Below are 56910 nucleotides of genomic sequence, written 5' to 3' on the forward strand. Positions count from 1 at the left end.
TACTTGCCTGCCACCACACCGTTGACCAGTGTTTTCCAGTCGGTGGGGACATATTCGACCTCGACCCCCAGATCGGCGGCCAGCTCGTTCATGATGTCGATGTCGTACCCTTTGTAGCTGTTGGTTGCAGGGTCGCGGAGCGACATGGGATTCCAATCGCCCGTGGTGCCCACCTTGAGCACGCCGGAATCCAGCACCTCGTTCAGTGCAGATTGCGCCTGCGCAGCGCCTGACAAGACAAGTCCAAGCGCAGCGGCTGCCGCAGCTTTCCAAAAAGTGTTCATCGGTTTCTCCCGTTGGTGGCGTTTCGACCTTGTGGCCGTATTCTTCATTGATTTAAGCCCAAAGGGAAAGATAACCTCAAGAAAATATTATACTGGGACTAAAACAGGGGCAGTTCATCTTATGCCAGACGCCGCAATCGAACTTGTGGGCGTGAACAAGTGGTTCGACACGTTTCACGTTCTCAAGGACATCAATCTGACGGTCAACAGCGGCGAAAAGGTGGTGATTTGCGGGCCTTCCGGGTCAGGAAAATCCACCGTTGTGCGATGTATCAACCAGTTGGAAAAACATCAGAAAGGCACCATCCGCGTAGATGGGATCGAGTTGACGGATGACGAGAAATCCGTGGCCAGAATCCGGTCCGAGGTTGGAATGGTGTTCCAGCAGTTCAACCTGTTCCCGCATCTGACCGTATTGGAAAACCTGACTTTGGGCCCGATCAAGGCGCGCGGTCTCGGCCGCAAAGAGGCAGAGGAAAAAGCGCGCCACTATCTGGACCGGGTGCACATTCCAGATCAGGCCGACAAAAAGCCCATTCATTTGTCGGGTGGTCAGCAGCAACGCGTCGCCATCGCCCGGTCGCTGTGCATGGAGCCACGTGTGCTGCTGTTTGACGAGCCGACTTCGGCACTGGACCCCGAGATGATCTCGGAAGTGTTGGACGTGATGGTCGAGTTGGCCAATGAGGGGATGACCATGGTGGTTGTCACGCATGAGATGGGGTTTGCCCGAAAGGTGGCCGACAAGATGATCTTCATGGATGCCGGTGAAATCGTCGAAGAAGGCAAGCCCGAACATTTCTTCACCAATCCTCAGTCCGATCGGTGTCGCAAATTCCTGTCCCAGATCCTGCAACACTGAGAGGGGCCGATGAAAAAACTTCTTCTCATTTTGCCTCTGCTTCTTCTGGCAGGCTGTTCGTCGTCGCAGACCTGGGGCTGGTACGTTATCGATCCGACGACGGCCTCGGGTTGGACCAATGTGAAATTCCTGATCTCGGGGATGGGCGCGACGATCCAGATTTCCCTGATCGCCGCCGTTCTGTCGATCGTCATCGGATTGCTGGTCGCCCTGCCGGGATTGTCCGAAAAACGTGGTTGGCGGGTTGTGAACCGGGTTTACGTGGAGTTCATCCGCGCCATTCCCCTGTTGCCGATGCTGTTCTGGGTGTTTTACGGCTTGCCCATCATGTTTCAGTCGATGGGTCTGAACATCCCCATCGATCCCTTCTGGGGGGCGATCATAACGTTGGCGATTTCAGACAGCGCCTTTACGGCCGAGATCTATCGCGCAGGCATTCAATCCATTGCGCGTGGACAGCGCGAGGCAGCGCAGACCATCGGGCTGAACTATGTGCAGACCATGCGCTATGTGATCCTGCCGCAGGCGATCCGGCGCATTCTGCCGCCTTTGGCAAACCAGTTCATCTACATCGTCAAGATGAGCGCCTTTGCCAGCGTCATCGGGATGCAGGAACTGACCCGCCGGGCGAATGAACTGGTGGTGACGGAATACCGCCCGCTGGAAATCTACACCCTGCTGATTTTCGAATACCTGATCCTGGTTTTGATCATCTCAGCCGGGGTGCGCTGGCTGGAGCGTCGCATGGGCGCGGACGAGCGCGGATAAGGAGTGAAGAAATGAACTGGAAAGATTTCATGGCTGAGACCGAGGCCAATATCGGAACCTTCTCGAAAGAAGTGCCGGAAACCGTGCGCGGCTTTGGCATCATGGGCAAGGCGGCCAAGACTGACGGGGCGCTGAGCGAGAAAACCAAGGAGTTCATGGCGCTCGGCATTGCGATCGCGACCCGCTGCGACAGCTGCATCGGATTCCACGTGCGTTCGCTGGTTCGGCTGGGCGCAACCCGCGCTCAGATGTGCGAGGCATTGGCCATGGCCACCTATATGGGCGGCGGGCCGTCCTATGCCTACAGCGCCAAGGCGCTCAGGGCTTTTGACGAGTTTTCGGAGTAAGAAACATGCGTCCTGATCTGGCCGGAGCAGAGGGGTTTATTCGCAACAGCTGGTACGTCGCCGGACGGTCCGAGGATTTTGGCCGCAGCCTGAGTGCCGTGCGAATGTTGGGCGATGATATCGTAATCTATCGTGACACAGCGGGCAAAGCAATCGCGTTGGAGGACGCTTGCCCGCATAGAAAGCTGCCGCTGTCTCGGGGCACCATCGAAGGGGATCATGTGGTTTGCGGCTATCACGGTCTGACATTCGGCTGCGGCGGTGAATGTGTCAGCGCCCCGACACAGCTGGACAATCCTCCGCGCCGCGCCGCCGTGCATGCATACCCGGCCGAAGACCGCTGGGGGTTTCTTTGGTTGTGGATGGGGGACCCGGACAAAGCCAGCACAGACGATATCATCGACATCCCCAATTTCGACAACCCGTCCTGGGGCAAGACCCGGACCGGGGCGATGGAGATGGCGTGCCATTACCTTTACATTATCGACAACCTGCTGGATCCAAGCCATGTGGCCTGGGTGCATCTGACCTCGTTTGCCGGGGCGGGAACCGACAACCGCCCGCTGGATCTTGAAGAAACCGAAAGCGGCGTCATTGTTTCGCGCTGGATCGCGGATGAACCCGCGCCGCCCTACTATGCGCCGATACTGCCGTTTGGGCCAAGCTGCGACCGCAAGCAGCATTACGAATGCCGTCTGCCGTCCACTGCGATCAACATGTCCATTTACACTCCGGCCGGAGAAGGAGGGGCGGATCGGCCGATTTCGCCCAATGCCTTTGTCAATATTTCGTACAACTTCATCACACCGGTCGATGCGGAAACATCGCGGTATTTCTGGTTCCAGCACCGCAACATGCACGCGGATGACACGGCCATGTCGCAGCGCATGTTCGAAGGCGCGGTCATGGCCTTCAACGAGGACAAAGAGGTTCTGGAACACGTTCAAACCGGCATGGCGCGGCGCAAGACCGGCTATATCAACCTCGGGCTGGACGCAGGCGCGATGCGGTTCCGCGCACGGGTTGCAAAGCTGATCGCGCAGCAGGCCGGCTGATCATCAGGCCGACAAGCGCCCGTTCGCGCCCTGGCCCACGTGTCGGGCCGGGGCGTCGAACACCGCTTTGATGCAGGGATACCGGTCGAGAATTTCAGCCCCACCGGGCAACAGATCGGCCCGGAGAACACCGGCATCCCAGATCGAAACACCATCCACGCGGATCGTCGGGTCCAGCACGTTCAGTGAAATCTCACCCGGCGCATAATGCCCGCATGTGTGAAAGTGCAGCAGGCGTGGATTGCCAAAGGCGGACCCGCTCCAACGTTCAAAATTGCTTCGCGCCGGGGTCGTGTAGGCGCAGCCCGGGTGGATGCCTGCGTGCCAGGAGTGCATGGTCAGGGGGTCAAGGCCGAACATCCTGCCGACTTTTTCGTAATGCATCTGCGCGCAATGCACATCCATGGGATGGCCCTCAAAGCCGGTCAGGCGGTTGTTTTCGAACCGTATGGTCAGCGGTTCGCGCAGATCACAGCCGTATGGTTCGTAGAATTTCGAACCGGTGCCGACCAGAAACCCGTCCTGAACCAGCGCTCCGGAAAACCCTTGCGCGGGAACCGGGGCAAAAACCGACATCGGAAAACGCGCCACGCTGACATCCGCGGCACCTGCTGGGGGGAAGGCGGCGCCGGGGCCCGCGAAGTCGGTGCCCAGTGGGCAGGTTACGTGGATGTGCCCGGCATTGGCCAGCAGCCGGTTAACCGCGTTTTTCAATTCAACGAACCCGGTGTAGTTGGCGCGCCCGAAACCCGAGGCCAGCATTCCGGCGTCCAGCGCATATGACATGATGGGCCGAACGTCCCTCATTCCTGCGTCGAAACGAATCTGATCGCCGGAGCGGGACAGAAACAAGGTGCGATCCGCCGCTTCCATCGCCGTTTTCAGATCCGCTGGCAGCGATGAACCCATGGGATCGAATGCGAGGGTTCGAACTGCGGTCTTGATCCGGTTCTGTCGCGCGCAGTCCAAGATAGCCTCGGTGATCTCGGCATCGTAATACCCGTTGGCCGCATCTTCGCAGACCACAAGCAACTGGTCGCCCGCCGTCAGGCCGCCGCATCTGAACAACAGGTTTTCGGCACCTGCCATAAGATCTGGACTGTGCATTCGCGTTGATCCTCAACAAATTCCCCGCGCTGGTATTTTACATCTTTCACGTTTCCGTGATCCAGAAAAAATTTCACCTTAAGAAAAAAATTAACTGACATGCCTGTGGGCTTTGTACATAAGCTGAGCCCGAACAAGACAGGAGACACAGCAATGAGCGCTTGGATCGAGATGATCTCGGACGACAAGGCCAAGGGCCGCCTGAAAGAGCTGCTGGACAAGGCCCGCACCCCTCATGGCACCGTGGATACGGTCATGCGTGTGCATTCATTGCGGCCCGAAACGATGAACGGGCATGTGACGCTGTACCGTTCGGTCCTGCATTCCGATGACAACCAGTTGCCATTCTGGTTCCTCGAAGTTGTCGCCAGCTATACTTCGATCCTGAACGATTGCACCTATTCACTGACCCATCACTTCATGAACGTGCGCAACCTGCTTAAGGATCAGCCGCGCAGTGACCGGATTTTCGTCGCGCTCAAGGCGCATCGGCCCGAGGATGAATTCGAGGGCAAGGAACTGGCGCTGCTGCGCTATGCCGCCAAGCTGACGACGGATGTTGGCAAAATGGTCAAGTCCGACTTCGAAGCGCTCAAGATTGCTGGCTGTGAGGATGGCGAGATCCTGGAGGTCAATCAGGTCTGCGCCTATTTCAATTATTCAAATCGGTTGCTGAACGGGTTGGGTGCAACGACCGAGAATGATGTGATCGGCTATTACAAGGGTGACGACTGACGGGTTGCGCCGGGTCTGGACCCCGTGCCGAGGAACATCGTTTCGGGCGGGTCAGCCTGTTGTTGCGGGCTGTGACGGTTTCACGCCCCACGTGTTTTCCTCGGCTGTTTTGCGGATGATCGCGCCGATCTTCAACAGGTTTTCGCTGAGCGGGTTGGTCTTTCGCCAGATCAGACCAATCGTCCGTGTCGGCGGCGTGTCCTGAAACCGGGCAATGGACACATCCGCGGATCGGGTTTCCAGCCCGACCGCCATTTCCGGTATCAGGGTCACACCGATGCCGGCGCCGACCATCTGAACCAGTGTGGAAAGCGAACTGCCCTCCATGATGTGCTGCGGTTCGATGTTGCGGATCGAACAGAAGGACAGGGCCTGATCCCTGAAGCAATGCCCCTCTTCCAGCAACAGCAGGCGCATGGTTCTCAGCTGCGAGGAACTTGGCATCGGCAGGTTGGCATCCTGCGCCGGGCGAACCAGCAGAAAATCTTCGTTGAACAGCGAGAACTCTCGGAGGTTGGGTTCCGAGACGGGCAGGGCAACGACACCGAAATCCAGTTTCGAATCCAGTATTTCACCGATCAACGTCTTGGTTATCGTTTCCTTGGGTTCGATGGTCAGTTGTGGGAAACGCTGCGACAGAGCTTTGATGATCGAGGGCAGCAGATAGGGTGCGACCGTGGGAATGACCCCGATTCTGATGCGGCCGGACAAGGGGCCCGAGGGAGATTGCACCAATTTCCCCAAATCCTCGACCCGGGTCAGGATTTCGCGGCCATGTTTCAGCACGTCTTCGCCAAGTGCAGTCAGGCGGGTTTGCCGGGCCGCGCGTTCGACCAGCGGCCCACCCATAATTGCCTCCAGCTCTTTGATTTGTATGGAAAGCGCAGGCTGCGATATCGCACTGGCCGCGGCGGCCTTGCCAAAGTGGCCGTGCGTGGCGAGCGCCTCGAAATAGCGCAGGTGTTTGAGGGTGAGTGCTTTCATATGAAAAATTAATCACAACGATAGTAATTACAAATTTCCAATTATCGAAGCCGTGGGGTACGAGTCAAGATATCTGAACCCCTAGGTAAATACTCAGGAGATTTACAATGGACGGTACCCCCCACAATCACCAATCCGGCGGCTGCCCTGTCATGCATGGCGGCAATACTGGGACGGGCAATTCCGTCACCAAGTGGTGGCCGGATGCGCTGAACCTGGACATTCTGAGCCAGCACGACACGCGCACCAACCCGATGGATGCGGATTACAATCACCGAGAAGCGGTCAAGGGCCTGGACTTCAAGGCGGTTCGTGCCGATGTCGAGGCGTTGCTGACCGACAGCCAGGACTGGTGGCCGGCTGACTGGGGTCACTATGGCGGGCTAATGATCCGTCTGGCGTGGCACTCGGCGGGGTCTTACCGTCTGGGGGATGGTCGAGGTGGCGCCGGTTCGGGCAACATCCGGTTCGCGCCGCTGAATTCATGGCCGGACAATGCAAGCCTGGACAAAGCCCGCCGTCTGCTGTGGCCGGTGAAAAAGAAATACGGCAACGCGCTGTCCTGGGCCGATCTGATCGTTCTGTCGGGCACGGTGGCGTATGAATCCATGGGATTGAAGACCTTTGGTTTCGGCTTTGGTCGCGAAGACATCTGGGGCCCCGAGAAAGATGTTTACTGGGGTTCTGAAAACCAGTGGCTGGCCCCGTCCGAGAACCGCTATGGCGATCTGGAAACCCCCGGCACGCTGGAAAACCCTCTGGGTGCGGTGCATATGGGACTGATCTATGTGAACCCCGAAGGCGTGAACGGCAATTCGGATCCGGCCAAAACCGCGATGCATATCCGTGAAACCTTTGCGCGTATGGCGATGAATGACGAAGAGACCGCGGCATTGACCTGCGGGGGCCATACCGTCGGCAAAGCCCATGGTGCGATGCCCGGTGACAATATCGGCGCCGAGCCCGAAGCCTGCCCGGTGTCCAGCCAGGGTCTGGGTTGGGAAAACCCTGATCAGAACGGCAAAGCGGCCAACGCCTTTACCTCGGGGATCGAAGGGGCGTGGACGAAAGAGCCGTTGAAATTTGACATGGGCTATTTCGACTATCTGTTCGGCTACGAGTGGGAACTGGGCAAATCACCCGCAGGTGCCCATCAGTGGCAGCCCGTCGACATGCCCGAAGACGAAAAGCCGGTCGACCCGACCGACCCCACTGTTCGCCGCATGCCGATGATGACCGATGCGGATATGGCGATGAAGGTCGACCCGACCTACAACGCGATCTGTCAGAAATTCATGGCGGATCCGGACTATTTTGCCGATACATTTGCACGTGCCTGGTTCAAGTTGACTCACCGCGACATGGGTCCGCGCGTCAACTATTATGGCCCGGACGTGCCGTCGGAAGACCTGATCTGGCAGGATCCGATCCCGGCCGGTTCGACAGATTACGACACAAATGCCGTAAAGGCCAAGATCGCAGACAGCGGCCTGACCATCGCCGAGATGATCACCACTGCCTGGGACAGTGCCCGAACCTTCCGCGGTTCGGACAAGCGTGGCGGCGCAAATGGGGCGCGCATCCGACTGGCGCCGCAAAAGGACTGGGCAGGCAACGAACCCGAACGTCTGGCGAAAGTGCTGGGTGTGCTGGAGCCGATCGCGGCGGAAACCGGTGCCTCGATTGCCGACGTGATCGTTCTGGCGGGCAATGTCGGGCTGGAGCAGGCGATCAAGGCCGCAGGCTTTGACGTGGCGGTTCCGTTCTCGGCCGGTCGCGGCGACGCGTCGATCGAGCAGACCGACGTGGACAGCTTCTCGGTACTTGAGCCGCTGGCGGACGGGTTCCGCAACTGGCAGCTGAAGGAATACGCGGTCTCGCCAGAGGCGATGATGCTGGATCGCGCGCAACTGCTGGGTCTGACCGCGGCCGAGATGACCGTTCTGGTCGGTGGTCTGCGTGTGTTGGGTGCCAACCATGGCGGATCGCCACATGGCGTCTTCACCGACCGGGTGGGCCAGCTGACAACCGACTTTTTCGTCAACCTGACGGATATGTCGCTGAGCTGGCATCCGGTTGACGGAGGCACCTATGAACTGCGCGACCGCGCCTCGGGTGAGGTCAAGTTCACCGCAACCAGCGCTGATCTGGTCTTCGGATCGAACTCGATCCTGCGCAGCTATGCTGAGGTCTACGCTCAGGACGACAATGCCGAGAAGTTCGTGCGCGACTTTGTGGCGGCATGGACCAAGATCATGAACAACGACCGGTTCGATCTGGTTGCCTGAATCATGTAATAAATCAGGCGGGGACACCCTCGCCTGATTTTCTTTTCAGGGGGCTGCATCCGCTGATCCCCGCTTTGCCGAGACTCGCTCACACAGTCATGAAGAGATCTTTGTATCGGTCACGCAGAATGTTCTTTTGAACCTTGCCCATCGTGTTGCGGGGCAGTTCATCCAGAACGATAAGCTTGCGCGGATGCTTGAACCGGGCCAGACCTTCGCGGACCGCGCCCGTTATCGCTTCCGGATCAGGGGTCTGGCCGGGCTCTGCCACAATGACACCAACAACCGTTTCACCGAAATCGGGATGAGGCACGCCGAACACAGCGCTTTCCAGAACACCGGGTTGATCATCGAGAACCATCTCGATTTCTTTTGGGTAGATGTTGTAGCCGCCCGAAATGATCAGATCCTTGTTGCGACCGACGATATGGACGTACCCATCCTCGTCGATGCGGCCCAGATCACCGGTGATAAAAAAGCCGTTGTCGCGCAGTTCGGCAGCGGTTTTTTCAGGCATCTGCCAATACCCTTTGAAGACGTTGGGCCCGCGCACTTCAATTATGCCGATCTCGCCCGCAGGCAGGGTATTGCCGTCTGAATCACAGATCTTCAGTTCGACCCCGGGCAGTGGGTGCCCGACCGTTCCGGCGCGCCGCTCGCCGTCATATGGGTTTGACGTGTTCATGTTGGTTTCAGTCATGCCATAGCGTTCAAGGATGCGATGACCCGTTCGTTCTTCGAACTGCACATGGTTTTCCGCCCGCAGCGGTGCCGATCCGGAAACGAACAGGCGTATATGGGTGGCCAGTTCCCTGGTAAAACGCGGGTCGTCCAACAGGCGCGTATAGAAGGTTGGGACGCCCATCATCGACGTGGCACAGGGCAATTTGTCGATGATCTGGTCCAGATCGAATTTGGGCAGCCAGATCATGCATCCACCTGCGGACAGCATGATATTGGTCGCGACGAACAGCCCGTGCGTGTGAAAGATCGGCAGGGCATGCAGCAGCACATCCTGCGAGGTGAAGCGCCATTCCTTGACCAGTGTCCGTGCGTTCGACAGCAGATTGTTCTGGGTCAGCATGGCGCCCTTGGACCGGCCTGTGGTTCCCGACGTGTAAAGGAACGCTGCCAGATCCTCGCCATCGCGGGCGACGGTTTCGAAACGTGTCGGCATGGTCGCGGCCAAATCTGTCAGAGACCCGGTGCCATCCGCGTTCAGCGTCTCTACCCGGGCGCCCAGCTGCGCGCCGACAGGGGTGAGTTTTCCTTCTCTTTCGGTGTCGCAGATAATCAGCGAGGCCCCGCTGTTTTCGATGAAATAGGTCAATTCATCGACCGTGTAGGCGGTATTCAGCGGCAGGAACACCAGACCGGCCTGGGCGCAGGCAGCATAAAGCGCCAGCGCCTCGGGGGGTTTTTCAACCTGCGCCGCAACGCGGTCACCGGGGTTCAGGCCCAGATGCGTCGCCACATGCGCAATCTGCGCCGCTTTGCCCAGGAAATCCTGGTGAGAGATCGTTGTCCCGTCCAGCAGCTGCAAAAAAGGTGTGCCTTTGCCGGCGTGGATGCCGAACAGGCCGTCATACAGAGGGTTAGCCATCAGGTTTACCTTTCTTGAGATATGAAAAGAGAGGTGGATGCAGCGAGGAAATTGATCTCGAATGAGGCGATCATCTCATGGGTCGTGGCGAATTGGTCGTGGTGCTGGGCAACACGGGTCATTTCATACAGGTAGTTCACCAAAGTGCCAACGGATCGGGCCGGGATTGCGTTGCCCTGAACCGAATGAACAAAAGCACTGTTACCCAAAAGAAACTGTGCAATTGGATCCAGAGGCGTGTGCCTCATTCCCCTGACACTGCGCAGTTGCAACCGCCGACACCCTGCTGTGCAACGTGCTTCCAGAGTATCGGCGGGTGTCGACTGATTTCCCTATGAGAAGCGTTCCGGCAGCAATGCATCCGGCAGATTCTGATAGCAGACAGGACGCAAGAAACGCCGGATCGACAATGTGCCCACGGATGTGGCACCGAAATTGGTCGAAGCCGGGTAGGGGCCGCCATGGACCATGCTGTCACATACCTCGACCCCCGTGGGGAAGCCATTGGCCAACACGCGCCCGGCTTTGCGTTCAAGGATCGGCAGCAGGGACTGCGCCATGCCCATGTCGGCCTCGTCCATATGCAGGGTGCAGGTCAGCTGCCCGTGCAATCCGCGCGCGACGTCGTGCATTTCGTCGGGTGTCTCGGCAGTCACGATGATGCCCAGCGGGCCGAACACCTCTTCCGCGAGGGATGTGTTGGCCAGCCAGGTTGCGGCGCTTGTTCGGTAAAGGAAAGGGCGCGCATTGCGCTGATCGCATGTCGAAGCCAGAATCTCGTGAACGCCAGCGGTTTCAGCAACACGGGCCTGACCGTTGCGATAGGCTTTGGCGATGCCGTCGGTCAGCATGGTCTGCGTCGGAACTTCGGTCAATGCGGCCTGTGCGATCTCGGCGAAACGGTCCGTTGCTTCACCTGCCGGCATCACAACGACGCCCGGGTTGGTGCAGAACTGACCAGCGCCCATCGTCAGCGAGCCGGCCCAGCCTTTGGCGATGTCTTCACCCCGGTTTGCCAGTGCCGCGTCCAGAATGAACATGGGGTTTACCGATCCAAGCTCGCCAAAAAACGGAATCGGTTCGGGGCGCGCGGCGCACAGGTCGAACAGGGCGCGACCGCCCGCAAGCGATCCGGTGAACCCGACCGCCTTGATCAGAGGGTGCTGCACCAAGGCTGAACCCACAGCCGGTCCGCCGTCCTGGATCAGGCTGAAAACGCCGGGATGAATGTTGCAACGGCGGTTGGCCGCAAGGATGGCTTCGGCGACGATCTCGCCGGTGCCCGGATGGGCGCCGTGGCCTTTGACGACAACCGGGCAGCCGGCAGCCAGTGCGGCGGCGGTGTCCCCCCCGGCGGTGGAAAATGCCAGCGGGAAATTTGATGCGCCGAACACCGCGACCGGGCCGATCGGGCGCTGGATCATTTTCAGATCGGGCCGGGGCAGGGGGGAACGGTCCGGCAGCGCGCCGTCGTGGCGCCGGTCCAGATAATCGCCGCTGAGGATATGCGTTGCGAACAGCCTCAGCTGCCCCGACGTGCGGCCCCGCTCACCTTGCAGCCGAGCCTCGGGCAGGCCGGTTTCCTGAGTGCCAATCTCGGTGATTGCATCGGCGCGCGCTTCGATCTCGTCGGCAATGGCGTTCAGAAAGGCGGCGCGTTCTTCCCGAGTGGAATAGCCATAACTCCAAAACGCCTCTTCCGCGGCCTGCGCCGCGGCGTCGACGTCTGAAATGCGACCTTTCGAAAAGTCATGCGATGGCCCATGTGCGGGTTGTGATGCAAAGAAATCGTCACCGGCAAGCCAGTTGCCGGCGATCAGATGCTTGCCATGCGGGGTAAAGGTCATTTGGGCCTCGTGTTTCGGGATGTCCAGATTAATGGATAATGTATCCAAAATGACAGGACATGCAAGACCGCCCTAGGGTTCGTCTGTCCCGCGCTTCGAGGCGATCATTTCCAGAAGCTGTTCCTTGGTCCGGCGAATATGCTGGGCCAAGACCTCGCAGGCTTGGTCCACATTGCCTTCCCGGGCCAGCCGCAACAGATCACGATGTTCCTTTTTTGCGGGTTCGCGCTGTTTCATCACGCTCAGGTGCATCCTGACATAGCGATCCGATTGCAGGTTGACGCGGTCCAGCAATTCGTTGGTCAGCTTCCGTCGTGACGCCGCATAAAGCGCCGAGTGATACTGATAGTTCAATATCCCCCACTTGCCGACGTCATTTTCATCATACGACGCTTCCATCTGATTGAGGATTTCGTCGCAACGCGCAAATTCCCCTGGGCCCATATTCGGGATGGCCCGGCGGAACAGATCGACTTCGATCAGGATGCGAAGATCGAAAATTTCACCGATTTCGTCGAGGGAATGCTTGGTCACCGAGCCGCCGCGATTGTTGGCCCATTGCACCAGACCTTCGGCATTCAGGCGTTTCAAAGCCTCGCGGATCGGCATGCGAGAGACATCATATTCCTCGGCCAGGGCTTCCTGCCGGATCGTCTCACCTTCGGCGAGTTCGCCGCTGAGGATACGTTCACGCAGATCATTTGCGATGACGTCCGGTAGGCTTTGTTTCGTGATCGCGCGTTTTCCTGCCATTTCCAATATCCCGCCACGGTTTTTTGGATACAATTACCCGCAATCACCGACTTTTCCAAGTCGAACTTGGATTTCGACCCATGTTCGACCCCTGCCCGAGATCAAAAAAAAGGCCTGAATCTGATGATGAAACCGTAAAGAGGCCGCGTATCTTCAGACTTTTCCGTTTTGAAAAACGTGCCTGCTGACATCAAACACCCCAGGTGTCAGACAGACGATAGCCACCGGGCCATGGATCGTCAGGATCCAACATGTGCTGATGAATTCCGGTGATCCAACCGCGACCGCTGATTTCAGGAACGATCGCCGCGCGGCTACCGACCTGCGCTGTGTCAATGATCCGCCCGGTAAAGCGCGATCCGATGATCGAGACAGCCTCGAAGGTCTGGCCGGGTTTCATCACCCCCTTGGCCGCCATCAGCGCCATGCGCGCGGATACAGCGGTGCCCGTCGGCGAACGGTCGACCTTGCCCGGCTGGATCGCCACGGCGGACTTGCCGCTCAGACCGGTTTCCGTTTCATACAACGGGCCGCAAAAGGCGCAGAACGATATATGATCCCAGTCCGGGTTCTCGGGATGCGAGAATCCAAGCTGCTCATTGGCGGCGTTTGTGATCTTTACCCCCAGCCGGGCTATGTCGCGGGCCTCGTGGTCGACGATCGCGAACCCAAGCGCCTGCGCATCGACGACCACGAAACTGTCGCCGCCATAAGCGGTGTCTACCGTGATCGTGCCCAGTCCGGATACCTCGAGCGGGACGGACAGCTTGTCGGCGAAGCTGGGCAGGTTCTGGACAAAGATGCGTTGTGCCTTGCCATCGCGGCATTCCGCACGCACCCGGACCAGCCCGCCCGGTGCCTCGAGCACCATATGGGTTTCCGGCTCGTGCATTGGAATGATCCCGCCATCCAGCAACACGGTTGAGACACAGATCGAGTTGGACCCCGACATGGGCGGCGTGTCTTCGGGTTCCATGATGATCCAGGCGGCGTCCGCCTCGGGGTGTTTTGGCGGAACCAGAAGGTTGACATGGCGGAACACACCGCCGCGTGGTTCGTTCAGAACAAAGTTGCGCAGGGTCTGGTCCCGCGCAATGAAGCTTCGCTGTTCCCAGAGAGTGTCGCCCGGCGGTGGGGCGACACCCCCCACGATGACATCCCCAACCTCACCTTCGGCATGGGCCGAGATCACATGTACGGTTTTGCTGCTGCGCATGTTTACCTCAGCTATATTGCGCGACGGGGGCACCCAGCGCGTCGAAGATCGGAGTCACGCCCAGACCGGGACGATCTGCTGTGGTCATCCGGCCATTAATACGCTTTGGCGCACCTTCGGCGATGTCCACGGTACCATAGGAATTGAAATCGGTGGCCGAGAAGGTGAACTCGGACGGTGTCGACCGCGCCAGATGAGCGATGGCGGCGGTGGTGATATCGCCCCCCCAGGTGTCTTCGATGGTCATCGGGATACCATGTGCGACGCACAGATCGCGCATCAGCCTTGCTTTGCTCAAACCTCCTACCTTGGAGATTTTCAGGTTGATCACGTCCATGGCGTCGTCGGCAATGCCGCGGACCAATGTGTTGGGCGTGTCGATGACCTCATCCATCACGAAGGGCAGCGCGGTGCGCCGGCGGATCGACACGCATTCCTCATAGGTCAAACAGGGTTGTTCCACATAGACATCCATGCCCGCGATGGCGCCTACGACACGCGCGGCCTCGTGCCGGGTCCAGCCAGTGTTGGCATCCGCCACCAGCAGGTCGGTCTTTTTTAGAACCGCGCGGGTGGCGTGAATGCGGTCGATGTCGTCATTGGCGTCGCCGCCCACTTTCAGTTGAAACTTCGTATAGCCTTCGGCCGCATAACCTTCGATCTTTTGCGCCATGATATCCGGTGCTTCCTGGCTGATCGCGCGATACAGCACCACGTCCTGTTGCGCGGCACCGCCCAACAGGGTGTAGAGGGGTTGCCCGGTCGCCTTGCCCAGCAGATCCCAGCAGGCGATATCAACGGGCGCCTTGGCATAGGGGTGGCCACGCAGGGCGGCATCCATGGTGCGATTGATCTGGCCGATATTCAGCGGATCCTGCCCGATCAGATGTGGCGACAATTCCGCCAGCCCGGCCCTGACGCCCAGGGCAAAGGACGGAAGATAAGCCGATCCCAACGGGCAGCATTCGGCATACCCCTTGAGACCTTCATCCGTGATGATCTCGAGAACGGTGCTGTCGAAGACTTCGACATAGTTGCCATTGGACCAGCTATAGCGACCTTCCTTCAGCGGCAGATCCACCTGATATACGTTCAGTGCAGTGATTTTCATGAGGTGTTCTCCTGATCAGAAGCGTGTGGATGCGAAAGGCTTCATGTCGAGCGCGGGCTTGGTGTCCGTGACCAGATCCGCGACCAGTTCCGCCGTGCCTGCGGATTGCGTCAAACCCAGATGGCCATGTCCGAAGGCGTAAAACACCTGTGGCGCACGCGCCGAGCGGTCGATCAGCGGCAAACTGTCGGGCAGCGACGGCCGGAAGCCCATCCATTGCGTGCCGCCTTCCAAGTTCAGGCCAGGCATGAAGTGCCCGGCCTTTGCCAGAAGCGCGTCGGCGCGTTTGTAATTGGGCGGCAGCTCCAGCCCGCCCAACTCGACCGCGCCACCGATGCGCACACCGCCGTTGATCCGCGTCACCACAAATCCGTGGCCACCGAATGTCAGATGGGTGCGCAGGTCAAAGGCCCCTTGGGGCAGGGTTGTGTTGTACCCGCGCTCGGTTTCCAGAGGGATGCGATCGCCCAGGGTTTTCGCCAGGTGATGAGACCACGCCCCGGCGGCCACGATCACCTGTCTTGCATCAATTTCACCGATCGAAGTCGTCAGGCGAACGCCCGCATCCATGGGTGTGAGCGCGTTGATTGTCGCGATTTCAACCTGACCGCCACGGGCGGTGAACCGGGTGGCCAAATGTCTTGTCCAGCTGGCCGGATCGACCGTGTTCATCCAGGTGGGCGTAAAACCCGCATGGGTAAATCGTCGGTCAAGCCCGGGCTGGATTTCCGCAATCGCGTCGGGGCTGTCCAGCAGGTCAAAGGGGATGCCGTGATCCTTGCGCCTGTCCCATGTGGGCAGACTGGCGCGGAATTCGCCTTCACCCTCGAACACCTGCAACTGGCCGTCGCGTTGCATCAGCGCTTCGCCGTCGACATCCGCGATCTGGCGTTCCAGCGCCGCGCGGCTGTGATCCATCAAAGCAGCCTGTGCAGACAAGGCCGCAGCATAGCGATCCTGCCAACTGGCCCGCCAGAACCGCAGCATCCACGGCGCGATGTTCAAAGCGTAAGAAGGAGGAATTGAAAGTGGACCCAGCGGGTCAAACAGCCATTTCGGAGCCTTGCGCATTATCCCGGGGGTGGCCAATGGCACGATGTCGGTAAAGGCAAAGGCTCCGGCGTTGCCCTTCGAGGCACCGGCTCCTACGCCTTCGCGATCCAGCACCAGCACGCGCCGGCCGCGTTTTTGCAATTCAAGTGCGGTGCTGATGCCGATGATACCGGCACCGATCACAACGATATCCGTCGGGTTGTCTTGCAGCATGGCCAGATTTTCTCAAACTGTGGCTCGGTTCCGGGGGCCGGATTGCGCCAGTCCCCGATAATTTTGTCAAAGAAGGATCCCACCGCGGAACGGATCGTTTTGCGCGAAAATCAATCTGCCTTCGGCCATGATATGCGCCTGCCCGGTCAGGGTTGGAATGACGCCGCCATTGGGACCGGGCTGAAAGCTCAGCCGGTAAGAGCTGCCGATCACGCTTTCCTGCACGATCTCTTGCCCCGGAACCAGAACTCCATCCGCGGCCAGACAGGCCAGACGCGCAGAACTGCCGGTCCCGCACGGGGATCGGTCATATTGATCGTCCGGGCACAGGACGAAATTTCTGCTGTGAATGCCTTTGCCCAGGGATTTGTCCTGCAAGATCACGTGGTCCACCGGTTCCCCGTTTTCGCCACGTACATTCTGGTCGATGCAGGCTTTGCGAATTGCAATGGTCAGATCGGTGAGGGCACGGATGTTGCCGGGCGTCACGTCCATCGGGCTGGGATCGACAATGAAGAACCAGTTGCCACCATAGGCCAGATCGCCGGTCACTTTTCCATGGCCTTCGACGTCTACCGACACCGAAGCCCTGACCCGGCGGCTTTCGATATTGGTGACGCGCACCGTATTGGCGTCCAACAGGTCAACCGAGATGACGCCGGCGGGCGTTTCGACCCTGTGCGTCCCCGGACCGATCCGGCCCAGATGGGCCAGAGTGACCCCAAGGCCGATGGTGCCATGACCGCACATGCCCAGAACGGCATCGGCATCGAAATAGATCACGCCGGTTTCGCAGCCAGACGTTTCCGGGGCCACCAGAAGCGCCCCGACCATGCCGGGTTGACCGCGTGGTTCCAGAAGGACCGATTTGTAGAAATCCTTGTGCTCGGTGGCCAGGCGTTGCGCGCGCTCGGCCAGCGGGCCCGACCCCAGATCGGGGCCGCCGTTCAGGATGACCCGCGTGGGCATGCCTCCGGTATGGCTGTCGATCACATGCATTCAGCGATGACCCCGCCCTGGCTGGACCAGTCGGCAAACCAGGTGCGGAACAGTTTGTATTGCTGTTCGCAATAGTTGCGCTGGGCATCCGTCAACTCGTCGGTTTCGTTGAAGTGCAAGCGGTATTCCTCTTCACCGTTCAGGACCAGCAGATGCTTGTAGTACAGCACCAAATCGGTGCCTTCGTCAAAGCTGGCCAGCACGCCAAAAGCTTCTTCAAGCTCGCGCGCGCGCAGGCGCGCTTCGGCATGGCCCGCCGCCGCTTTCTGGCACAGGGCGGCCAACAGCAGTGCCTCTTTGGGCAGGGCGGTACCGATACCGGTAATCGAACCCGTGGCGCCGCAGTTGACGAAGCCATGATAAACCTCGGTGTCCACGCCCACCATCAGCGTGACCTGATCATCCTTCGAGGTGATGTGTTCCGCGGCGTAGCGCAGGTCGCCTTTGCCTCCGAATTCCTTGAACCCGACAAGGTTCGGATGATCTGCACGCAATTCCAGGAACAAATCAGCACGGGTGGCGAAGCCGTAGACGGGGCTGTTGTATATGATGGCCGGGATATCCGGCGCGGCTGACAGGATTGCCTTGAAGTGGTTGCGCTGTGCCGGGATGGACGATCCGCGCGACAGCACACGTGGGATGACCATAAGCCCTGCCGCGCCGACCTTTTGCGCATGTGCAGCCAGCGCCACGGCAGATTTCGAGTTTATCGCACCGGTGCCGACGACGACAGGAAGGCCGGCGTCGATCAGGCGTTCGACACCTTGCATGCGTTCGGCATCCGACAGCAACGGCCAGTCGCCCATCGAGCCGCAATACACCACGGCCGACATGCCGGCCTCGATCATTTCCTTGCCCTTTTTCACCAGGGCATCGAAATCCGGGGTCCGGTCGGCTTTGCACGGGGTCATCAGGGCTGGCATGGTGCCGGTGAAGATATTCTTGGACATGAAGGTGATCTTCCTCGTTGTTTCAGGGGGCCAGTGCACTCAGCGCACGTTGGCAAGGAATTTACGGGTATGCTCTGATTGCGCATCACCGAATATCTGCCCGGGCGGACCGATCTCTTCCATCACGCCTTGATGGAAGAAAGCAACCCGGTCCGACACATCGCGTGCGAAACCCATCTCGTGCGTGACACAGATCATGGTCATCCCTTCTTCGGCCAAAAGGCGCATCGTGTCGAGAACCTCGCCCACCAGTTCGGGATCCAACGCTGACGTCGCCTCATCAAAAAGCATGTATTCCGGCTCCATCGCCAGCGCGCGGGCGATGGCCAGACGCTGTTGCTGGCCACCCGAAAGAGCAGATGGGTAGACGCCCAGCTTTTCGCCTAGGCCAACATGGGTCAGTTGGCGGGCGGCGATATCGCGGGCTTCTGATTTTGACAGTCCCTTGACGATCTTGGGGGCCAGCGCGACGTTTTCCAATGCGGTCAGGTGGGGAAAGCTGTTCCATTGCTGAAACACCATTCCCAGCTTTGTGCGCAGCTTGTTGATGTCGGTGCCTTTGGCATGAACATCTGTGCCATCGACCCTGACCGAGCCTTGCTGGATCGGTTCCAGCCCGTTGATGCAATACAGCAGGGTCGATTTGCCGGAGCCCGATGCGCCGATCACCGACAGGACCTCTCCTTTCGGCACGTCCAGATCGATGCCCTTCAGCACATGCAGCGCGCCGAAATACTTGTGCAGGTCGCGAATTTCGATCATTGGGCCCACCTTTTTTCAAGAGACGCGGAATAGCGCGAAATCGGATAGCTGAGCGCGAAATAGAACGCGCCCGCGATTGTCAGGATCAGGAAAGGTTCCTGCGTCCGGGTGATCAGGATCTGACTGGCCTTGAGCAGTTCGACATAGCCCAGCACCGAAACCAACGCGCTGTCCTTCATCACTCCCAGTGCGACACCGACCCAGGCCGGGAAGACCGCGCGCCCGCCAATCGGGAAGACGACATAGCGCAGATCCTGCCAATAGGTCATGCCCAGACTGCGCGCGGCACGGCGCATCGGCGCACCGACGGCCTCGATCCCGCCGCGTGCGACATTCGCAACCAATGCAGCCGTGTAGATCGACAGGATCACCACGCCCGAGGCGAACGGGTCCAGATTGAGCCCGACAATGGGCGCAAAGTTGTAGAACAGCACCAGTTGGATGATCAGCGGGACGGAACGGAAAACATCCAGAAACGGGGCCACTGTCAGTGCTGCGGCCAGCTTGCCTTCGTACAGGATCCACCCGCATACCACGCCAAGAAGCGTTCCGATGGATATCGACAGAACCGAAATCCAGAGTGTCCGCAGGGCCGCTTCGCCCAGAAACCACAGATCATTGATGGTGAAGCCGCTGAAAAAGCTGACAGTGGGTTCCATCCGAGCGTCCTTCAGTAGCGAAAGAGCCGGGTCGCCAGCAGGCGTGAGGCTCCGAGAATGATTTTGACGATCACGTAGTAGATGATCGCGGTGACGGCGAAATATTCAAAGATGCGGAAGGTGCGCGAGGCAAAGAACTGCGTCTCGCCTGACAGCTCGCGGAAACCGACCAGCATGCCCAGCGAGGACATGAGCACGGCCCAGACCATCTGATTGGTGATCGGGTGGTAGACGATGCGAAACACCTGCGGGATCACCACGCGTGTGTAAGCCTGCCACGCGGTCATGCCCAGAGAACGAGAGGCCCGCAACTGCGTCTCGGGGACGGCCTGGAAACCTCCGCGAAAGTTTTCGGCCAGATAGCCGGCGCAATTGAAGGTCAAACCCGCCAGCACGATGAAGTAAGGCGACAGGTGCAGGCCGAATGCGCCAAGCCCGAAGCCGAAAAAGAACAGCTGAAACAGGGCGGGCGTGTTTCGGGCCAGTTCAACCCAGGCCGAGGCGAACCAGTACAGAGGCCCTTTCAGGTGCAGCCGCGTCAGCGCAAGACACAGGCCGAAGAGGATGCCCAGGATCATCGCCAGCACCGCGACTTGCAAGGTCAGCAGCGATGCCTCAAGCAAGTCCGGCAGGCTTTTCATGACCGGCCGCCAGTGGAAGTTGTAATCGAACACGGGTTTTTTCCGAATTGACCGGCTCTTTCGCCCGGCCGAAACCAGACGAAAGAGCACTGGGGGGTGAAATCAGTACATCACGCCGGGGATGCGCAGCTCGGGTGCTTCGCCTCCGACATATTTGCCCCACAGGTCCTGATACCGGCCCGAACGCACCTGATGCGTGACAAACAGGTTCAGGAAGTTCAGCCAGGTGACGTCCTGTCGTTTGCCCACGACCGAGGTGTAGTCGGTGGTCCAGGGCATACGGGGGCCGGCCAGCACGGTTTCATACTGCTGGGTGATCGGCAGAACGGCGGTGTTGGTGGTGATGCCGATATCGGCCTTGCCCTGCGCGACCGCCAGAAACACCTCGTTTTCCGACTGATAGCCCTGATAATTGCCTTCCTCACCCCATTCGGCGGCAATCTTCAGCCATTCCTGTTCCGGCACGGTGCCAATCGCGGCGGCGACGCGTTTGCCGCGGATGTCTTCGAAGGTTTCGATCCCGCTGTCCGCGTTCACGACGCCCTGCGCATAGTAGATTGCATAGGGAATGCTGAAGCCCACGGTCCGCGCCCGTTCAAGGCTGTCCGAGGTTGCGCCGAACACGACGTCGGCGCGCCCGGTAACGATGACCGGCAGGCGTTCTGCCCAGGTCAAAGGCAGGATTTCCGCCTCAACTTCAAGCGCCGCGGCCAGATCATTGCAGTAATCCACGTCAAAACCCGCCGGTTCGTTGTTGGCGTCGCGATACCCGATCGGCGGAAAGTCTAGAACAACGCCGCAGCGAAGAGTGCCGCGATCAACGACATCGTCGAGCGTGTCCGCCATCGCAGGACCTGTTGTGAAAGTGGTGAAGGCCGCCAAAGCGACGAGTTTCTTGAGCATGTGATCCTCCCTGAATCAAAGATGTGATCACGAATAAAGGATATTGGATCCAACATCCATAAAAAATTTACCACCAGCAGCGATACGGGCCCGTACCCGGCTACGGGATGGATCAATTGTTCAAGAAATGCCCTTGGCTGATTGATCGTCTTGGGGGTGGGAGCAAGCCGATCATCCAACCGTTCAAAACACTGTGGAGATGCTTTTGGCGCAACATCCCAATGAAGGACCGGCCATTCTGATCCGGTCCGCGCGGCGCAGCTTGCACCGGGCCGGGATGGACGAAGACAACCCCAACACGTTCTGGAACCCTCCGCCTGAGGACTGGGTGCTCAAAGGTCACGGAACCGACCTGCACAACCCGGACAGGTGCCAGAATTCGCTGTCAGACAACGCGCAGGGTGTTTTTCCCTTTCCCGATGCTGCCAATGGCGTTCAGTCTGTTCTGATGACGCCGGTTTCCACCCACGTGTCAAATCGCGACAGAACAGCTTCGCAGAAAGCCGCGTCGTTGATGTGAACATCCAGCTCGGTCATCGGCACCCGGCCGGGCATGACCTTGCGCGCCTCGTCCACCATTTCGGCCAGAGCCTCTGGATCATGCGCCTCTTCGCCTTCCCTGTCCCAGGCCTCGACGCCCTGAACGGGCAAAAAGAAATGCACCGGCCCGGTTGCGGCTTCCAGCCGGTTGGCGAGTTCCCGAATCCAGGCGCGCCGTTCGGCGCCGTTGAAGACCGAGCTTTTGATCAGGCGATTGTGTTCGTGGAACGGGCGATCGGCATATTGTTCGGGGATGTCCTGCCAGCCCGCAAAATCCAATAGATCCAGCGCACCGGGTGCCACCATCTGGGGCGTTCCAACGCGCCCGGCATTGGTGACCCGGTCATCGCCGCTGGACACGACAGAGCCCGCCATCAGGTTGCCGAATTCCTGCATGCAGAAGTCCATCACGCAGGCAAACGCGCCTTCGCCCGCCAGTTTTTCATAGGCCATGCCGCCCATGCCGGTAGAGTGGAAAACGGCCACTTCAAAGCCGCGGTCTTCCAGTGCCGGTTTCAGAATTTTCATGTAGCGCAGGCAGGACGAACCAAGGCTGGTCATCCCGATCAGAGGTTTGCTGCGATCAGGGGCGGTCGCCGCCCTGGCTGCGCCCACGACGGCCCCGGCAGCTTGGCTGAGCGACGATTTGCAGATCGAATTCATGCCATACAGGCCGCCGGCCCACAAGATCATCTGAACATCCGGCGCCAACCGGTGCGGAGGGATCAGAGGCGAGAAGCTGACCGTTGACACGATATATTTGGGAACGCCCATCGGCAAAGCCTGTGCACAATCCAGCGCAAGGTCTGTGCCCATGGTCCCGCCCGTGGCCAGCATCCCGTCAAATCGACCTTCTGAACAGGCTTGTGCAACAACTTTTGCGGCCCCTGTGGACATCACGCGAAAGGCTTTGTTCTCGTCTCCTTGCGCGATGACCTGTTCTATTGTCATGCCACCGGCAGCGGCAACGTCGTGTTTCGAGATATCCGTCGGTTCGGACGGATCACCCAGAACCGATACATCCATGGTCAGCACGTCAGCGCCCTGTGCTCTGACCGCCTTTTCGATAAACCGCATTTCGGGCTCTTTGGTATCGTACGTACCAATCAGCAGGATTGTCTTTTCGGCCATTGGTGCCTCCTGTCTAAGTGTGCTGTTGAAGGTATTGGGACATCAACGCCCGCGCGGTTTCAATGAACCGCTCATTGCGTATGCCCGATCCATCTTCGTTCAGGCGGGATGCAACCCATCCCACATAGGTTACCGCGCGCAGTGCCATGAACAGGTCGAGTTGGCGGGTACAGATCGGTCGTTCAGATCGATACCCCGCCAGCAAAGCACCGCGCAGCCGGTTGAAATCAGGTTCGTGCAGGTTCTTGAGAAGCGTCGTTGCGATATCAAACAGGCGAAAACCGAACCCGGCATCGTCGAAATCAATCAGCCACAGTACGTCACCGTCAACCATGACGTTTTCGCGGACAAGATCGGCGTGGATCAGCCCGTAATCCAACTGATTTTCCACGCGCCGAAGGTCACGATCTGCGATATCCCGGAACACCAGGAACAGGGCCCGGTCCGTTTTTCCAAGCGTTGGGTTTTCCCAGAAACGACCCCAGACAGGGGCGTCTCCAAGCAGCCCGCTGCGATCCCATGACCAACGCACGAAGTCCTGAGGAGGTGTCCATTGGTCGCTGATGTGGTGCAGCCGTGCCATTTCCCGGCCGATTGAGCAAAAGACGCCTGTCCGGTCCTGATGCGTCAAAGCCTTTCCTGTCGCACCCAGAGGGCGGCCCGGCAGCCAGTCGAGCATGTCGACCTGAATGCCGTCCACCAGATGCAGATAGCGCCCATCTGCGGCCGGAACGGGCGTTGGAACCCGGACCCCGTTTTTGCCCAGAACGGCCATCCACTGTAGCTCTGACCGGAGTTCGGTATCCGTTCGCAAGCCCTTGCGATGCAGTCTCAGGGCATAGGCGGTCTGGCCTGCCTGAACGCGATAGACGCGGTTTTCCCGAGCCGCCACAAGAGACGCCCGGCCATCAGCCAGACCCCAAAGGGTCAGCGCCTGTTCCACGATCTGCTTCATGCGACCAGTGGCGTTTCCGCCAACACGTCGTCCAGCGTGTCGAAAAGAAGATCCGCGTTTTCGACAGAGAATGGCATGGGCGGGCGAATTTTCAGAGTATTCTTGTGACGCCCAAGCTTGGAGTGAATGATCCCGCGCTGGCGCATGGCGTTGATGATACGGTCAGTGAATTCTCCGGCGGGTTCCTTGCTGTCGCGATCAAGGACCATTTCAGCCCCGAATATCAGCCCCGAGCCGCGTATGTCTCCGATGACGTCATACTTTTCTTTCAAAAGGTTCAGCCGTTTTCGCGCATGGTGGCCAACGGATCTGGCGTGTGCGACCAGGCTCTGGTCTTCGATCTCTTCCAAAACCGCCATCGCGGCAGCACAGGAAACAGGGTTTCCGCCAAACGTGTTGAAGTACCGATATCCCTTGCGGAATGCCGAAATGATCTCGGAACCTGTGACCACGCCGCCCACCGGATGGCCGTTGGCCATGGGTTTGCCCAAGGTCATGACATCCGGCACAACGCCCAACTTCTGATGCGCCCACATGTGGGTGCCGGTTCGGCCAAAGCCTGATTGCACCTCGTCGCAGATCAACAGGCCCCCGGCCTGGCGGACGACCTTGGCCGTGGGAGCCAGCCAACTGTCCGGGTTCTCGGGAAACCCCTCGTTCAGAAAGTAAGGGCAGAGGATCAATGCGGCAAAACCGGTGCCGGCCTTTTCGTGTTCCGCAATCTGTTCCGCCACGGCATCGGCGAATTTTGACCCATCCGGGTCGGGATTGCGATAGCTGTCGGGCGCGCTGACAAAGCGGAAATACCGGCTCAGACCGAAGCCGACCGTCGGGATGTTCGATTTGCTCAACTGGCTGACCAGCGCGGTATTGCCGTGATAGGTGGCGTCGGTGGCAATGATCCCTCGTTTTCCGGTCATCGCCTCGGCCATTCGCAGAGCAATGTCATTTGCCTCGGAACCGGTACAGGTGAGGATGGCCGTATCCAGGGATTCGTCCATCGTTCCGGTCAGTTTTTCCACATAGTCCAGAATCCCGTCATGCAGATACCGGGTGTGCGTGTTGAGCGTGCGCGCCTGACGACAGATCGCCTCGACCACGCGCGGGTTGCAATGCCCCACATGAGGCACGTTGTTGTAGCAATCCAGATACTTGCGCCCGTCCGCATCCCACAGCCAGACGCCTTCACCTTTCACGAAATGAACGGGTTCGTCATAGAAGGTCGATACATTGGGCCCCAGCAACCGGGCCCTGCGTTCAATGAGTTCCGCGGATTTTGCTGGAAGGGTCATGCGGGCGGCCTTTTTTCAGAGTTTTATCCAGGCGGTTTTCAGATCGAAGTATTTCTCGATCGCGTGCAGCGATTTGTCGTGCCCGTTGCCGGATTGGCGAACGCCGCCCAGCGGAACGGTCAGGTCGGCACCGCCATACGTATTGACATGAACAACGCCGGCGCAAATGCCGGCCACCATGCGATGCGCGCGGCTGAGGTTCGAGGTCCAGACACCACCGGCCAGCCCAAATACGGTGGCATTGGCAAGGCGCAGCGCTTCGTCTTCGTCGGCAAAGGGCGTGACGGCCAGAACAGGGCCAAAGACCTCATTCTGGAACAGGGTGTCGGTCTCTTTCACGTTGGCCATCACGGTCGGCGCCATGTAATAGCCTCCGGTCTCGGTCAGGATGCGGTTTCCGCCGGTCCGGCGCTCGGCGCCTTCGGCCTCGGCCTTGGTGACGAAATCCAGATTGGCCTGAAGCTCTGGCAGGCTGTGGACCGCACCGATCTGGTTGTTGAGATCCAGCGGGTCGCCGACGCGAAAGCCTTCGGCGTGGCGGCTGATCTCGGCGACGAAGTCCTCGTAGATCTCTTGCTGGACCAACAGGCGCGATCCGGCGACGCAGACCTGACCAGAGTTGCGGAAGATGCCCGCCGCGGAAACCTTGGCCGCTTCGGCCAGATCAGGGGCGTCGGCAAAAACGATGTTCGGGGATTTGCCGCCCAGTTCAAGATAGCAGCGTTTCAGGTTCGACCGCGCCGAATACTCCAGCAGCCGCCGCCCGGTCGTGCCCGACCCGGTAAACACCATGATGTCGACATCCATCGACAGGGCCAGCGCCTCACCCACGACCGAGCCACGCCCGGTCACGACGTTGAACACCCCATCGGGCACTCCGGCTTCTGCGGCAAGTTCGGCAATCTTGAGCAGGCTGAGTGAGGCGCTTTCGGCAGGTTTCAGCACGACGGAATTGCCTGCGGCCAGTGCCGGTGCAATTTTCCAGCTGCCGATCATCAGTGGAAAGTTCCAGGGCACGATGGCCCCGACAACCCCGACCGGAGCGTGATGCACAAGACCCAGAACGTCACCGCTTGTCGGGGCGATCTGCCCGTAGATCTTGTCGATCGCCTCGGCATAATACCGGAAAGTGGCCGCCGCCGAGAGCGCCTCGGCCTTGTAGGCCATGGTGATCTCGGTTCCGTTGTCGCGTACGCCCAGCACGGCCAGTTCAAGCGCGCGGGCTTCGATCAGGTCGGCCAGCTTCAGCAGCACTTTCTTGCGGCCGGCAGGGGCCATGCGCGACCATCGCCCGTCCTCGAAAGCATCGCGCGCCGCGCGCACGGCCATGTCGACATCGGCCGGTGTGCCTTCGGCGATCAGCGCCAGAGGTTGGCCGTTGATCGGAGACAGAACCTGATGCCGGGCCCCGGTTTCACCATCCTGACTGCGGCCGTTTATGAAATGCCCGCGCGGAGCAATGTCCTGCGCACGCAGCGCATCAATCGAGGATTGGTCCATGGGGTTATCCTTGCTGAGTTGAGTCTTCGTCGAGAACCGGCTGCGGTCTGATACGTTCCTTGTGTTCCTTGATCAGCGAGCGAACGTGCAGCAGAAGGATCCCGAGGATCATGATGAAAAGAATTGCGGCAATCGGTCGGTCGATGAAATCAAGTGGTGACTTCACCCGCGCCATGGCGCTGCGCAGTTTGACTTCCATGATCCCGCCCAGAACCATGCCCAGAATGATCGGAACAATGGGCAGGTTCAGGCGCTTCAGGATCAGCCCGAACACGCCGAACCCGGCGGCAATGGCGCAGTCCGTGACTGAGTTGCGCAGGCTGAATACCCCGACAAAGGACAGCGTCAGGATCATGATCCCCAGAAAGCGCGTCGGGATCTGAATGATCTTCAGCAGCAGGTTGGTCGAGAACAAAAGAAAGACCAGAACGATCACGTTGAGCAGGATCAGCGACATGTACAGCGCCATGACAAAATCCATCTGGTCGGCGAATAGCTGCGGTCCGGGGATCACGTTGTGAACGTAGAAGACGGACAGCATCATCGCGGTCAGCGCCTCGCCCGGAATACCCAGCGCCAGCAGTGGAATCATCGCAGCCCCGGGGACGGCATTGTTGGCCGCCTCGGACGCCACCAGACCTTCGGGTGATCCATCGCCGAATTTGTCCGGGTCCTCAGAGGTTTTCTGTGCGTATGTGTATGACAGGAACTGTGATGTGAATTCGCCTGTGCCCGGTATCATGCCCATGAGCACACCCAGCGATGACGAAACCGTCGCGATGCGTTTCAGGCCCAGCAGCTCTTTGAGGCCCGCGAAGATGCTGCCGCGCACATGGGCTTCGCCCGGCGCGTGTTCTTTGTCGACCAGCAACAGCAGCGCCTGACTGATGGCGAACAGCCCAAGAACCACCACGATCAGATCGATACCTGACGAAAGCCAGGTTTGGTCAAAGGTGAAACGTTTGGTGTATTTGACGGGTTCCAGACCGACGGTGCTGAGGAAGATGCCGAAGAACGCCAGCATCGCGGCCGAGAAGGTTTGCCCGCGATGAGCCAGGATCACCAGAAGGATGCCCATGAGTGCGGCCAGAAAAATCTCGCGGCTGCCGAAATGCGGGGCAACCCAGGCCAATACGGGTGACAGGATGATCAGACAGAGGATCGAGAAGATGCCGCCGAAAAACGACGCCGAATAGGCCAGCGACAGGGCCCGGTGGCCCTCGCCGCGCTTGGTCATGGGATAGCCGTCATAGGTGGTCAGTGCATTGACGGCGGTACCGGGCGTGTTGATCAGGATGGCGGGGATTGCGCCGCCATACATGGACGACCCGTAGATGCCCAACAGAAGGGTCAGGCCGACGATGGGCTCGAACGCGAAGGTGGCGGGCAGCAGGATGGCAATTGCGACAGCAGCGCCGACGCCGGGCAACGCGCCGATGATGACCCCGCCCACCGATCCGATGATCAGCGCCACGACGACCTGCCACTGCGCCAGAATTGCAAAGCCGGAAATCAGATTGTCCATCTTGGCCTCACAGGTAGGTCAGCGCAAAGGCGCGCAGCCCGTCGGGCAGGTATTCGTATATCCGACCGGCAGGAATGTTCACCTGAAGCAACGCGCGGAAAACGACTGCCACGACCGCGCCGAAGGCAAGTGCAACGCAAAAAGCGCCGGGCAATCGAAACCCCAATCGTATCGTCAGCAGGGCTGCAAAAAGCATGGTCGATGGCAGGTATCCAAGCCACGGAACCGCCACGACATAGATCAGGAAGTAGGCAACGTATTCGAGGGACATCAACCAGAACGTCACCTCTCGCAACCGTCCGGGAATGCGTGGGGACAGGAAGGAGCCCAGCAAGTGGAGGCCGCTGAACAAAACCATGCCCCAGATCGCGATCTTGGGCCACAGGGCGGGTTGCGCAAACCACTTGGTTCGTTTGACGGCCTGAGTCTCAGCGCCGATCTGGCTGAGAAGGAACAGGGAGAAGCCGAAGAAAAGCAAGGCAAAGACAATATCGCCAGGACGTCGATACCGTCGGAACATGTCTTGCAGCGTCTTTGCTATCATCTTGGCCTCCTGTTTGAATCAAACAGACCCGGCGATGTTCGATCTGGCCGGGCCTGTTTCGGATTATTCGCCCAGAATCTCTTCGATCTTGGCGAAAGAGGCTTTGTCCTGCTCGATCTGAGCATTCGAAGCGTCCGGGTCCTGCCAGTAGATCAGGGCGCCCGTTTCCTCAGCCAGCTTCTTGGCCTTGTCCGAGGACAACGCTTTCTGCGCGGCAGCCGAGATCTTTTCACGCGCGTCGGCAGGCGTGTCCTTGTGTACGAACAGCCCGTTCCAAAGGGCCAATGGCAGATCCGGATTGAGTTCCACGATCGTCGGCGTATCCGGAACCAGTGAAATCCGCTCGCCGCCGATGCTGGCAAGGACGTTCACCTGATCAAGGCAGGGAAGGATCAGCTGTAGCGTCGTATTGATGACATCCACGTCGCCCGAGGCCAGCGTGTTGCAATCCAGGGCGTCGAAAGCCGCTTCGCTGGCAAAGTCGAACCCGCTGCTGACCGCAGCTGCAAATGTGACCTGCGTGGGGGGCAGAACCGATCCGAAATGGCCAAGCGCCACGTCATTTTCCTTGCCGTAGTCGGCCAGCTCTTCCCAATTTGAAAACGGCGCGTCTTTGCTGGCCGCGATGACGAAGGGATAGGTCAGGAAGATGCCGATTGGATCAAAAGGATTCGGGTTGAGTTCGGGAATTCCGATTTCGGGACCGATGACAGGTACGCCGATGACGAATGAGCCGATGGTGTACCCATCCGCCGGAGCGGTTGCCACCTCGACCGCGCCGGGGAATGGGCCGCCTCCGCCGCCGGGTTTGTTCACGACAGCGGCAGGCACACCGTACATGGCCTGGAATTCGTCGGCGATCATCCGGGTAAGGACATCTTCCAGATCACCCGGAGGCCAGGGGACGACAAAACTTACCGGCTTTTCAGGGTATTCAGCCAGTGCGGCAGTGGCCGAAGCCGCAAAAGCGGCGGCTGTTAGAAATTTCTTCATTGACACCTCCCGTTAGTGGTTCATTATTTGAACCGCGTTAACAATAATAATGTTGCTTTGTTAAGTTAGTTCTGTCAAGTATTACCTGAGCAAGAGGACCACACGCACATGGGTACAGCCCTTAACGCCCTAAAAATGCTGGACTACTTTTCCAATGCCCGCCCGGAGATCGGGCTGAGTCACCTTGCGCGGTTGTCCGGGCTGAACAAAGCAACGGCATTGCGGCACCTGCGCGCGCTTGAGGAGTTCGGGTTGATCGAGCAGAATCCGATGACGAAATCCTATGCGATCGGGCCGGCGGCTTTGCGATTGGCCGCGCTGCGAGAGATCGCCAGGCCCGGCATCGAGGGCGCGCGCCAAAAGATGCAGGCCGCCATGCAGGTGGTCGGTGAATCCCTGCATCTGTCTTTGCTGGAGAAAACGGGGTTGCAGACGGCGCTTGTGGTGGAAACAACGCAGCACAGTGTCCGTGTCAGTCTGGATCCCAGCGAGATGCTTCCTCTCAATGCGACGGCATCAGGTCTTTGCATGCTCAGTTTCGGGCCGGCTCACCTTTTGGAGCAGCTGGATCAGCACATGCAGGAACGGTTTACGCAAGCCACGCTTACTGATCCGAAGCTTATCAATGAACGGGTCGCAAAGATCAGAGTTTCAGGCTGGGCCGACAGCCGTGGCAGTTACGAAGAAGGTGTTTTTGGATATGCCGCGCCGATCTTCGGCATTGATCAGGTCGCGTTGGGAACCATCGCGATAGCTGTCCCGGAAGCCCGGGCAACCAGCGACCGCCTTCTGGCAATACTGTCCACGTTGCATTCACTTTCGGCTGATCTGACTGCTGGTTTTGGCGGCCAGTTGCCCGACTCCTTTCCAACCGGATTCCACCCGTGACCCGGGGCGGATTCAACACTCGGAGACCCGCGACATGAAAGACTCCAACTTTCTGAAGGAAAACAACGCCCGGTATTTCTGGCACCCGATGGCGCACCCCGCCGACAGCCGGAAGAACCCGCCGACCATTCTCAGCGGTGGTGAAGGGGTCAACATCACTGATGTCGATGGTCACACGGCGCTGGACGCCGTAGGGGGGCTGTGGAACGTCAATCTGGGCTATTCCTGTGAGCCGGTGAAACAGGCCATAGCGGATCAGCTGAACGCGCTGCCCTATTACTCGACCTTTCGCGGCACCAGCAACGACAAGGCGATCGAGCTGTCCTATGAGCTGGCCCAGTTCTTCGAGGCCGACGGGCTGACCCGTTCATTCTTTACGTCGGGCGGGTCGGATTCGGTCGAAATTGCGCTGAAGCTTGCGCGTCAATATCACAAGGTCCGGGGTGAAGCAGGGCGCACCAAGTTCATCAGCCTGAAACAGGGTTATCACGGCACCCATTTCGCCGCCGCTTCCGTCAACGGCAACCAGAAATTCCGCGCGGTATATGAGCCGATGATGCCCGGCTGTTTTCACGTGCCGGCGCCGTGGACCTATCGCAACCCGTTTGACGAAACCGACCCCGAGCGTCTGGCGCAGCTTTGCGTCAAGGCGCTTGAGGCCGAGATCGCTTTTCAGGGTGCAAACACTGTTGCCGCCTTCATCATGGAGCCGGTGCTGGGCGCGGGCGGTGTGATCCCGCCTCACAAGAGCTTCATGCCCATGGTGCGCGAGGTCTGTTCGAAACACGGCATCCTGCTGATCTCGGACGAGATCATCACCGCCTTTGGTCGTACCGGCAGCGAGAGCGGTGCGCGGCACTGGGGTGTTCAGCCCGACATCATGACGACGGCCAAGGCGATCACCAACGGGTTTTTCCCTTTTGGCGCGGCCATGATTTCCGGTGCGGTCGCAGAGGTGTTTGAAAGTGACACCACGGGCCTGGCGTCCGTGGATCAGGGGTACACCTATTCTGGCCATCCGGTCGGGGCGGCCGCGGCCTTGGCCGCCCTGTCCGAGATCAACCGGCTGAGGATCTGGGAAAATGCTGCTGCGCGCGGGGACGAGTTGTTTGCCGGCTTGCAAAAGCTGGCCGACAAGCATGACGCGATCGGGGACGTGCGGGGCGGCGAGGGGCTGATGTGTGCATTGGAACTGGTTTCGGACCGGGCGACCAAGGCGCCTGTCGCAAAACACCTGCCGCTTCAGGTTCAGAAAGCCGCATATGAAGATGGCGTGATGGTGCGTGTGTCTGGCAACAACATCATTCTGTCGCCGCCGCTGATCGTCACTTCGGAAGATGTGGCCAAAATTCTGTCGGCGCTGGATACCGGTCTTGCCACTTTGTAGGCGGTCAGTAGGCGGTCAACCGACCCCGTCGGAACCTGGCGGGGTCAGACTTTGATGGCTTGCAGCTCCTCGAGCAGATCCAGCAGCTGATCCAGCTTCTCCTTGCCCATCTGCGCTTCGATATTGCTGGAGATCGCAAGTGAAGTGGCCAGGTTTTCCCTGAGGATGGCGCTTCCTGCTTCGGTGATCTTGACCATGGTGCGGCGTTTGTCGTTGCTGTCCTGACGGCGGGTGATCTGGCCGTCGGCCTCCATCGTGCGCAAAATGCGGGTCACGCTGGGCAGCAGCAGGCACGCCTCGTGCGCGATGGTGCTTTGCTCCACTTCGCCCAACTCGTCCAGAACGCGCAGGATGCGCCATTTCTGCTCGGTCAGTTGGATGCCTTGCAGCATATCCCGGATCGGAGCCATGACGGTTTCGCGGGCACGCAGCAACGCGATCGGAAGGGACCGGGCGGTGCTTTTGGAATGGCTTTGAGTGTTCATGCGGCCTTCTAGAACGCTGTTCCGTGAATTGCAAAGATTAACAAAGCAATCTCTTGACAGGGGGTGCATTAAAAACTAAACATGTTAACTAATAAAGGAGAGACCATGCCTCACTTCCATGTCGAATATTCCGGCAATCTTGAAGACAGGATCGACATGGATGGCCTGTGCGAGTGCATTCGGTCAACGGCGGCCGGAATCGAGACCTTTCCCATGCCCGGTATTCGTGTGCGCGCGACACGGGTCGATCATTACGCCATAGCGGACGGCAACCCGGCGCACGGGTTCATTGATATCTCGATCCGCCTGCGGGCGGGTCGATCCGCGGATGTCAAAGAAGATGCGACACAGCGAATATTCGAGGCGGTCAAAACATATCTGGCGCCGGTTTTTTCACAGCATTCCATCGCGCTCTCGCTTGAGATGCGTGACATCGACCCCAAGCTGTCGCCCAAGGCCGGTACGATCCGCGACCACCTGTCGGCGACCACGCAGGAGACCTGACGCATGAGCGCATTGGACACAAACATCGAAAAGCTGAACGGCTTTCTGGACCGGTTCCGGGAAACGGGCATCCGCAACCGTATCGCGGGTGAAGACCGAGACGGATCTGCCGGAGTGTTTCAGTCGGTCTCGCCCGTCGATAAATCCGTGATCTGTGATGTTGCCCATGGCACGGCAGATGACATCGACGCGGCAGCCAAGGCCGCCCACGCAGCCTTTGCAGAGTGGCGAGACATGCCCGCCACCCAACGCCGTCGCATCTTGTTGAATGTGGCTGATGCCATTGAAGCGCGCGCCGAGGAAATAGCACTGTGCGAGTGCTGGGACACGGGGCAGACCCTGCGCTTCATGTCAAAGGCAGCTTTGCGCGGGGCAGAGAACTTCCGGTATTTCGCGGATCAGGTGATTCAGGCGCGGGATGGGCAGCACCTGAAGTCTCCGACGCTGATGAATGTGACGACCCGTGTGCCGATTGGCCCGGTTGGCGTAATTACCCCGTGGAACACGCCGTTCATGCTGTCGACCTGGAAGATCGCGCCTGCGTTGGCTGCGGGTTGCACGGTGGTTCACAAACCCGCCGAGGATTCCCCTCTGACGGCCCGTCTTCTGGTGGAAATCGCCGAACAGGCAGGGCTGCCCAAAGGTGTGCTGAACACGGTCAACGGGTTTGGCCCCGACGCTGGCAAGGCTTTGTGCGAGCATGCGCTGATCAAGGCCATTGCCTTTGTGGGCGAAAGCCGTACCGGCAGTCTGATCGTCAAGCAAGGCGCAGATACCCATAAGCGCAACCATCTGGAACTGGGTGGAAAAAACCCGGTTGTCGTGTTTGATGATGCGGATCTGGACCGTGCTTTGGATGCCGTGATCTTCATGATCTATTCGATCAATGGCGAGCGCTGCACCTCGTCTTCGCGGCTTTTGGTGCAGGACACGATCAAGGAAGACTTCGAAGCCAGATTGATTGAGCGCGTCAACAACATCAAGGTGGGCCACCCCTTGGACCCCGATACCGAGATCGGGCCGTTGGTGACCGAAGAACACTACACCAAGGTCACGAGCTATTTCGACATCGCCAAGGAAGATGGCGCAACTGTCGCCGCTGGCGGAGTCACGGTGGGGGATGCGGGCTATTTCGTCCGGCCGACCCTCTTCACCAATGCCACCAACCAGATGCGCATCGCGCGTGAAGAGATATTTGGCCCTGTCCTGACCTCGATCCCGTTCTCGACCGAGGATGAGGCGCTGGAGACCGCCAACGACACGCCGTATGGCCTGACCGGCTATGTCTGGACCAATGATCTGACCCGCGCGCTTCGGTTTACAGACAGGCTGGAGGCTGGAATGATCTGGGTGAATTCCGAGAACGTGCGACACCTGCCCACGCCGTTCGGTGGGGTCAAAGCGTCCGGCATCGGCCGGGATGGCGGCGACTGGAGCTTTGAATTCTATATGGAACAGAAACATATCGGCTTTGCCACCGGTCAGCACAAGATCATGCAGTTGGGTAAATAGATCACGTAGGCCGACCCCGGCTGGGGCAAGCCCATTACACGAGGAGGAATTGCCATGGGAAAGATAGTACAGGCCGCAAAAATCACGCATGTACCCAGCATCTGGATGTCCCACACGATGCCAAAGTACAAGGGCATCCGGCAATCCGCCATTGATGGATATGCACGCCTGCGTCAGGACGCGATCGACCGCGGGGTCGAGACGTTCATCGTGTTCGACACCCATTGGATCACCAATCAAGGGTTTCACCTGAACACGAAGGAACATCACAAGGGCCGGTTCATAAGTCACGAATTGCCGCATATGTTGGCGGATATGGAGTTCGACTATCGCGGCGATCATGAACTTGGGGAAACCATCCTTGACGTTCTGCGCGAACGGGGAGAGCGGGCGCTGGGCCATTCGCACCCCGACATGGGCATGGAATACGGCACCCTGCTGCCGATGCATTTTATCAATGATGGCGTGAATGCCCGGGTTTTGCCGGTGGCGGTCAATCAATTCTCATCGATCGCGGAAAACCGGGCCTGGGGCGAGGCCATTGCCGAAGGTATCCGACGTTCGGACCGCAATGTATCCATTCTGGCGTCCGGCTCGCTCAGCCACGACTTTACGCCGAATGAACGCTCGGTCGACGGGCTGAATGCCGTGAATGGCGAGTTCAACCGCCAGATGGACATGCGCGTTCTGGAGCTGTGGCAGCAGGGCCGATTTGAAGAGTTTCTGGAAATGCTGCCGGACTATGCAAAAAAATGCACCGGTGAATGCGCCATGAATGACACCGCTTTGCTGTTTGGTGCGTTGGGGTGGGGAAGCTACAAGGGTGAGATCGACATTTACACCCCGTATTTCGGCAGCTCTGGCACCGGTCAGGCCAATGTCAGCTTTTCGGTGTGACGCACGCAACGGAACAAAAGGGTTTGGCGGTGATCCCGTCACAAAGGAAAGTCAGTAGATGAACTGGGACACGTTTTCGTATTGGGGTCAGCACATCTCGAAATGGGCGGCGGATTATCACAAGACACTTGCCGAACGTCCCGTGCGGGCGCAGACCGCGCCGGGGGAAATCGCGGCACAGCTTGTTGCAACGCCACCCGAGACAGGCGAGCCGATGGACGCCATCATGGCCGATTTCGAACGGATCGTGATGCCGGGTATCACCCATTGGCAGCATCCGCGCTTTTTTGCGTATTTCCCGGCCAACGCAGCACCCCCGTCCATGTTGGCCGAGATGCTGGTGACGACCATCGCGGCCCAATGCATGTTGTGGCAGACCTCGCCTGCCGCGACCGAGGTCGAGGGCGTCATGGTCGACTGGCTGCGGCAGGCCCTTGGATTGCCCGAGGGTATGACCGGCGTCATACAGGACAGCGCCTCTTCGGCCACCTTGTCGGCGGTACTGACCATGCGGGAACGGGCCACCGGCTTTACCGGCAACCGGGAAGGCCTGAACGCCAAGGGGGCGTTGCGGATCTATTGTTCCGATCAGGTGCATTCGTCGATTGACCGGGCATGCTGGGTTGCCGGGATCGGTCAGGACAATCTGGTCAAGTTGCCCACGCAGGGGTCGAATTTCGGGATTGTTCCCTCGGCGCTTGAGGCCGCCATTCAGAATGACGTCGCCGCCGGACATATCCCGGCCGGGATCGTTGCAATTACCGGTGGCACAGGTGTGGGGGCCTGCGATGATCTGATGGCCGTGTCTGATATTGCGCAAAAATACGACCTCTACACCCATCTTGACGCCGCCTGGGCGGGTTCGGCCATGATCTGCCCCGAATTCCGCAGGGCTTTGTGGCAGGGCGCCGACCGCTATGACAGCATCGTCTTCAACCCGCATAAGTGGATGGGTGCGCAATTCGATTGTGCCATCCAGTTCCTGAGGGACGCCACGCCGCAGCTCGATACGCTGAAAATCGAACCGGAATACCTCAAGACGACCGGAGCCGAGGTGACGAATTACTCGGAGTGGACCATCCCGCTGGGCCGCAGGTTCCGGGCGTTGAAAATCTGGTTCCTGTTGCGGTCATACGGGTTGGAGGGATTGCGCGAACGCATCCGCAACCATGTGGCATGGGCCGGCGAACTGGCGGAAAAGATTGGTGCGATCGAGGGGTTCGAGATCACAACCGGCCCGATCCTCAGCCTGTTTTCCTTTCGCTGCCCGGGGGACGATGCTCAGCAGCAGCGTCTGGTGGACGCGCTGAATGACGACGGCCGGATTTACCTGACGCAGGGCATGTTCGACGGCCGCAAAATCATCCGCTTTCAGGTCGGGCAGTTCGATACCACCCGCGACGACGTGCTGATGGCGGCGGACGTGATCCGGGACGTGTGGGAGGCCATGAAATGAGGTTTGCCACTTTCGTTTCGGGCGAAGAACGTTTCTTCGGGGCAATCACCGACGGTGGTGCCATTGCCTTGAACCAGGAATTCCCGGAATACGACAGCCTCTATGAGGTGATCGCGGCCGGGGCGTTCGATCAGCTGGCAGAGGCGGCCGGGGGCAAACCTGTCACCCATCCCGATTTCACCTATGACATGGTGATGCCGGATGTGCGACGTATCCTTTGCGTCGGGGTGAACTTTCCCGACCGGAACGCAGAATACAAAGATGGCAGCGCGCAGCCCAAATACATGTCCCTGTTTCCGCGTTTCGCCAGTGGCTTTACCGGCCATGACCGGCCTCTGATCCGCCCGCCGGAAAACCACACGCTGGATTACGAAGGCGAAGTGGCCATCGTGATTGGCAAGGCTGGCCGCCGCATTCCGCAGCAGGACGCGTATGATCACATCGCCGCGCTGACATTGTGCAATGAGGGAACCATTCGCGACTGGGTTCGACACGCCAAGTTCAACGTCACACAAGGCAAGAACTGGGACAGGTCCGGGGCCATCGGCCCGTGGCTGGTTCCCTTCACGGATGCGGCTCAGCTGGATGAGGCGCGTCTTCAAACCCGCGTGAATGGCGAGCTGCGACAGGATGATACGCTGAACCGCATGATGTTCCCGATCCGGCGCGAGATCGAATATATCTCGACTTTCATGACGCTTCAGCCCGGCGATATCATTGTGACCGGTACACCAACCGGGGCGGGCGCGCGGTTCGATCCGCCGAAATACCTGGCACCCGGTGATGTGGTCGAGGTCTCGGTCGACGGTATCGGTACTCTGCGAAACACGGTTGAGGACGAAAAAGTATGACGCCCGAAGACCATGCGCGCGCGGCCGCTGACCTGTTGCAGGCGGAACGAACGCATGAACAGATTGGCCTGCTCAGCCTGCGCCACCCCGAGATGGGCATGGATGACGCTTACGAGGTGCAGAACGCCATCTGTCGCCAGAAACTGTCCGAAGGGCGCAAGGTGATCGGGTGGAAGATCGGCCTGACTTCGAAAGCCATGCAATACGTGTTGAACATCGACATTCCTGACAGTGGAATTCTGTTTGACGACATGGTGTTTGCACAGGGTGCCACCGTTCCGGCCGGGCGTTTCATTCAGCCCCGGATCGAGGCCGAAATTGCCTTTGTTATGAAATCGGCCATAGGCGGGGAAAACGTGTCCCGCGCAGATATTATCGCGGCGACGGATTACGTCGCGCCGTCCATCGAAATTCTGGATACGCGGATTCAACGGGTGGATCCCGAAACCGGCAAGGCCCGCACTGTTTTTGACACGATCAGTGACAATGCCGCCAATGCCGGTATCGTTTTGGGCAACGATCGCCACAGGGTGGATGCCTTTGATCTGCGATGGGTTGGGGCGCTGACCTTCCGCAATGGCGAGATTGAGGAAACCGGTCTGGGCGCGGGGGTGTTGAACGATCCGGTCGAAAGCGTCGTGTGGCTGGCGCGACGCATGGCGCAATACGGTCAGAGCATCGCGCCGGGCCAGGTTGTTCTGTCCGGCAGCTTCATCCGCCCGGTCGAATGCCCCCCGGGAACAGAAATCCACGCGGATTTCGGACCGTTCGGCTCAGTCGATATCAATTTCGCCTGAAAGGAGCGCCAATGCCTGCGCCAATCAATACGTTCAAGGCCGCGCTGACGTCGGGGACCCCTTTGATCGGGTGCTGGATCGGCTTGGCCAATGCCTATACCGCCGAGATCGCCGCAACCGCGCAGTTTGACTGGCTGCTGGTCGACGGAGAGCATGCGCCAAACGATCTGCGCTCGATCCTCGAGCAGGTGAGGGTGATTGAAGGATCTGGCAGTACCCCCGTCGCCCGCCTGCCGATTGGCGAGACCTGGATGATCAAGCAATATCTTGATGCCGGTGTGCAGAACATTCTGGTGCCGATGGTGGAAAGCGGCGATCAGGCGCGCGAACTGGTGCGGGCCGTGCAGTATCCACCTCGTGGCGTCCGGGGCGTAGGCTCCGCTTTGGCGCGGGCTTCGCGTTTTGCGGCTATCCCGGATTATCTGAAAACGGCGGACGAGCAGATCTGTCTTTTGGTGCAGGTCGAAAACAGGCTTGGGCTGGAGGCGCTGGACGACATCCTGGCGACCGACGTCGATGGGGTGTTCGTCGGCCCGTCGGATCTGGCCGCAGATATGGGCCATATCGGTGATGCCGGGCACCCGGACGTGATCGAGGCCGTTCTTGATGCGATCCGGCGCATCGTTGCGGCAGGCAAGCCGGCAGGGATATTGTCGCTGGACCCGGTCATGCAGCGAAAATGCCTGGATCTGGGGGCGACATTCGTGGCCACGGACATCGATGTGACTTTGTTCGCCAAGGCTATCCGGGCCGCTGCCGCTGATGGGCTCAACCTGCTGCCCGATCAGGTGGCTTCGGGAATCGCGCAGACAGGCGCGGCGTCGAAATACCTGCAACAGCTTTGCAAACACTGGTCGCACAAGGCTCAGGTAACATTCGATGAAACACAAGGCAGCGTGAGCTTTCCGGTCGGGAACCGCGTCACCCTTTCGGCGGGCGACACCAGCCTGACCGTAATCGCCGCCACCCGGGCGCGCGGTGATCTGGCCCGATGGCAACAGGTCATCGAGGCTCATCTGGCGCGTTTTGCGTTTCGGGAAGAGTTCCGCATTGACTGGTCAGGATGAGGAAAACACGTTGCGGCCCTGAACCTGCCACTGTGGCAACGGGTCAAAGGCAGGCACCCCTGTGTTGAATTTGGACCGGTTTTGCCCGAAAGGCCCCAGCTAGAGCTTGTGGATACCATGGACGGTCAGAGTGCTGACCAGATCGGCATAGTCTTCGCGGGCCTTGGGCCCTGCTCCGCTGTTCCACATGTAATACCAGTTCAGCATCCCAAAAACTGACATCGTGGTGCCGCGCAGCTTGTCCTTGTCATCGTTGAAGGCTGTCGGCGCCAGCTCTTTCAGGATTTCGCGCACAAAATTCACCAATTCCAGCTGATACCCGCGCAGAAGTTTCTGCTGTTCCTCGGTCAAGGCGCTCATGCCGCTGATCTGCACCCGGTGTTCATCATCTGCGCCTTGGTAGGCAAACAGGATTTCGCGCACCGCCTTCCGCAGCTTCTGTTCAGACGTAAGACCGTTCAGATCCACATTGCAGATACGGTCGCGAAGCTCGCGCAGGTAGGTTTCAAGGATGTCATACAAGATGGCATCCTTGCTGTCGTAATAGTGGTAGATGTTTGCCTTGGAAATCCCGCACTCTTTTGCCAACAGGGTCATCGAGGCGCGATCAAACCCTTGGTCGGCGAACACTTTGGCGGCCGTTTTCAGGATTTGCTTCCGCTTCTGGTCGTGATCTTTGGCGATTGTACGGGCCACGGCTTATTCCTTATCGCGATTGTCGACGACGCGCTTCGCCTTGCCCTGAGAGCGTTCGACGTCGCCGGGGTCACCTACAACAATTTCCGTTGAGACGCCAACGACGTCCTTGATCCGCTTGGTCAGCATCCGTGCCGCGGCCGTCTTGGACAGTTCGTCGGTGGAATCCGGGGACGATTCAACATAAACCCGCATGGCGTCCATGCGGCCGGATTTGTACAGCTCGATCTGATAATAAGGGGCAAGGCCCCCCGTCGCCATGACCTGTTCTTCGATCTGGCTGGGAAAGACGTTGACGCCGCGCAGGATCATCATGTCGTCGCTGCGACCGGTGATCTTGGCCATCCGGCGCATGGATCGTGCTGTCCCCGGCAGCAGGCAGGTCAGATCGCGCGTGCGATAGCGGATCATCGGCAAACCTTCCTTGGTCAGGGTCGTGAACACCAACTCGCCAGTTTCGCCATCGGGCAGGACCTCTCCGGTCGCGGGATCAATGATTTCAGGCAGGAAGTGATCTTCCCAGATCACCGGGCCATCCTTGGTTTCCACGCATTCATTGGCCACCCCGGGCCCCATGATTTCGGACAGGCCATAGATGTCGACCGCATGCATATCAAACGCATCCTCGACTTCGGCGCGCATGGCGTCTGTCCAGGGCTCGGCACCGAACACGCCAACCTTCAGCGAGCTTTCACGCGGGTCGAGCCCCGCCTTGTGGAACTGTTCAAGGATATTGAGCATATAGGAAGGCGTAACCATGATCCCGTCGGGCCGGAAATCGTTGATCAGGTTGACTTGCTTTTCGGTCTGCCCGCCGGACATGGGGACGACGGTCGCACCAAGCCGCTCGATCCCGTAATGTGCACCAAGACCGCCGGTGAACAACCCGTAACCATAGGCATTGTGCACCATGTCACCTTTGCGCAACCCCGATGCGCGCAGGGACCTTGCGCCCAGATCCGCCCAATTGTCGATGTCGTTTTTCGTGTAGCCCACCACCGTCGGCTTGCCCGTCGTACCGGACGAGGCGTGCAGGCGAATGATCTGGCTGCGTGGAACGGCGAACAGGCCGAACGGATAGTTGTCACGCAGATCATTCTTGTACGTGAACGGAAACTTCGCCAGATCCGAAAGCTGCTGAAGATCGTCAGGATGCACACCGGTTTCGTCAAACCGTTGCTTATACATCGGAACGTTCTCATAGGCGTGGCGAACGGACCATTTGAGGCGTTCAAGCTGCGTCGCGCGGATTTCGTCGATCGAGGCGATCTCGATCGGGTCCAGATCCGCTTTGTTTGGGGAAAGGTCTTCCATCGCGTCACTCCTCCAGTCGCGAAGCTATTCCTGAAAATTCTGCCCGCCGACCGCGCGGGACATTCCGCGAAACTCGGCGATCAGGGTGTTGTCTTGGTTGGTGACGCGGACGTCATAGATGCCACTGCGGCCGGTGACGGCAACCTCTGACGCGATTGCGGTCAGATGGTCCCCTTTTTTTCCGGGCGCGAGGTAGCTCATCATCGTATGCTGGCCGACGGTTGCCACGTTGCGGCTGTTACAGGCGAAGGCAAAGGCGCTGTCGGCCAGGGCATGAGTGACGCCCCCGTGGCAAATGCCGTGCCCGTTGCAGTGATGGTCCCCGACTGTCAGGGTCAGAACTGCACGGCCTTCGTCGACTTCGACCAGATCCATCCCGAACCATTTGCTGGCTTGGTCATTCGCCCACATCGCTTCAGCGGATTTCGTGGCACGTTCTTTGGGTGTCATCATCAGCGTCCCTGGAAATTCGGCGCCCGCTTTTCAAGAAAACTGGATACGCCTTCGGCGTAATCCGCGCTTTCCCCGCAGGTCTTCATTGCGTCTGCTTCGATCTCAAGCTGATCCGAGAGCGACGTGGTGGCAGCAGTTTGAATGCACTGTTTTGTCAGCCCGAGCCCGAGGGTGGGGCCGTTTGCCAATTGCGCGGCAAGAGCGCGCGCTTCGGCCATCAATTGATCGTCGGCCACTGCCTTCCAGATCAGCCCCCAATCTTCGGCTTGTTTGGCCGGAAGGGGTTGGGCTGTCAGGGCCAGCCCCTTGGCGCGCGCCTCGCCCAACAGGCGCGGCAAGTGCCAGCTGCCGCCCGTGTCGGGAATCAGGCCCACCTTGGAAAAGCTCTGAATGAATTTCGCACTTTCCGCGGCCAGAACCATATCACAGGCCAGCGCCAGATTGGCACCCGCCCCGGCGGCTACTCCGTTCACGGCGCAGATCACCGGGATATTCATGGACCGGATCAAACGGACAAGAGGGGCATAGAACGTGCGTACCGTCTTGCTTAAATCCGGTGGGCCATCCATCTTTGACGGGTCGCGATCACCGAGGTCCTGACCGGCACAAAAGCCACGCCCGGCACCGGTCAGCAATATCGCGCGGGCCCCGTCGTCGCGCGCGGCTTTCAGCGCATTCTGTAGCGCCAGGTGCATTTCTTCATTGAACGAGTTCAGCTTGTCCGGGCGGTTCAGGGTGATTTCGGCCCAGTTCCCGTTGTCTTGTACAAGAATCGTATCGCTCATGACTGTCTCATCCGGTCTCGTTTCAACTTAATCATTGCATTAACCGAACGGTTGGTCAATATATAAACCCGAACCGAATCTGAACCGATCAAAGGGATTGCAAATGTCGCAGTCGTCGCTGGTGAGCGTTGAATTTAAGGGCGACGTGGCGTGGGTCACCATTGACAACCCGCCGGTAAACGCGACGTCGACAGGTGTTCGGCAAGGGCTGTCTGACGCGGTTGATGCGGTCAAGGGCGCGCGCGTGGCGGTGCTGTGTTGTGCTGGAAAAACCTTTGTCGCAGGCGGCGACATGTCCGAATTCGATGCGCCGCCGGTCGAGCCGCACTTGCCCGACGTGGTTCAGAAAATCGAAGACAGCGAGGTTCCGTTCATTGCCTGCATGCATGGCAACGTGCTGGGCGGCGGGTTCGAAATCGCCATGGCCTGTGCGTGGCGGATCGCAGCGCCGGGAACGGGTTTTGGTTTGCCGGAAGTCAATGTGGGCTTGATCCCCGGGGCAGGGGGCACACAACGATTGCCGCGTCTGGTCGGGATGCAGGCTGCAATTGACATGGCCTGTTCGGGCAAAATTCTCAGGGCAGAGACACTGGCCGAGCTTGGCGGCGTCGACCGCGTCGCCGAAGACCCCAGGGCTGCTGTCCTGGCATTGGTTGCCGACCTTCCCGAACGCCCAATACCTGTCAGCCAGCGTGCTGTGGCGGAGTTTGCGCCGGATCTGTTGGAGGCGAGCCGCGAGGCTTTGAAAAAACGCGCCAAGGGTCAGAAATCGCCGTTGGAAAACCTGACGGCGCTTGGTTGGTCGGTTGAGCCATTTGCCACCGCACAACCGAAAGAGCGCGCGCGCCATCTCGAGTTGCGCCAAAGCCCGGAAAGCCGCGCTTTGCGCTACGCTTTTTTTGCTGAACGTGCCGTGTCCAAACCTTCGTTGATCAAAGACGTGGCCGCCCGTGACATAACACGGATCGCCGTTGTCGGAGGTGGGTTGATGGGGGCAGGGATCGCAACTGCGGCCCTGAACGGCGGGCTGTCCGTGACGTTGATCGAGCGAGACGCTGACGCTGCGGCCGCAGCGCACAATCGGGTCGAGGGTCTGCTGCAAGGCGCGGTCAAGAGAGGCAAGATGTCCGAGGCGCAGCTTCGGGATCGCCTTGCTGCGTTTCGTGCGGTGAACAGTTATGCAGACGCTGCGGATGCCGAACTGGCGATCGAGGCCGTCTTTGAAGACCTGTCCGTCAAGCAGCAGGTATTTGACGAGCTGGCAAGGCGTATGAGCAGCGATGCGATTTTGGCCACCAATACGTCCTATCTGGACCCGCGCGAAATTTTCGCGGACGTCGGCAATCAGGCCCGATGCATCGGGCTGCATTTCTTTAGCCCGGCCCATGTCATGAAACTGCTCGAGGTCGTGGTAGCTCCGCAAACCTCTGCTGAAGTGGTCGCAACCGCGGTCGCGCTTGGCAAAAAGCTTCGTAAGGTTTCGGTGCTGTCGGGTATCTGCGATGGGTTCATTGGCAACCGCATGTTGGCCGCTTATCGGCGCGCGGCCGATTATCTGCTGGCAGATGGGGCGCTTCCCTATCAGGTGGACCGTGCAATGCGGGCGTTCGGGATGCCCATGGGGCCTTACGAGCTTCAGGATCTGACCGGTCTTCAAATTGCCTGGGCAAACCGCAAACGCAATGCCGCCAACCGCGCCCCGAACGAACGTTATGTCGCCATCGCGGACCAGCTTTGTCAGCGCGAGCGTTTCGGCCAGCGTGTCGGCAAAGGCTGGTACCGCTACGAAGAGGGCAGTCGCGATCCGGTTCGGGATCCCGAAGTTGAGGCATTGATCGAAGCATATTCCGACCAGCAGGGCATCACCCGCAAGGATTTTTCGGACGAGGAAATCTGTTCGCGGTTGCTGGCGGTCTTGGCCAACGAGGGCGCTTTGATCATTGAAGAGGGGATCGCGGAAAACGCCGAAGCTGTCGATATGGTTCAAATCCATGGATACGGCTTTCCCCGCTGGAGAGGAGGACCGATGAACTATTGCAACGAAATCGGCATCAGCCGGTGCGCCGCAAATATGCTAACCGTAGCGAAAGAAAGTCCAGGTTCATGGCGCCTCGCGGGCCAATTGGAAAACAATTAACATGTTGATGGTTACAAAAGTGACCATTAACGCATTCTCGAGTCATGTTTCACAGGGAGGAGACAAAACCATGAAGTTCACCAAGTTGAGCACCCTTTTGGCCTCGGCCGCACTGGCCGTTTCGGGCACAGTGGCGCTGGCGGCGGATTATACGCTGACGATTTCCAGCTGGGCACCGCCGACCCACGGCATCAACGCGAAGATGTGGCCGAAATTCGTGGAAATGGTCGAAGAAGCCACCGATGGCAAAGTCACAGCTGAACTGAAGCTGGGAATTGCCCCGCCGCCGGCGCAGATGGACCTTATCATGGATGGCGCGGCGGATGCGTCGATCATCTTCCACGGATACCAGCCCGGTCGTTTCGTCACCACCAAGATGATTGAGCTGCCCGGATATGAGGGCTCGGCCGAAGCGGCCTCGGTCGCGTATTGGCGTACATACGACAAGTATCTCAAGGCGGCGGACGAACATCGCGGTGTGAAAGTGATCGCCCTGCACACACACGGCCCGGCACAGCTTCATTCCAGCAGCCCGGTGACCAACCTCAACGAGGTATCGGGCCTCAAGGTGCGTATCCCGGGTGGTGTCGGCGGAGATGTCGGCACCGCGCTGGGCGCAACCGGAATTCAGGTTCCTGCGCCGAAAGTATACGAGACACTCGCGTCGAAAGCTGCTGATGGTGTGGTCATGCCATTTGAATCCCGCAAGGGTTTCAAGCTGACCGAAGTGGCGCAAAACGTATATGAAGTTCCGGGTGGCCTGTATCGCGGGTCATTTGCGTTCATCATGAACGAAGACACTTTTGCGGATCTTCCCGCCGATGTGCAGGCCGCTTTGGAAGAACAGGTCTTCGGCGAACCGCTGAGCCGCGAAATCGGTAAAATCTGGGATGAGATCGACGCGATCGGCCGTGAAGCGACCGAACAGACCGAGGGCAACGCGATCAATGCAGCCTCTGCTGAAGATCTGGAAAAGTTCAATGCGATCGCTGCCGATGTGCGTGCCAAGGTCATCGAAGAAGTCAATGGCACCGGTGTTGATGCGCAAGCCGCTTATGACATGATCGTTAACGAAATGGCTGCCCAGTAACGCAGCCGGGCTGGCGGGGTTGACCCGCCAGCCATCTTCACCCGTTGGGGGCCAATCATGCAATCTATCGTGACCTTCGCGCGTCGCGTCAGTATCATTCCGACGGTGCTGGCCTGTGTGGCGCTGTTCATCCTGATGGTGATGACCTTTTTTGACGTCATCCTGCGCTCAGTCTTCAATGCTCCGATCGAGGCGGCAACCGAACTGACGCGGATTCTGATGGCGATCCTTGTGTTCTCGGTTTTGCCGATGATTTCGGCCGGGAAGGGGCAAATCGCCGTTGACCTGACCGATGGAATTTTTTCCCGCCTGCGGCTGAGCAGGGCGCGCGATGCGATAGTCTATCTGGTGTCCGGCATCATGCTGATCTGGCCGATTCAGCGCGTTTGGGTTCTGGCTGAACGTGCGCGGGATTACGGGGATGTCACCGAATACCTGTCGATCCCCGTCTTCTATGTCGGCTGGTTCATCGCCGCCTTCACTGCAATAACGGCCGTTGCGATGGTCATCACCGGTCTTTTGCACATTTTTGCCCCCCAAACCTTGTCGGAGCACGCCTGATGACTGCCGCACTGATCGGTTTCGCCCTTGTCCTGGTTCTTGTGTTGGTACGTTTGCCCATCGTGTTTGCGATGGGCCTCGTGGGGACGCTTGGGTTCGCATATGAACGCGGTGGCAGCATCCTGTCCGAGCGCGGGCTGAAGGCCGCCATGTCGATGGTGGGTCGCCAGATTACGGACACGGCACAGGACTATGGCCTTTCGGTCGTGCCACTGTTCATCCTCATGGGTCTGTTCGTAAACAAGGGCGGGCTCGCGCGCGAGTTATACGCGGTTTCAAACGCCTTCCTGGGCCACTTCCGAGGTGGTATCGCCATGGCGACGGTTGCCGCGTGCGGCGGCTTTTCGGCCATTTGCGGTTCCTCGCTGGCAACGGCCGCGACCATGTCCAAAGTCGCGATGCCCGAAATGCGCCGGTACCGCTACTCGGATGAGCTGTCGACCGCGTCGATTGCCGCCGGTGGCACGCTGGGTATCCTGATCCCACCGTCGGTCATTTTGGTGATCTACGGCCTGCTGACCGAAACATCGATCGGCAAACTCTTCGTTGCGGGCATCATCCCCGGTGTGCTTGGCATCCTCTTCTATCTGTTCGCGGTGCGCTGGACCGTTTGGCGCAGGCCCGAGGCCGGCCCCGCCGGTGAACGCCACGGCTGGGGCGAACGCCTGTCGGCCCTGCGCTCGGTCTGGGCGGTGTTGCTGCTGTTCTTCCTGGTGATCGGCGGCTTGTACGGAGTGTTCGATTTCTATCCTCTGAACCTGACCTTCAGCCCGACCGAAGCCGCCGGTATGGGCGCCATGGGGGCATTCCTGATCGCATTGTCGCGCGGCGGGCTGACCCTTGGGTCGACCTTTGAAGTGCTGAAGGAAACCAGTTTCACCGCCGCGGCGCTGTTCTCGGTTCTGATCGGCGCGCAGATCTTTTCGAACTTCATCAACCTGGCCGGTCTGCCCGAAGCGTTGATCGCCCTGGTCACCGCATATGAGGTGGAGCCCTTCGTCGTGATCCTGATGATCCTCGGGATCTACATCATTCTGGGATGCGTCTTTGAATCGCTGTCGATGCTGTTGCTGACGGTTCCGATCTTTTTCCCGTTGGTCACGTCATTGGGATATGATCCGATCTGGTTCGGCATTGTTGTCGTCGTCGTGACCGAGATCAGTTTGATCACGCCGCCCGTGGGTCTGAACGTGTTCATTCTGAAAGGCGTGGTCGGGGACGTATCGACCGGAACAATCTTCAAGGGGGTCACACCGTTCTGGGTGGCAGACATCTTCCGTCTGGCTCTGATCGTTCTGGTGCCGTGGCTGGTTCTGGTCCTTCCCGAACAAATGGGAGCGATGGGTCACTGATGTTTTCTCTGACTGCGCTTTCGGACGGGTTTCATGCGGATCCCTATCCAACCTACGCCGCGTTGCGCGAAGACACGCCCGTCTGCTGGCAGCCCGATGGTTCGGTGGTCCTGTCGCGATATGACGACCTGGATCTGGTGTACCGGGATACCGAGCGTTTCATATCGGATAAAAAGGCGGTTTTCGGCCCCAAATACGGTATCGACAGCCCGCTGTACGAACACCATACCACCAGCCTTGTGTTCAATGATCCGCCTCTGCATACCCGCGTCCGCAAGGTCATGGTCGGTGCGATGAACCCACGGGCGCTGGCGCAGATGGAACCGGGCCTGATTCAACTTGTGGATGGGCTGCTGGACGAGATGCAGGCCAAGGGCTCGGTAGAGTTGATCGAAGATTTCGCCGGCGCCATCCCGATCGAGATCATCGGCAACCTGCTTGGCATTCCCAGATCGGAACGTGGCCCTTTGCGGGATTGGTCTTTGGCTATTCTGGGCGCTTTGGAACCCCAATTGACGCCCGAGCAGGAAGAGTGGGGCAACCGGTCGGTATCTGATTTCAAGGACTATCTTCGGCATGTCATCGAAGATCGCCGGGCCAACCCCGGAGATCCTGCGACGGATGTCCTGACACGGTTGATGCAGGATGACACCGATGGTGGTTTGACCGAGATCGAGCTGTACCAGAACTGCATTTTCATTCTGAATGCAGGGCACGAGACCACCACCAACCTGATCGGGAACGCAGTGGAACTGTTGGAACGGCACCGCGACAAACGGGCCGCGCTTCTGGCCAATCCGGATCTGATCAACACGGCAGTCGACGAGTTTCTGCGGCTGGAAAGCCCAAATCAGTTTGGCAATCGTCTGACCACCGAAGACGTAACGTTCCACGGTCAGACCATTCCGGCAGGAACGGACATTCACCTGTGTATCGGCGCGGCCAATCGCGATCCGCGGCAGTTTGCACAGCCTGATGAGGTTGTATTGGATCGACGTCCCAACAAGCATCACGCCTTTGCCGGAGGTCCCCATACATGCGTCGGCCTGACCCTGGCGCGTATGGAGGGTCGCGTGGCCGTCGGACGGTTTCTTGCGCGATTCCCAACCTATCGCATCACTGACGGTGCTGAACGGGGCGGACGCATTCGGTTTCGGGGTTTCGCGCGACTGCCAGCGCAAGTCTGAGATGTACGGTTCGGGTTACCAATTCGCCAAATTATTGACCGACCGTACGGTTTATATTATGGTTTCGTGAGACGGGCATACGGCTGCGCGAAGATCACACAACAGATGAGGAGACGCTCATGACAATCCAACAGATTTCCAGCTTCGCGGCCGGTGAATGGGTTTCGCCCGGTGCGGGTGCCCGCAATATTGCAAGCGCGGTCACCGGCGAGGTGATCGCCTCGGCCGGCAATAGCGCGTTGGATGTGCAGGGGATGCTGGACTATGCGCGCGATGTCGGCGGGCCGGCGTTGCGGAAGATGACGTTTCATGAGCGGGCCAAGATGCTCAAGGCGTTGTCCATTCATTTGGGTCAGCACAAACAGGCAATGTATGACCTGTCTTTCAGCACGGGTGCCACCCAGTCCGACCACTTGATCGACATTGACGGCGGCATCGGCACGATGTTCGTCTTCGCTTCGAAAGGTCGGCGCGAGATGCCGGATGGACATGTCTATCTGGACGGTGAGGTCGAGCAGTTGTCGCGCAATGGCACCTTTCTGGGGCAGCATATCTGCACCCCGTTGCACGGTGTGGCAGTTCACATCAACGCGTTCAACTTTCCTGTCTGGGGGATGCTGGAAAAGCTGGCTCCAACCCTTCTGGCAGGCGTTCCGGCCATCGTAAAGCCGGCGACGAACTCGTGCTACGTCACCGAACTGTGCGTCCGGCTGATGCTGGATTCCGGCATTTTGCCTGCTGGCGCGTTGCAGCTGGTTTCGGGTGGTCTGGGCGATATGCTGGACCGTCTGACCATGCAAGACGTGGTCAGTTTCACCGGATCTGCTGACACGGCGTCGAAACTGCGGTCCAACCCGGTGATTCTGGAGAATTCAGTTCGTTTCATGGCCGAGCAGGACAGTCTGAACTGCTCGATACTGGGCCCTGATGCCGAGCCCGGAACGCCGGAATTCGACCTTTTCGTCAAGGAAGTCCAGCGCGAGATGACCACGAAGGCTGGGCAGAAATGTACCGCAATCCGCCGGATCATGGCCCCAGAGCCTCAGGTGCAGGCGGTGATCGAAGCCCTGTCCGCGAGACTGGCCAAAACGGTCATCGGTGACCCACGGCTGGAAACCACACGCATGGGTGCGCTGGTTTCGAACGGTCAGAAACGCGATGTTCTGGAAAAGGCGGCAATCATCGGGCAGGAAGCTGAACGCGTTTTCGGCAACCCTGACGATTTTGTGGTTGATGGGGCGGATGCCGAGAAAGGCGCGTTCCTGCCGCCGATGTTGTACTATTGTGCCAATCCGGATGAGGCCCGGCGTGTCCACGACACCGAGGCTTTTGGCCCTGTCAGCACGGTGATGGGCTATCGCGATCTCGACCATGCGATCGAACTGGCAAATCGCGGACAGGGGTCGTTGGTGGCATCGGTCATAACCCGTGACGCCGATGTGGCACGGCACGTTGCCCTGGGGGCAGGAGCGTATCATGGGCGCCTGTACTTCAACAATCGCGACTCGATGAAGGAATCCACCGGCCACGGCTCTCCTCTGCCGCATATGGTTCACGGCGGACCGGGACGCGCTGGTGGCGGCGAGGAGATGGGCGGCGTGCGTGGCGTGAAGCATTACATGCAGAGGACAGCCATCCAGGGATCGCCTGATCTGCTGACCGCGATCGGGAACAAATGGGTTCCCGGCGCGACCGAGGTCGAAGGGCCAGCCCATCCGTTCACGCGCCGGTTCCACGAGCTGGCGATTGGCGAGACGCTCCACACGGCGCCCCGTACAATCACGATGGAAGACATCGAACACTTTGCCAATTTCTCCGGCGATACGTTCTACGCGCATATGGATCAGGCAGCGGCGGAACGGAACCCGTTCTTCCCGGGCCGTGTGGCCCATGGGTATCTGCTTTTGTCATTTGCAGCCGGGTTGTTTGTTGAACCGAACGAAGGCCCGGTTCTGGCAAACACGGGTCTTGACGGGTTGCGATTCATGAAGCCCGTCGAGGCGGGTGATACCATCAAGGTGCGGTTGACGGTCAAGGCCAAGACCAAACGGAACGAGGAATACGGCGAAGTCCGCTGGCATGTCACCCTGACCCAGCAGGATGATGAAATGGTTGCGGAATATGAGCTTCTGACGATGGTCGCCTACTAGGCCCGGAACCCATTGAATTCGGCAGGTCAGCGTGTTCACGGTTCGAAAAACGAGCGGTGAACAAGTCTGATCTCTGGGATGCGTGCCAGAATCCGGGGATGCAAACAGTGCGGGTTGCCTGCAAAGCACGCCAAGCGGCGCAATCGTTCCTAGATCATGTTCGACAGGATCAACGGCTCTCGGCGCGTCGCAACCCTATGCGACCGAGGCTCAAAGGTCCTCTCGCCCGCGTCGCCATCGTCATAGGTTGGCAGTGAATCCTGATCCCAGCGCCCGTTAAACATGCACCTCAACCTGAGTTTGCAGATTGGCCGGGCGTTCCATCAGGGTGGAAAAACGGCGGTCTTCTTTACCGTTCCATAAACAAAGCTGGTGTCGATCGAAGCAATCCCACCGATCGGGTGAATTCTGTTTCGAATGAACTCTTCATATGCCTCGAGATCCGATACCAACACCCGCAACTGATAGTCCATCGCCCCGGTCAGCACGTGGCATTCAAGAACTTCGTCGATCATCCGAACGCGTTTTTCGAAATTCTGAACGTCCGTTTCATTGTGCCGCTCCAATCGGATACGCACAAAAACGGTAATGCCTATGCCGTATGCGGCGGCGTCCACATCTGCGCTGTAACCCTTTATGATCCCGCGCGCTTCGAGGTTCTTGACCCGGCGCAGACAGGGCGACGGAGACAGGTTCACCTCGTCGGCAAGGTCCTGGTTCGTCATGCGCCCGTCCTTTTGCAGCGCCCGAATGATCTGTCTGTCTTTATCGTCCATTTCAACCTAAAACTTGGCAGAATCTGCCAATATGGATCGCGGCATTGGTACTATTTGCAAGCAAAAGCCCAAAGTAAAGGTGCAAACTGGCGCCAACTTGAAACAGGAGCTTGCAATGACTCGTTCAACCGGATTTGCCACCCGCGCCATTCACCACGCTTACAACCCTTTGGAAAATGACGGCGCCCTTACCCCACCGCTGCATTTGACGTCCACGTTTGCCTTTGAAACCGCAGAGGCTGGTGGAGAGATGTTTGCCGGTGAACGCGCAGGTCATATCTACAGCCGTATTTCGAACCCCACATGTGACCTTCTGGAACAACGCATTGCGGTGCTTGAAGGGGCCGAGGCTGGACTGGCCCTTTCCAGCGGCATGGGGGCGATCACGGCAGTGCTTTGGACCCTGCTGTCGCCAGGTGACGAAGTCATCGTGGACAAAACACTTTATGGCTGCACCTTCGCCTTCATGCGCCACGGACTGGCAAAATGGGGGGTCACGATCACCCATGTCGACATGACAGACCCTGAGAACCTGAAAGCTGCCGTTTCTGACAAAACCCGCGTTGTCTTTTTCGAAACTCCGGCCAATCCGAACATGCGCCTGGTGGATATTGCCGCCAGCGCCGAGATCGCGCATTCGGTCGGCGCAACGGTTGTCGTCGACAACACCTACGCCAGCCCCTATCTGACCCGCCCGATCGAGCACGGGGCGGATATCGTTCTGCATTCTGCCACCAAATATCTCGGCGGGCATGGCGACGTGGTCGCTGGTCTGGTTGTCGGTACCGCCGAACAGATCGCCGAAATCCGCCTGGTCGGAATGAAGGATATGACCGGTGCGGTCATGGCCCCTTTCAACGCGATGCTGATCCTGCGTGGCCTGAAAACACTGAACCTGCGTCTGGATCGTCATTGCGCGTCAGCCAGGGTCGTCGCTGATTTCCTCGAGGCCCATCCCGCCGTCGGCGAGGTTTACTTTCCCGGGCTGAAAAGCTTTGCCCAGCATGATGTCGCGCAGCGGCAAATGTCCCAACCCGGCGCCATGATCGCGTTCCAGATCAAGTCCGGCCTGTCCGGTGGGATCGAATTCATGAATCGTCTGAACATGATCCAGCGCGCGGTGTCTTTGGGCGATGCCGAAACGCTGATCCAGCACCCTGCATCCATGACTCATTCGACCTATACCCCGGAGGAACGGGCCGCGCATGGGATCAGCGATGGTTTGATTCGTTTGTCCGTCGGACTTGAGGATGTCGAAGATATCCTCGCAGACCTGGAGCAAGCTTTGCCGTATCCTGCCCGCAGCGCCGCCTGAACCCGGAGACCGCCATGCACATCGATCCCACCCAACTTAAGATCGTCGAACAGCGCCTGTTGTGGTTGTCTCATTGGATGATCCACCATGCCAACCATGTCCGACCAAAGGTGGATGGGATCAAAATCGGTGGCCATCAGGCGTCGTCTGCTTCGATGGTGTCGATCATGACCGCGCTCTATTTTTCGGCCCTGCGCCCTGAAGACCGGGTGGCTGTCAAACCCCATGCCTCGCCGGTTTTCCATGCGATGCAGTATCTCATGGGCAATCAAACGCGCGAGAAGATGGAAAACTTCCGTGGTTTTGGCGGTGTGCAAAGCTATCCCAGCCGGACCAAGGATATCGACGACGTTGATTTTTCCACCGGGTCTGTGGGTTTGGGTGTCGCGATCACCTCGTTTGCTTCGATCATTCAGGATTACATCAAGGCCAAAAGCTGGGGCTCGGATGCTCCGATGGGGCGGATGGTGGCCCTTGTAGGCGACGCCGAACTGGACGAAGGCAATGTTTACGAGGCTTTGCAGGAAGGCTGGAAGAACGACCTGCGCAATACGTGGTGGATCGTTGATTACAACCGGCAATCCCTGGATGGCATCGTCCGCGAAGGGCTGTTCGAACGGATTGAAAAGATCTTCGATGCGTTCGGTTGGGATGTCGTGCGCGTGAAATATGGGGTTCTGCAACGCGCGGCCTTTGAAGAACCGGGCGGCGATCGCCTGCGCGACTGGATCGATGCGTGCCCCAATCAGGATTATTCGGCTTTGACCTTCATGGGTGGCGCAGTCTGGCGGCAGCGCCTGATGGACGATCTGGGGGATCAGGGGGACGTGACCGCTCTGATCGAACGGCGGACGGATGCAGAGCTGGCTGCCCTGATGGAAAACCTTGGCGGCAATTGCGTCGAGACCATGGCCCGGACATTTGCCGCCATCGATCATGATCGCCCGACCTGTTTCCTGGCCTACACCGTCAAAGGGTGGGGCACCCCCATCGCAGGCCACAAGGACAATCACGGCGGGCTGATGAACAACAGCCAGTTCGCCGCGTGGCAGTCGCATATGGGCGTGCCAGAAGGCGAGGAATGGGAGCCGCTTGCGACAGTGCAGGACCCCGCCGCATTCAAGAATTTCCTGGCCAAGGCACCGTTCTTTGCCAAGGGTCCGCGCCGCTATTTCGATGACAAGCTGGACGTGCCACGGATCGAGGTCGACACCAGCCGCGAAATCTCGACCCAGATGGCGTTTGGCAAGATCCTTGACGATCTGTCAAAAGGTGATGGCCCGTTGGCCGAACGCATCGTGACAACCTCTCCGGATGTCACCGGCACGACGAACCTGGGGCCTTGGGTGAACAGGCGCAAGCTGTTTGCCCGATCCACGCAAGCCGATGCCTTCATAGAACATCGGATCCCTTCGACGGCGAAATGGGAATTCACGCCGGAAGGGCAGCATATCGAGCTTGGGATCGCCGAAATGAACCTGATGCTGCTTCTGGGTGCGGCGGGTCTGTCGCATTCCCTGTTTGGCAAACGGTTGATCCCGATCGGCACCGTCTATGACCCCTTTGTCAGCCGCGGCCTCGATGCGCTGAACTATGCCTGCTATCAGGATGCACGCTTTATTCTGGTTGGTACGCCGTCAGGCGTGACACTGGCGCCTGAAGGCGGAGCGCATCAATCCGTCGGCACACCGCTGATTGGGATGAGCCAGGACGGGCTGGCTGCATTTGAACCCGCCTTTGCTGATGAACTGGCGGTGATCATGGAATGGGCCTTCGACTATCTGCAACGCGACGGTGAAGGACAACCGGACGAGCGCACATGGCTGCGCGATGAAACCGGCGGTTCCGTCTATCTGCGTCTGACGACCAACCCGATTGAGCAGCCCGGCAAACGCGTGGATGACGAGTTTCGGCAGGGTGCCATTGACGGGGCCTATTGGTTGCGAAAACCGGGGCCCAATTGCGAAGTTGTAATCGCCTATCAAGGTGCCGTCGCGCCCGAGGCGATCAAGGCCGCCGGTATCATCGGCGAGGGCCGTCGCGATATCGGTGTTTTGGCCGTGACGTCCGCGGATCGGCTGAATGCCGGTTGGACGGCTGCACAACGCGCGCGGTCGCGCGGCAACCCCGCCGCACTATCCCACATCGAGACCCTGATGTCTGGCCTGCCGGCGCACTGCAATCTGGTCACCGTGATTGACGGGCATCCTGCAACATTGTCGTGGCTGGGCGCTGTGCGCGGTCATCAGACCATTCCGATGGGGGTCGAACATTTTGGCCAGACAGGAACGATCGGTGATCTCTATCGCCACCACTGTATTGATGCCGATGCCATCATCGAAAAAGTGAGTGGCTTGACCCGTGGCAGAGTACTTCATCGGGCAACAGGGGCTTGAGATTGGGCCAACAACACCAGGAACGATCCCGCTCGGGCTCTTGTTTGACCCATGTCGCATCGACGACGGCCATGTCATCGAAATGATAGGCACGATTATGCGTGCCCGGTGCGTGTCTCTGACGCCCAACGGCAGGCAGCTGCCGGCAAGATGTTGAATTGTGTTCCCGCGTTGACCCAGGCTTGACGCGGCCCGGCCTTGACGGTTGCGTCAGGGTCTGACCTGTCAGGGTGTTCCCTTATGAGAAGCTTTTCGGCGAAAATGGCCGTTTTCCCGTCTATACAACCGGGATGGCAGCCGGTATGGGGCTGTCTTTACCCTTGGATGATCCGCTGATCGCAATTCCGCACAGCGCCTATCACCTGGCCGATACAAAGAACCACCACCGTGAAACAAACCATTGCAGATGCGCTAGCGCGCAAGGGCTATGATACATTGACCCAAGTTCAGCGAGCCGTCACCCAGCCCGAGCTGGAAGGGCGCGACATGCTGGTGTCGGCCCAGACCGGATCAGGGAAGACCATTGGGTTTGGTCTGGCGATAGCGCACAGGGTGCTGGGCGATGAAGAAACGCTCGGCAAACCCGAAGCGCCGTTGGCGCTGGTTGTCGCACCGACCCGCGAGCTGGCACTTCAGGTGAAACGGGAACTCGGCTGGTTGTATTCCGGAGCGGGAGCGTTTCTGGCCTCGTGCGTCGGGGGCATGGACATTCGGGATGAACGTCGCGCGTTGGCCCGAGGCGCTCATATCGTTGTGGCCACTCCGGGGCGACTTCGCGACCATATCAACCGAGGGTCAATCGATCTGACAGCTATCCGAGCGGTTGTCCTGGACGAAGCGGATGAAATGCTGGATCTGGGGTTCCGCGAGGATCTTGAGTTCATCCTTGATGAAACACCCGCGGATCGTCAGACCTTGTTGTTTTCTGCCACTGTGCCACGCGCGATTGCCAATCTGGCCAAGCGGTATCAGCGCGACGCGGAACGTGTGAGCACGGTCGGCGAACTGACCCAGCATGCGGATATCGAGTATCGGGCCATGACGGTGGCGCCGCGTGATGGTGAAAACGCGATAATCAATGTGCTGCGATATTACGAGGCCCCCAATGCCATCGTTTTCTGCAACACCCGAGCAATGGTTTCGCGCCTGACCGCGCGCCTGTCGAACCGGGGGTTTTCGGTCGTGGCCCTGTCAGGTGAGCTGACCCAGAGCGAACGATCCAACGCGTTGCAGG

Annotated in this window: 54 protein-coding genes (2 of these 54 only partly in view); 24 read left to right on the plus strand and 30 right to left on the minus strand. The window is 59.1% G+C overall.

Annotated elements, in window-relative coordinates:
• Nucleotides 1-284: the beginning of a transporter substrate-binding domain-containing protein gene (locus tag ACR0C6_RS09960; RefSeq protein WP_170345137.1), read on the minus strand. 487 nt of this gene lie to the left of the window's left edge; only the first 284 of its 771 coding nucleotides appear in the window; its start codon is at nt 282-284; its stop codon lies beyond the left edge, outside the window.
• A 121-nt stretch (nt 285-405) separates the two neighbouring features.
• Here ACR0C6_RS09960 and ACR0C6_RS09965 point away from each other — a divergent pair, with 121 nt between their 5' ends.
• From ACR0C6_RS09965 to ACR0C6_RS09980, 4 genes are read left to right on the plus strand one after another with little or no spacing between them, the layout of a single operon-like run.
• Entirely contained in the window at nt 406-1146 is a 741-nt protein-coding gene (locus ACR0C6_RS09965; RefSeq protein WP_171118224.1) for an amino acid ABC transporter ATP-binding protein, read from the plus strand.
• A 9-nt stretch (nt 1147-1155) separates the two neighbouring features.
• Nucleotides 1156-1914, plus strand: a complete 759-nt coding sequence (locus ACR0C6_RS09970; protein WP_480446878.1) for an amino acid ABC transporter permease — start codon at nt 1156-1158, stop codon at nt 1912-1914.
• Nucleotides 1915-1925: 11 nt separating this feature from the next.
• Entirely contained in the window at nt 1926-2261 is a 336-nt protein-coding gene (locus ACR0C6_RS09975; RefSeq protein WP_171118220.1) for a carboxymuconolactone decarboxylase family protein, read from the plus strand.
• Nucleotides 2262-2266: 5 nt separating this feature from the next.
• Entirely contained in the window at nt 2267-3316 is a 1050-nt protein-coding gene (locus tag ACR0C6_RS09980) for an aromatic ring-hydroxylating dioxygenase subunit alpha (RefSeq protein ID WP_480619075.1), read from the plus strand.
• 3 nt (nt 3317-3319) lie between these two features.
• Here ACR0C6_RS09980 and ACR0C6_RS09985 read toward each other — a convergent pair whose 3' ends face one another.
• Entirely contained in the window at nt 3320-4423 is a 1104-nt protein-coding gene (locus ACR0C6_RS09985) for a hypothetical protein (protein ID WP_171229340.1), read from the minus strand.
• Nucleotides 4424-4576: 153 nt separating this feature from the next.
• Between ACR0C6_RS09985 and ACR0C6_RS09990 the strand changes: the two genes are divergently transcribed.
• Nucleotides 4577-5158: a carboxymuconolactone decarboxylase family protein gene (locus ACR0C6_RS09990; protein WP_480619077.1), complete on the plus strand. Its 582-nt coding sequence runs from the start codon at nt 4577-4579 to the stop codon at nt 5156-5158.
• A 51-nt stretch (nt 5159-5209) separates the two neighbouring features.
• Here the strand turns inward: ACR0C6_RS09990 and ACR0C6_RS09995 are convergent, their stop codons facing one another.
• Entirely contained in the window at nt 5210-6142 is a 933-nt protein-coding gene (locus tag ACR0C6_RS09995) for a hydrogen peroxide-inducible genes activator (protein ID WP_171363267.1), read from the minus strand.
• Between the two features lie 107 nt (nt 6143-6249).
• On the opposite strand from ACR0C6_RS09995, the gene katG reads away from it, so the two are divergent.
• A complete protein-coding gene (gene katG, locus ACR0C6_RS10000) occupies nt 6250-8430 on the plus strand; it encodes a catalase/peroxidase HPI (protein WP_480619079.1) in 2181 nt (726 codons plus the stop codon).
• Nucleotides 8431-8518: 88 nt separating this feature from the next.
• On the opposite strand, the gene ACR0C6_RS10005 is transcribed toward katG, so the two are convergent.
• From ACR0C6_RS10005 to ACR0C6_RS10100, 20 genes are all read right to left on the minus strand, one after another.
• Complete coding sequence (locus tag ACR0C6_RS10005) at nt 8519-10033, minus strand: malonate--CoA ligase (protein ID WP_480619081.1); 1515 nt, start codon at nt 10031-10033, stop codon at nt 8519-8521.
• Nucleotides 10034-10038: 5 nt separating this feature from the next.
• Entirely contained in the window at nt 10039-10281 is a 243-nt protein-coding gene (locus ACR0C6_RS10010) for a hypothetical protein (protein WP_480619083.1), read from the minus strand.
• Between the two features lie 84 nt (nt 10282-10365).
• Entirely contained in the window at nt 10366-11880 is a 1515-nt protein-coding gene (locus tag ACR0C6_RS10015; RefSeq protein ID WP_480619248.1) for an aldehyde dehydrogenase (NADP(+)), read from the minus strand.
• A 72-nt stretch (nt 11881-11952) separates the two neighbouring features.
• Nucleotides 11953-12633, minus strand: a complete 681-nt coding sequence (locus tag ACR0C6_RS10020) for a GntR family transcriptional regulator (protein WP_480446885.1) — start codon at nt 12631-12633, stop codon at nt 11953-11955.
• A 190-nt stretch (nt 12634-12823) separates the two neighbouring features.
• Entirely contained in the window at nt 12824-13849 is a 1026-nt protein-coding gene (locus ACR0C6_RS10025) for a trans-3-hydroxy-L-proline dehydratase (protein ID WP_480619085.1), read from the minus strand.
• Nucleotides 13850-13856: 7 nt separating this feature from the next.
• The gene (locus tag ACR0C6_RS10030) at nt 13857-14960 is read right to left on the minus strand and encodes a cis-3-hydroxy-L-proline dehydratase (RefSeq protein ID WP_480619086.1); all 1104 of its coding nucleotides are present in this window, start codon (nt 14958-14960) and stop codon (nt 13857-13859) included.
• A gap of 15 nt (nt 14961-14975) precedes the next feature.
• Complete coding sequence (locus tag ACR0C6_RS10035) at nt 14976-16226, minus strand: NAD(P)/FAD-dependent oxidoreductase (protein ID WP_480619087.1); 1251 nt, start codon at nt 16224-16226, stop codon at nt 14976-14978.
• Between the two features lie 66 nt (nt 16227-16292).
• Complete coding sequence (locus ACR0C6_RS10040; RefSeq protein WP_480619089.1) at nt 16293-17225, minus strand: 4-hydroxyproline epimerase; 933 nt, start codon at nt 17223-17225, stop codon at nt 16293-16295.
• Entirely contained in the window at nt 17216-18175 is a 960-nt protein-coding gene (locus tag ACR0C6_RS10045; RefSeq protein WP_171118193.1) for a dihydrodipicolinate synthase family protein, read from the minus strand. Before ACR0C6_RS10045 ends, ACR0C6_RS10040 begins: the two co-directional genes overlap by 10 nt.
• Nucleotides 18176-18214: 39 nt before the next feature.
• Nucleotides 18215-18937: an amino acid ABC transporter ATP-binding protein gene (locus tag ACR0C6_RS10050; protein WP_480619091.1), complete on the minus strand. Its 723-nt coding sequence runs from the start codon at nt 18935-18937 to the stop codon at nt 18215-18217.
• On the minus strand, nt 18934-19596 hold the full coding sequence (locus ACR0C6_RS10055; protein ID WP_152460596.1) for an amino acid ABC transporter permease: 663 nt from the start codon (nt 19594-19596) through the stop codon (nt 18934-18936). The genes ACR0C6_RS10050 and ACR0C6_RS10055 overlap by 4 nt, the downstream gene beginning before the upstream one ends.
• 11 nt (nt 19597-19607) lie before the next feature.
• Nucleotides 19608-20270 carry an amino acid ABC transporter permease gene (locus tag ACR0C6_RS10060; protein WP_480619093.1) on the minus strand — a complete coding sequence of 221 codons (663 nt, stop codon included), beginning with the start codon at nt 20268-20270 and terminating at the stop codon, nt 19608-19610.
• 69 nt (nt 20271-20339) lie between these two features.
• Entirely contained in the window at nt 20340-21140 is an 801-nt protein-coding gene (locus ACR0C6_RS10065; protein ID WP_171229353.1) for a transporter substrate-binding domain-containing protein, read from the minus strand.
• A gap of 435 nt (nt 21141-21575) precedes the next feature.
• A complete protein-coding gene (locus ACR0C6_RS10070; RefSeq protein ID WP_480619095.1) occupies nt 21576-22811 on the minus strand; it encodes a Tm-1-like ATP-binding domain-containing protein in 1236 nt (411 codons plus the stop codon).
• A gap of 13 nt (nt 22812-22824) precedes the next feature.
• On the minus strand, nt 22825-23766 hold the full coding sequence (locus ACR0C6_RS10075; protein WP_480446897.1) for a phosphotransferase enzyme family protein: 942 nt from the start codon (nt 23764-23766) through the stop codon (nt 22825-22827).
• Nucleotides 23763-25058: an aspartate aminotransferase family protein gene (locus ACR0C6_RS10080; RefSeq protein WP_480619097.1), complete on the minus strand. Its 1296-nt coding sequence runs from the start codon at nt 25056-25058 to the stop codon at nt 23763-23765. The genes ACR0C6_RS10075 and ACR0C6_RS10080 overlap by 4 nt, the downstream gene beginning before the upstream one ends.
• Before the next feature lie 15 nt (nt 25059-25073).
• Nucleotides 25074-26558: an aldehyde dehydrogenase gene (locus tag ACR0C6_RS10085; protein ID WP_480446899.1), complete on the minus strand. Its 1485-nt coding sequence runs from the start codon at nt 26556-26558 to the stop codon at nt 25074-25076.
• A 4-nt stretch (nt 26559-26562) separates the two neighbouring features.
• The gene (locus ACR0C6_RS10090) at nt 26563-28083 is read right to left on the minus strand and encodes a tripartite tricarboxylate transporter permease (protein ID WP_480446900.1); all 1521 of its coding nucleotides are present in this window, start codon (nt 28081-28083) and stop codon (nt 26563-26565) included.
• 7 nt (nt 28084-28090) lie between these two features.
• On the minus strand, nt 28091-28627 hold the full coding sequence (locus ACR0C6_RS10095; protein WP_171229359.1) for a tripartite tricarboxylate transporter TctB family protein: 537 nt from the start codon (nt 28625-28627) through the stop codon (nt 28091-28093).
• Between the two features lie 63 nt (nt 28628-28690).
• On the minus strand, nt 28691-29620 hold the full coding sequence (locus ACR0C6_RS10100; protein WP_152460587.1) for a tripartite tricarboxylate transporter substrate binding protein: 930 nt from the start codon (nt 29618-29620) through the stop codon (nt 28691-28693).
• A gap of 108 nt (nt 29621-29728) precedes the next feature.
• On the opposite strand from ACR0C6_RS10100, the gene ACR0C6_RS10105 reads away from it, so the two are divergent.
• Both ACR0C6_RS10105 and ACR0C6_RS10110 read left to right on the plus strand, forming a co-directional pair.
• Entirely contained in the window at nt 29729-30508 is a 780-nt protein-coding gene (locus ACR0C6_RS10105) for an IclR family transcriptional regulator (RefSeq protein ID WP_480619099.1), read from the plus strand.
• 34 nt (nt 30509-30542) lie between these two features.
• Complete coding sequence (locus tag ACR0C6_RS10110) at nt 30543-31895, plus strand: aminotransferase class III-fold pyridoxal phosphate-dependent enzyme (RefSeq protein ID WP_480619101.1); 1353 nt, start codon at nt 30543-30545, stop codon at nt 31893-31895.
• Between the two features lie 44 nt (nt 31896-31939).
• Here the strand turns inward: ACR0C6_RS10110 and hpaR are convergent, their stop codons facing one another.
• A complete protein-coding gene (gene hpaR, locus ACR0C6_RS10115) occupies nt 31940-32380 on the minus strand; it encodes a homoprotocatechuate degradation operon regulator HpaR (RefSeq protein WP_171233309.1) in 441 nt (146 codons plus the stop codon).
• Between the two features lie 105 nt (nt 32381-32485).
• On the opposite strand from hpaR, the gene ACR0C6_RS10120 reads away from it, so the two are divergent.
• Genes ACR0C6_RS10120 through ACR0C6_RS10150 form a run of 7 tightly spaced genes read left to right on the plus strand, consistent with a single transcriptional unit; the run spans nt 32486 to nt 39464 of the window.
• The gene (locus tag ACR0C6_RS10120; RefSeq protein WP_171229363.1) at nt 32486-32884 is read left to right on the plus strand and encodes a 5-carboxymethyl-2-hydroxymuconate Delta-isomerase; all 399 of its coding nucleotides are present in this window, start codon (nt 32486-32488) and stop codon (nt 32882-32884) included.
• 3 nt (nt 32885-32887) lie between these two features.
• Entirely contained in the window at nt 32888-34396 is a 1509-nt protein-coding gene (gene hpaE / locus ACR0C6_RS10125; RefSeq protein WP_480619103.1) for a 5-carboxymethyl-2-hydroxymuconate semialdehyde dehydrogenase, read from the plus strand.
• Between the two features lie 54 nt (nt 34397-34450).
• Complete coding sequence (gene hpaD / locus ACR0C6_RS10130) at nt 34451-35293, plus strand: 3,4-dihydroxyphenylacetate 2,3-dioxygenase (RefSeq protein WP_171118157.1); 843 nt, start codon at nt 34451-34453, stop codon at nt 35291-35293.
• A gap of 58 nt (nt 35294-35351) precedes the next feature.
• Nucleotides 35352-36749, plus strand: coding sequence for a pyridoxal phosphate-dependent decarboxylase family protein (locus tag ACR0C6_RS10135; protein ID WP_480619105.1), 1398 nt, complete (start codon nt 35352-35354; stop codon nt 36747-36749).
• Nucleotides 36746-37600, plus strand: a complete 855-nt coding sequence (locus ACR0C6_RS10140) for a fumarylacetoacetate hydrolase family protein (RefSeq protein WP_480619107.1) — start codon at nt 36746-36748, stop codon at nt 37598-37600. Before ACR0C6_RS10135 ends, ACR0C6_RS10140 begins: the two co-directional genes overlap by 4 nt.
• Nucleotides 37597-38397, plus strand: coding sequence for a 2-oxo-hept-4-ene-1,7-dioate hydratase (gene hpaH / locus ACR0C6_RS10145; RefSeq protein WP_480619108.1), 801 nt, complete (start codon nt 37597-37599; stop codon nt 38395-38397). The genes ACR0C6_RS10140 and hpaH overlap by 4 nt, the downstream gene beginning before the upstream one ends.
• Before the next feature lie 11 nt (nt 38398-38408).
• Entirely contained in the window at nt 38409-39464 is a 1056-nt protein-coding gene (locus tag ACR0C6_RS10150; protein ID WP_480619110.1) for an aldolase/citrate lyase family protein, read from the plus strand.
• A 99-nt stretch (nt 39465-39563) separates the two neighbouring features.
• On the opposite strand, the gene ACR0C6_RS10155 is transcribed toward ACR0C6_RS10150, so the two are convergent.
• Genes ACR0C6_RS10155 through paaG form a run of 4 tightly spaced genes read right to left on the minus strand, consistent with a single transcriptional unit; the run spans nt 39564 to nt 42712 of the window.
• Nucleotides 39564-40160 (minus strand): TetR/AcrR family transcriptional regulator, encoded by a 597-nt coding sequence (locus ACR0C6_RS10155; protein WP_480619112.1) that lies wholly within the window; start codon nt 40158-40160, stop codon nt 39564-39566.
• A gap of 3 nt (nt 40161-40163) precedes the next feature.
• Nucleotides 40164-41474 carry a phenylacetate--CoA ligase PaaK gene (gene paaK / locus ACR0C6_RS10160; protein WP_171118144.1) on the minus strand — a complete coding sequence of 437 codons (1311 nt, stop codon included), beginning with the start codon at nt 41472-41474 and terminating at the stop codon, nt 40164-40166.
• A 24-nt stretch (nt 41475-41498) separates the two neighbouring features.
• Nucleotides 41499-41924, minus strand: a complete 426-nt coding sequence (gene paaI, locus ACR0C6_RS10165) for a hydroxyphenylacetyl-CoA thioesterase PaaI (RefSeq protein ID WP_171170296.1) — start codon at nt 41922-41924, stop codon at nt 41499-41501.
• 2 nt (nt 41925-41926) lie between these two features.
• Nucleotides 41927-42712, minus strand: coding sequence for a 2-(1,2-epoxy-1,2-dihydrophenyl)acetyl-CoA isomerase PaaG (gene paaG / locus ACR0C6_RS10170; protein WP_480446910.1), 786 nt, complete (start codon nt 42710-42712; stop codon nt 41927-41929).
• 121 nt (nt 42713-42833) lie between these two features.
• Here paaG and ACR0C6_RS10175 point away from each other — a divergent pair, with 121 nt between their 5' ends.
• From ACR0C6_RS10175 to paaZ, 6 genes are all read left to right on the plus strand, one after another.
• Nucleotides 42834-44849 carry an FAD-dependent oxidoreductase gene (locus tag ACR0C6_RS10175; RefSeq protein ID WP_480619113.1) on the plus strand — a complete coding sequence of 672 codons (2016 nt, stop codon included), beginning with the start codon at nt 42834-42836 and terminating at the stop codon, nt 44847-44849.
• A 70-nt stretch (nt 44850-44919) separates the two neighbouring features.
• Entirely contained in the window at nt 44920-45939 is a 1020-nt protein-coding gene (locus tag ACR0C6_RS10180; RefSeq protein WP_171614657.1) for a TRAP transporter substrate-binding protein, read from the plus strand.
• Nucleotides 45940-45996: 57 nt separating this feature from the next.
• Complete coding sequence (locus ACR0C6_RS10185) at nt 45997-46500, plus strand: TRAP transporter small permease (RefSeq protein ID WP_152460571.1); 504 nt, start codon at nt 45997-45999, stop codon at nt 46498-46500.
• Nucleotides 46500-47852 (plus strand): TRAP transporter large permease, encoded by a 1353-nt coding sequence (locus ACR0C6_RS10190; RefSeq protein ID WP_152460570.1) that lies wholly within the window; start codon nt 46500-46502, stop codon nt 47850-47852. Before ACR0C6_RS10185 ends, ACR0C6_RS10190 begins: the two co-directional genes overlap by 1 nt.
• Entirely contained in the window at nt 47852-49039 is a 1188-nt protein-coding gene (locus ACR0C6_RS10195) for a cytochrome P450 (RefSeq protein ID WP_480619115.1), read from the plus strand. The genes ACR0C6_RS10190 and ACR0C6_RS10195 overlap by 1 nt, the downstream gene beginning before the upstream one ends.
• Before the next feature lie 119 nt (nt 49040-49158).
• A complete protein-coding gene (gene paaZ, locus ACR0C6_RS10200) occupies nt 49159-51189 on the plus strand; it encodes a phenylacetic acid degradation bifunctional protein PaaZ (RefSeq protein WP_480619117.1) in 2031 nt (676 codons plus the stop codon).
• Nucleotides 51190-51338: 149 nt separating this feature from the next.
• On the opposite strand, the gene ACR0C6_RS10205 is transcribed toward paaZ, so the two are convergent.
• Entirely contained in the window at nt 51339-51473 is a 135-nt protein-coding gene (locus tag ACR0C6_RS10205; protein WP_480619119.1) for a hypothetical protein, read from the minus strand.
• Between the two features lie 39 nt (nt 51474-51512).
• A complete protein-coding gene (locus ACR0C6_RS10210) occupies nt 51513-51965 on the minus strand; it encodes an Lrp/AsnC family transcriptional regulator (RefSeq protein WP_171233299.1) in 453 nt (150 codons plus the stop codon).
• A 115-nt stretch (nt 51966-52080) separates the two neighbouring features.
• Here ACR0C6_RS10210 and ACR0C6_RS10215 point away from each other — a divergent pair, with 115 nt between their 5' ends.
• The 3 genes from ACR0C6_RS10215 to ACR0C6_RS10225 form a co-directional block, all read left to right on the plus strand.
• Nucleotides 52081-53280: a methionine gamma-lyase gene (locus ACR0C6_RS10215; RefSeq protein WP_480619121.1), complete on the plus strand. Its 1200-nt coding sequence runs from the start codon at nt 52081-52083 to the stop codon at nt 53278-53280.
• Nucleotides 53281-53294: 14 nt separating this feature from the next.
• Entirely contained in the window at nt 53295-55676 is a 2382-nt protein-coding gene (locus ACR0C6_RS10220; RefSeq protein WP_480619123.1) for a 1-deoxy-D-xylulose-5-phosphate synthase N-terminal domain-containing protein, read from the plus strand.
• 387 nt (nt 55677-56063) lie between these two features.
• Nucleotides 56064-56910, plus strand: the start of a protein-coding gene (locus ACR0C6_RS10225; RefSeq protein WP_480619125.1) for a DEAD/DEAH box helicase. Its footprint extends 1130 nt past the window's final position; only the first 847 of its 1977 coding nucleotides appear in the window; its start codon is at nt 56064-56066; its stop codon lies off the right edge, out of view.

It is taken from the genome of Ruegeria sp. AL12, assembly GCF_056540885.1.

What these genes read in the sequence shown, in the direction of transcription:
- ACR0C6_RS10180 (WP_171614657.1), top strand. Translation starts at nt 44,920, where the DNA reads ATGAAGTTCACCAAGTTGAGCACCCTTTTGGCCTCGGCCGCACTGGCC.
- paaG (WP_480446910.1), bottom strand. Translation starts at nt 42,712, where the DNA reads ATGAGCGATACGATTCTTGTACAAGACAACGGGAACTGGGCCGAAATC.
- ACR0C6_RS10210 (WP_171233299.1), bottom strand. Translation starts at nt 51,965, where the DNA reads ATGGACGATAAAGACAGACAGATCATTCGGGCGCTGCAAAAGGACGGG.
- ACR0C6_RS10190 (WP_152460570.1), top strand. Translation starts at nt 46,500, where the DNA reads ATGACTGCCGCACTGATCGGTTTCGCCCTTGTCCTGGTTCTTGTGTTG.
- katG (WP_480619079.1), top strand. Translation starts at nt 6,250, where the DNA reads ATGGACGGTACCCCCCACAATCACCAATCCGGCGGCTGCCCTGTCATG.
- paaK (WP_171118144.1), bottom strand. Translation starts at nt 41,474, where the DNA reads ATGGAAGACCTTTCCCCAAACAAAGCGGATCTGGACCCGATCGAGATC.
- paaZ (WP_480619117.1), top strand. Translation starts at nt 49,159, where the DNA reads ATGACAATCCAACAGATTTCCAGCTTCGCGGCCGGTGAATGGGTTTCG.
- ACR0C6_RS10090 (WP_480446900.1), bottom strand. Translation starts at nt 28,083, where the DNA reads ATGGACAATCTGATTTCCGGCTTTGCAATTCTGGCGCAGTGGCAGGTC.
- ACR0C6_RS10035 (WP_480619087.1), bottom strand. Translation starts at nt 16,226, where the DNA reads ATGCTGCAAGACAACCCGACGGATATCGTTGTGATCGGTGCCGGTATC.
- ACR0C6_RS10185 (WP_152460571.1), top strand. Translation starts at nt 45,997, where the DNA reads ATGCAATCTATCGTGACCTTCGCGCGTCGCGTCAGTATCATTCCGACG.
- ACR0C6_RS10135 (WP_480619105.1), top strand. Translation starts at nt 35,352, where the DNA reads ATGAACTGGGACACGTTTTCGTATTGGGGTCAGCACATCTCGAAATGG.
- ACR0C6_RS10120 (WP_171229363.1), top strand. Translation starts at nt 32,486, where the DNA reads ATGCCTCACTTCCATGTCGAATATTCCGGCAATCTTGAAGACAGGATC.
- hpaD (WP_171118157.1), top strand. Translation starts at nt 34,451, where the DNA reads ATGGGAAAGATAGTACAGGCCGCAAAAATCACGCATGTACCCAGCATC.
- hpaH (WP_480619108.1), top strand. Translation starts at nt 37,597, where the DNA reads ATGACGCCCGAAGACCATGCGCGCGCGGCCGCTGACCTGTTGCAGGCG.
- ACR0C6_RS10110 (WP_480619101.1), top strand. Translation starts at nt 30,543, where the DNA reads ATGAAAGACTCCAACTTTCTGAAGGAAAACAACGCCCGGTATTTCTGG.
- ACR0C6_RS10055 (WP_152460596.1), bottom strand. Translation starts at nt 19,596, where the DNA reads ATGGAACCCACTGTCAGCTTTTTCAGCGGCTTCACCATCAATGATCTG.
- ACR0C6_RS10065 (WP_171229353.1), bottom strand. Translation starts at nt 21,140, where the DNA reads ATGCTCAAGAAACTCGTCGCTTTGGCGGCCTTCACCACTTTCACAACA.
- ACR0C6_RS10075 (WP_480446897.1), bottom strand. Translation starts at nt 23,766, where the DNA reads ATGAAGCAGATCGTGGAACAGGCGCTGACCCTTTGGGGTCTGGCTGAT.
- ACR0C6_RS09970 (WP_480446878.1), top strand. Translation starts at nt 1,156, where the DNA reads ATGAAAAAACTTCTTCTCATTTTGCCTCTGCTTCTTCTGGCAGGCTGT.
- ACR0C6_RS10150 (WP_480619110.1), top strand. Translation starts at nt 38,409, where the DNA reads ATGCCTGCGCCAATCAATACGTTCAAGGCCGCGCTGACGTCGGGGACC.
- ACR0C6_RS10015 (WP_480619248.1), bottom strand. Translation starts at nt 11,880, where the DNA reads ATGACCTTTACCCCGCATGGCAAGCATCTGATCGCCGGCAACTGGCTT.
- ACR0C6_RS10085 (WP_480446899.1), bottom strand. Translation starts at nt 26,558, where the DNA reads ATGGACCAATCCTCGATTGATGCGCTGCGTGCGCAGGACATTGCTCCG.
- ACR0C6_RS10100 (WP_152460587.1), bottom strand. Translation starts at nt 29,620, where the DNA reads ATGAAGAAATTTCTAACAGCCGCCGCTTTTGCGGCTTCGGCCACTGCC.
- ACR0C6_RS09985 (WP_171229340.1), bottom strand. Translation starts at nt 4,423, where the DNA reads ATGCACAGTCCAGATCTTATGGCAGGTGCCGAAAACCTGTTGTTCAGA.
- ACR0C6_RS09995 (WP_171363267.1), bottom strand. Translation starts at nt 6,142, where the DNA reads ATGAAAGCACTCACCCTCAAACACCTGCGCTATTTCGAGGCGCTCGCC.
- ACR0C6_RS10095 (WP_171229359.1), bottom strand. Translation starts at nt 28,627, where the DNA reads ATGATAGCAAAGACGCTGCAAGACATGTTCCGACGGTATCGACGTCCT.
- ACR0C6_RS10070 (WP_480619095.1), bottom strand. Translation starts at nt 22,811, where the DNA reads ATGGCCGAAAAGACAATCCTGCTGATTGGTACGTACGATACCAAAGAG.
- ACR0C6_RS10140 (WP_480619107.1), top strand. Translation starts at nt 36,746, where the DNA reads ATGAGGTTTGCCACTTTCGTTTCGGGCGAAGAACGTTTCTTCGGGGCA.
- ACR0C6_RS10020 (WP_480446885.1), bottom strand. Translation starts at nt 12,633, where the DNA reads ATGGCAGGAAAACGCGCGATCACGAAACAAAGCCTACCGGACGTCATC.
- ACR0C6_RS10220 (WP_480619123.1), top strand. Translation starts at nt 53,295, where the DNA reads ATGCACATCGATCCCACCCAACTTAAGATCGTCGAACAGCGCCTGTTG.
- ACR0C6_RS10045 (WP_171118193.1), bottom strand. Translation starts at nt 18,175, where the DNA reads ATGTCCAAGAATATCTTCACCGGCACCATGCCAGCCCTGATGACCCCG.
- ACR0C6_RS10195 (WP_480619115.1), top strand. Translation starts at nt 47,852, where the DNA reads ATGTTTTCTCTGACTGCGCTTTCGGACGGGTTTCATGCGGATCCCTAT.
- ACR0C6_RS10050 (WP_480619091.1), bottom strand. Translation starts at nt 18,937, where the DNA reads ATGATCGAAATTCGCGACCTGCACAAGTATTTCGGCGCGCTGCATGTG.
- ACR0C6_RS10040 (WP_480619089.1), bottom strand. Translation starts at nt 17,225, where the DNA reads ATGCATGTGATCGACAGCCATACCGGAGGCATGCCCACGCGGGTCATC.
- ACR0C6_RS10105 (WP_480619099.1), top strand. Translation starts at nt 29,729, where the DNA reads ATGGGTACAGCCCTTAACGCCCTAAAAATGCTGGACTACTTTTCCAAT.
- ACR0C6_RS10080 (WP_480619097.1), bottom strand. Translation starts at nt 25,058, where the DNA reads ATGACCCTTCCAGCAAAATCCGCGGAACTCATTGAACGCAGGGCCCGG.
- ACR0C6_RS09965 (WP_171118224.1), top strand. Translation starts at nt 406, where the DNA reads ATGCCAGACGCCGCAATCGAACTTGTGGGCGTGAACAAGTGGTTCGAC.
- ACR0C6_RS10010 (WP_480619083.1), bottom strand. Translation starts at nt 10,281, where the DNA reads ATGAGGCACACGCCTCTGGATCCAATTGCACAGTTTCTTTTGGGTAAC.
- ACR0C6_RS09980 (WP_480619075.1), top strand. Translation starts at nt 2,267, where the DNA reads ATGCGTCCTGATCTGGCCGGAGCAGAGGGGTTTATTCGCAACAGCTGG.
- paaI (WP_171170296.1), bottom strand. Translation starts at nt 41,924, where the DNA reads ATGACACCCAAAGAACGTGCCACGAAATCCGCTGAAGCGATGTGGGCG.
- ACR0C6_RS10005 (WP_480619081.1), bottom strand. Translation starts at nt 10,033, where the DNA reads ATGGCTAACCCTCTGTATGACGGCCTGTTCGGCATCCACGCCGGCAAA.
- hpaR (WP_171233309.1), bottom strand. Translation starts at nt 32,380, where the DNA reads ATGAACACTCAAAGCCATTCCAAAAGCACCGCCCGGTCCCTTCCGATC.
- hpaE (WP_480619103.1), top strand. Translation starts at nt 32,888, where the DNA reads ATGAGCGCATTGGACACAAACATCGAAAAGCTGAACGGCTTTCTGGAC.
- ACR0C6_RS09990 (WP_480619077.1), top strand. Translation starts at nt 4,577, where the DNA reads ATGAGCGCTTGGATCGAGATGATCTCGGACGACAAGGCCAAGGGCCGC.
- ACR0C6_RS10025 (WP_480619085.1), bottom strand. Translation starts at nt 13,849, where the DNA reads ATGCGCAGCAGCAAAACCGTACATGTGATCTCGGCCCATGCCGAAGGT.
- ACR0C6_RS10030 (WP_480619086.1), bottom strand. Translation starts at nt 14,960, where the DNA reads ATGAAAATCACTGCACTGAACGTATATCAGGTGGATCTGCCGCTGAAG.
- ACR0C6_RS10205 (WP_480619119.1), bottom strand. Translation starts at nt 51,473, where the DNA reads ATGTTTAACGGGCGCTGGGATCAGGATTCACTGCCAACCTATGACGAT.
- ACR0C6_RS10215 (WP_480619121.1), top strand. Translation starts at nt 52,081, where the DNA reads ATGACTCGTTCAACCGGATTTGCCACCCGCGCCATTCACCACGCTTAC.
- ACR0C6_RS09975 (WP_171118220.1), top strand. Translation starts at nt 1,926, where the DNA reads ATGAACTGGAAAGATTTCATGGCTGAGACCGAGGCCAATATCGGAACC.